Raw genomic sequence first — 50,778 nt, 5'->3', positions numbered from 1 at the left:
CGGCGTTGAAAGTTCTGCACGCCCGGGTCGTGGCGCACGGCGACAAGGCCACCGCCAACATCAAGACAACGAGTTAATTATCGGCAACCCCTTAGACGCCCGTCGAGGATCCCGCGCTCCGGTCTCGCGGCGCATGCCGCGAGACCGGAGCCGACCGGGTGATCGCCTCTGTGAGACCGCCTGCGCCGCAGCGGCGGTCACGCCGGTTTCAGAGCCCCACGAGTCCCCCCGGCCGCACGTCGGCGACGTAGGCGTCGAGGTCGGGGACGCCGGGCGCCAGCATGTGGCGGACGAACGAGCTCCGCTCGTGCTCCAGCGGCGGCAGCTCCCAGACGCAGCCGATCCACGGCCGCTCCAACGTCATGAAGTTCGTCGGATCCTCGTCGGGGCAGCCGATCGCGGGCTGCCCCGCCACCGCGGTGTGGATCTCGATCACGTTGTCCCACACCCATGTGTAGACCAGCAGGTAGGCGCCGTTGTCGCCGCCCCTGTGCAGCACGGTCCACCCGGCGGGCGAGTCGGGCGCGGGTGCGGGCACGAGCCGCGGAGCGTAGGCGTAGGCGGCCTTCTCCACCTCGGGCTCGATCTCGTGTCCCTCGCAGTCGACGTGATAGCGCTTGTACGGCCTGCCGCCAAGTGTGACGGGAGCAAGGGAGCGCAGGTTCTTCTCGATGAAAGCCATGACCGGGACCCTAAGAAGCATCCACTGACATCTATTGTCAGTGGATGCGCGCCTCCCGCCTTCTCTCGGTGCTCCTCCTGCTCCAGACGCGCGGCAGGATGACCGCGCGGCAGCTCGCCGACGAGTTGGAGGTCAGCGTCCGCACCGTCTACCGCGACATCGAGGCGCTGCACGCCTCCGGCGTGCCCCTGTACGGCGAGGCGGGCCATGAGGGCGGCTACCGGCTCGTCGACGGCTACCGCACCCGGCTGACGGGGCTGACGGAGAAGGAGGCCCAGGCGCTGTTCCTCACCGGCCTGCCCGGTCCCGCCGCCGATCTCGGCCTCGGCGCGCTGGCCGCGGCGGCCGAGCTCAAGATCGAGGCGGCGCTCCCTCCCGATCTGCGTGAGGGCTCCCGTCACGTGCGCGAGCACTTCCATCTCGACGCGCCCGGCTGGTACCACGACGACGACCGGGTGCCGCACCTGCCCGCCCTGGCCGACGCCGTGTGGAACAGGCTCGTCATCGCCGTCCGCTATCGGCGCTGGCGGGAGCCGTACGAGGTCGAGCGGACGCTGGAGCCGTACGGGCTGGTGCTGAAGGCGGGCACGTGGTATCTCGTCGCCCGCCACGGCGAGGACCTGCGGACCTACCGCGTCAACCAGATCCTCGCCATGGAGGTGACCGAGCAGGCCTTCGACCGGCCCGAGGGCTTCGACCTGGCCGCCCACTGGCGCGAATACCTGAAGGACTTCCGCGCCCGCCTCTTCCAGGGCCACGCCGTCGTCCGGCTGTCGCCCGCGGGCGTCGAGCGGGTCGCGGAGCTGATGAGCTCGGCCGTCGTCGACGCGGTCGCCCGGGGGGTGGAGGGCGAGGACGGCTGGATCACCGCGACCGTCCCGATCGAGTCGCCCACCCACGCGCGGACGGAGTTCCTGAAGCTCGGCGCGGAGGCGGAGGTGCTGGAGCCGGCCGCCCTCCGGGACGAGATGGCCGCCACGGCCCGCGCCCTGGCGGCCGTCTACCTGCCGCGGGACGCCTGGTGACGTCCGGTGACGGTCGGTGACGGCTTGGTCCACGGCGCGCTCTTAGCTGTTCAGGCGGCGTGACACCACCCCGAGCAACCGCTCGCCGGAGAAGTAGCCGAACCTCCGGGAGTCGACGCTGGCCGCGGGGTTGTCTCCCAGCAGCACCAGACAGTCCGCCGGGACCCGTGACCCGGGAGCGACCTGGGTGGCCGTCGCCACCTCGCCCGGCACCGGGTCACCGGGTACGGCGACCGCGCGCTTGATGATCCACTGGCCGGGCGGCACCGGGTCCTCCAGCACGACGACCTGTCCCGGGCGGACCGCGGCCAGCGGTGCCCTGCGGACCAGGACCCGCTCGCCTTCCCGGTAGGTGGGTTCCATGCTCACACCGTGGACCGTCACCACGAGGAAGCGCCGCCGCACCTGGAGCCCGATCGCCAGGATCACCAGCGTGAGCACTGCCGTGGAGACGAACCCCGTCATGGTTGCCTCCCGATGACGGCGACCTCGTCGCGATAACCCTCCGCCTGGAGGCGGAAGAGCTTCGCGTACGGACCGTCCGCGCGCAGGAGTTCGTCATGGCTTCCCCGCTCGGCGACCCGCCCGTCCTCCAGCACCACGATCAGATCGGCCTCGCGGACCGTTCCGAGCCTGTGGGAGATGAGCAGGCTCGTCCTGCCCGCGCGGAGCAGGCGCAGCCGCCGATGGACCTCGTGTTCGGCCTGGGCGTCCAGCCCGGCGCTCGGCTCGTCGAGGATCATCACGTCGCAGCCGTCCCGGAGGAGCGCCCGGGCGAGCGCCAGGCGCTGCCACTGGCCGCCGGAGAGGAACACCCCCGTGGAGGGGTCGTCCTTCTCGGCCTCTCCGAAGAAGCTGCGACTGAGCATGGTGTCGTAGCCGTGGGGCAGTCGCCGTACGACGTCGTCGACGCCCGCCCGCCGTGCGGCCGTCACGATGCGCTCCCTGTCCCCGATCGCCGCCAGGTCCCCGACCCCGATGTTCTCCGCGGCGGTGAAGTCGTAGGACATGTAGTCCTGGAAGACCGCCCCCAGGCGCCTCCGGAGATCGTCCGGGTCCATGTCGCGCAGGTCGACTCCGCCCCAGCGGATCGAGCCGGACGTCGGCTCGTAGAAGCGGCACAGCAGTTTCACCAGCGTGCTCTTGCCCGCCCCGTTGAGCCCGACCAGGGCCACGCAGGACCCGTGGGGAATGGTCAGGTCCACCCCGCGCAGGATCCACGGATGATCCTCGCTGTACCGGAACCAGACATCGCGCAGCTCGATGTCGCCGCCCCGGGGGATCTCCCGGGGCCGCTCCGGCCGCGGCAGGTCGGGTTCCATCCGGTCGACGGCCAGATAGTGGCCGAACATCAGCAGCTCCTGGTGGGTGTAGGCCGCCTGCTCCGCCAGGGAGCTCAGCGCCGACTGCACGGCGGCCACCGCCACCACGAACATGGAGACGTCTCCCGCCGTGCCGGCGCCGTTCAGCGCCGCGTTGATCGCCAGAACCAGCCCGGCCCCCGCCGTACCGGCGCTCGCCAGGCTCAGCGCCGACTGCGTGACCAGCTCGCGGCGGTCCAGGCACCGGTGCTCCTCGTTCGCGCGCATGCGCTCGGCCCTCATCCGCCCCTGCAGGAAATGGCCGAGTCCGAAGAGCCGGATCTCCTTCGCCGCTTGCACGTCGCCGAGCAGCCGCCCGTAGAAGATCTCCCTGCGCTCCATGGGGCTGACCTTCCACATCACCTGAGCGCGCCGGCGGCTGAGGGAGAGCTCCGCGATCAGCGTGGGAACGGCCGCGCCCAGCACGGCCGCGGTGACGATCGGGCTGATCACCGCGAGTGAGGCGACGAATCCCAGCACCGTGACCGCGCCCTGGGTGATGCCGAGCGCGCCCTCGACGATCTGGCCGGGTGTGTGACGGGCGGCCTGGTCCGCGAGGCGCAACCGGTCCAGGAACGCGGGGTCCTCGAACCTGGCCAGGCCGGTGAAGCCGTTCACCTTGGTGTACAGCCGGTCCTGCGTGCGGAGCGCGATCGAGCGGCCCAGCTCCGCCCGGAGGTACCGGCGCGCGTGCGGCAGCGTGAGCGCCAGCGCCCCGAGGGAGACCAGGGCGATCGCCGCGGGCACGACCGCCGTGCGCTCTCCCGTCAGCCCGTCCAGCACGATCTTGGTCAGCCATGCCGTCGCGACGGGGATGGCCGCCGCCGTCGTGGTGACGATCACGTAGCTCGACAGCAGCAGCGGACCCGCCTGCCATCCCAGGCGCAGCGCCGCGCCCATCTCCCCGAGGCGGGACCACCCTCGCCTCCCCCGCGTCGTCATACCGCGATCGGGTCCGTCAGCGCCGAGAGGCCGAACCCCGCGGCCGCGATGGCGTGCCCACCGCCCAGGAGGCAGAACGTGGGGAAGGCGGTCACCCCGAACGCCGTGGCCACCGGGCCCCCGTGGTCCTCCACGATCACCCGGGTGACCTGGGCCAGCTCCCCCGCCATGGCGTCGGAGCCGTCGGTGCCGACGACCACCGCCAGCGCCCTGTCCCTACCGCCCGGCAGCGCCCTGACGTGCTCGACGAATTCCGGCAGGCTCGTCCGGCATGGTTCGCACCCGGGGGAGAAGAACCCGACGACGGTGTCCGGTTCGAGCATGTAGCGCGACACCGCCTCGTGATCGATTGTCAGCACGTCGAAGTGCCCGATCGTCGACCCCACCACCGGCAGGCGCCCGCCTCCGCCGCCGGATCCGGCTAATTCCGCTAATTTCTGGGTGTGTTCTCTCAATCTCCGCACCATCGCGAGCATCAACAGGAGATTCAGCCCGCAGAACACGCTCAGCACGACCACGGCCGCGATCAGATAGGGCACCGTATCCGGTCCTCTCAGATGGTGTCCCGCCGGCCGGAGCACCCCGGTCGGCGGGCGCGGGAGCTGGGGCTACGGCCGGTAGACGCAGGAGCCGCAGACGACCACGGGATCGTCGGGGTAACTGCAGCAGTACCTGGAGTGCCGGGCGCCACACCGCTCGTACCAGCAGGACATGGCGTCCGCGTGCCCCCTGGGAACCAGGAGGCCTAGGAGCCTGTCGGCCAGCGAGCCGATTTTCCTCGACATCGTTCTTCCCTTCCGTGAACGCGAATCCGGTTTTTCGGTGATTTCAGGAAATTGTTATTCACCGGTGTAGATATGCCGTAGAAAAGGCGTAGAGATTCCGTTCAGGGCTGCGCCCGGATGGGAATTCGCCTGGCAGCGCCGTCCAGCCCGGCGGGTCAGCGGCCGGAGAGGTGCCTGTGCCAGGTGACCGCGGAGGTGTCGGAGAGCGAGGCGATCTGGTCGATGACCACGCGGAGCCGCTCGGCGTCACCGGCGGCCTTGATGAAGGAGGGCCGGAGCGCGGGCTCCAGCGTGCCGGGCGCACCCAGCATGATCAGGTGGGCCAGGTCATGGATGAGCTCACGCTGCCTGGCCTGGTTGGCGTTGTGCTCGTCTCTGGTCATCACGTAGTGGGCGGTGAGCCCCTTCAGCACCGCGCACTCCAGCCGGGTGGGCCTGGGCACGATCAGGTCGGCGCTGTAGCGGCCGGCGGCGGGGCCGTACGCCTCTCGGGTGGCGATCTGCGCCGACCTGCACAGGCGCCCGATGAGCGAGCTCGTGAGGCTCTTGATCGCGACCATGTCGGCGAGAGAGCCCTCGAAGTGACGAGGCCAGAGCGGCTGGGTGACCAGGCGGCCGAAGATGTCCTCCAGCTCTCCGGGATCGGCCTCCGGGGCGTACCAGTCGCGGATCGTCGCACAGACCTCGCGGCGCTCGGCGGGGTCGCGCAGGGCCTCTGGCACGACGGCGCCCAAGTGGAGGGCGTCCTCAAGGTCGTGCACCGAATAGGCGACGTCGTCGGCCCAGTCCATGATCTGGGCCTCGAAACTGACCCGTCCCTCGGGCGCGCCCTCCCTGATCCACTCGAAAACGGCCATGTCCTCGCTGTAGGCGCAGTATTTCGGGCTCGTCTCGCGGGTCCACGGGTATTTGATCGCGGCGTCCAGGGAGGCGCGGGTGAGGTTGAGCCCGGCGCTGCGGCCGTCCTCGGTGAGGACCTTCGCCTCCAGCCGGGTGAGCAGGCGCAGGCTCTGCGCGTTGCCCTCGAACCCGCCGCATCCGGCGGCGACCTCGTTGAGCGCGGTCTCCCCGTTGTGCCCGAACGGCGGATGCCCGAGATCGTGGGCCAGGCAGGCGGTCTCCACCAGGTCGGGGTCACGGCCGAGCGCCTGGCCCATCTCCCGGCCGATCTGCGCGCACTCCAGCGAGTGGGTCAGCCGGGTGCGCGGGATGTGCTGCCCGCTGCCGAGCGTCTCCCCCGGCCCGACGACCTGGGTCTTTGCGGCGAGCCGTCGCAGCCCCGCGCTGTGCAGCACCCGAGCCCTGTCTCGTTCGAACGGGCCTCTCTCAGGGTTGCCGGGTGGTTCCGGCACCCATCTGACCTGGTCATGCTCGTCGTAACCGTGCATAAGTGCAGTGATTTTATCCAGGAAAGGAGCGTTCCATGCCGAACGGCAAGGAAACACCTGATGACCCCGGGCCGACGGTCGTCCGATCCTGCCGGTGAGACGCGCGCACCCGCGCCCGCGCGGGCCCGCCGGGGGCCGGGGCTCACCGGGGCCCGCCGGGGGTTCACCAGGGGTTCACCGGGCCCGTCGGGGGCTCGCATAAGCGCTGCGGGCGTCCTTCCGGATGTCACCGAAAAGACGCCCGCGCGGAGGCGTACGGCCCGCCCTCAGCGGGCCGCCCTCATGACCGGATCTAACGGGTGTCGGAGTCGGCGCAGGTCAGGGCCACACGACCGGCCTCCAACCGGGCGACCGGGATGCGGAACGGCGAGCAGGACACGTAGTCCAGGCCGGCCTCGTGGCAGAAGCGGATCGAGTCGGGGTCGCCGCCGTGCTCGCCGCAGATGCCGAGCTTGATGTCGGGACGGGTCTTGCGGCCCTCCTCCACGGCGATCCGCACAAGCCGGCCGACACCGTCGCGGTCCAGGGACTCGAACGGGGAGACACCGAAGACGCCCAGCTCCAGATACTTGGAGAAGAACGCGGCCTCGACGTCGTCGCGGGAGAAGCCCCAGGTCATCTGGGTCAGGTCGTTGGTGCCGAAGGAGAAGAACTGGGCGGCCTCGGCGATCTGCGCGGCGGTCAGCGCCGCACGCGGCACCTCGATCATCGTGCCGACCAGCGCCTCGACCCCGACCTCGGCGAGGATCACCTGCGCCTCGTCCTTGACGCTCTCCAGCTCCTGAACGGCGGCGACGAGCGGGATCATGATCTCCGCGCGGGCCCCCGGAACGGCCTTGGCCGCCTCGGCGATCGCCCGGACCTGCATGGCGAACAGGCCGGGGATGACCAGGCCGAGCCGTACGCCGCGAAGGCCCAGCATCGGGTTCTGCTCGTGCAGCCGCTTGACCGCGGCGAGCAGCTTGCGGTCCTTGTCGTCGGCCTGCTCACCGGCGAGGGCCACCTTCACCGACAGCTCGGTGTAGTCGGGCAGGAACTCGTGCAGCGGCGGGTCGAGCAGGCGGATCGTGACGGGAAGACCCTCCATGGCCTGGAAGATCTCGATGAAGTCCGACTTCTGCAGCGGCTCCAGCGCGGCCAGCGCCTGCTCGCGCTCCTGCTCGGAGACGGCCAGGACGAGGTCCTCGACCAGCTGGCGGCGGTCGCCGAGGAACATGTGCTCGGTACGGCAGAGCCCGATGCCCTGGGCGCCGAACCGGCGGGCGCGGGCGGCGTCCTCGGCGTTGTCGGCGTTGGCCCGGACGGCCAGCCGCCGAGCGGCGTCGGCGTGGGCCATGATGCGGTGCACGGCCTTGACGAGCTCGTCGTCCTGGTCGACCGCACCCTCGAAGTACTCCACGACCGGGGAGGCGACCACGGGCACCTCACCGAGGTAGACGGCACCGCTGGAACCGTCGATGGAGATGACGTCTCCCTCGGAGACCACGATGCCGCCGGGCGCGGTGAACGAGCGGTCCTTGGCCGAGACCTCCAGCTCCTCCGCGCCGCAGACGCAGGTCTTGCCCATGCCGCGGGCCACCACGGCCGCGTGCGAGGTCTTGCCGCCGCGACTCGTCAGGACACCCTGAGCGGCGATCATGCCGGCCAGGTCGTCGGGGTTGGTCTCACGGCGGACCAGGATGACCGCCTCGCCCTTGGCCGCGAGCTCGACGGCCCGCTCGGAGGAGAAGACCGCCTTGCCGACGGCCGCGCCCGGGGAGGCGTTCATCCCCTTGGTGATCTTGGTGGTCTCCGCGTCCTCGGCGAAGCGCGGGAACATGAGCTGGGCGAGCTGGGCGCCGGTGACGCGGGTCACGGCCTCGTCGAGGTCGATCAGACCCTGGTCGGCCAGCTGTACGGCGATGCGGAACGCGGCACCCGCGGTCCGCTTGCCTACTCGGGTCTGGAGCATCCACAGCTTGCCCCGCTCGACCGTGAACTCGATGTCGCACAGGTCGCGGTAGTGGTTCTCCAGCTTCTCCATGATCCGCATGAGCTCGTCGTAGACCGACTTGTCGATGCGCTCCAGATCCTGCAGCGGCATGGTGTTACGGATGCCCGCGACCACGTCCTCACCCTGCGCGTTCTGCAGGTAGTCGCCGTAGACGCCCTGGTGACCGGTGCCGGGGTCGCGGGTGAATGCCACTCCGGTGCCGGATTCCATGCCGCAGTTGCCGAAGACCATCGAGCAGATGTTGACCGCGGTGCCGAGGTCGGCCGGGATGCGCTCCTGACGGCGGTAGAGGATGGCGCGAGGGGCGTTCCAGGAGTCGAAGACCGCCTTGATGGCCATGCGCATCTGCTGGTGCGGGTCGGCGGGGAAGTCCTCCCCGGTCTGGGCCCGGACGATGCCCTTGTAGGTCTCGACCAGGCGCTGGAAGTCGGTCGCCTCAAGCTCCAGGTCGTTGCGGCCGTTCCTGATCTCCTCAAGGGCGTCGTCGAACAGCTCGGCGTCGATGCCCTGGACGGTCTTGCCGAACATCTGGATGAGACGCCGGTAGGAGTCCCACGCGAACCGCTTGTCACCGCCCGCCTGCTTGGCCAGACCGTGCACGGACTCGTCGTTCAGCCCGATGTTGAGGACGGTGTCCATCATGCCGGGCATGGAGAACTTGGCGCCGGAACGCACGCTGACCAGCAGCGGGTCGTCGGACTGTCCCAGACGACGGCCCATCTGCCGCTCCAGCGCGGCCAGGTGCTCGGAGATCTCCTCTTCCAGGCCCTCTGGGAACGCCCCGTCCTCCAGGTACTGGCGGCACGCCTCAGTGGTGATGGTGAAGCCGGGGGGCACCGGCAACCCGAGATTGGTCATCTCGGCAAGGTTTGCCCCCTTACCGCCGAGCAGATCTTTAAGATCTTTGTTGCCCTCGGTGAAGTCGTAAACGTACTTGGGCACGGTTGCTCCTTCTGCGACTTCAAACGACGCGTGGTTCCGCCTCACTTCGGACTCTACCGATGAAGAAGAGGATGAAACGCCACTCACCAGGTGACACTGCATTCATGCAGGTCAAACCCAATGCAGCGGTCTAATCCAATTCAAATCGGGGTCAAATCAATGACCATATCGGCCGCCCGAAGAATTGGTATAAACCAATTGGTATAAACCAATTGTCTCAGTATTCAAACACGTTCACAGAGGATTCAATCCCCATCGGGACGGGTACACGCGGCGGTCAACTTGATCGACTTCCTGCCGGAAGCGCCCTGTGGATCTTGTCGCCACAAGCGGCGATCCGGATGGACGCCCGCGACGCGGAGGAGCCCCCGGGAGCCGCGCGCGGCACGACCCGAGGCCGGGGTGGCCCCGGAAGCGGGACGGCCCCGGGAGCGGGGAGCTCGCCTCCCGAGCCCCGGCGGCATCACGGGGAACGGAGAGCCCGCCTCCCGAGCCCCGGCGGCATCACGGGGAACGGAAGGACGACGGGAGCTCGCGAGCCCGCGAAAAGACGAAGGCCGGCGACCCCTTTCGGGGCCGCCGGCCGTGGCCGGTCATGCGGACCGGTCGTTCAGTCGTTCTTTCAGTCGTTGAGGTGCTTGCCGAGGTAGGACTCCACCTGGTCGAGGGCCACCCGGTCCTGGGTCATCGAGTCACGCTCGCGGATGGTCACCGCCTGGTCCTCAAGGGTGTCGAAGTCGACGGTGATGCAGAACGGCGTGCCGATCTCGTCCTGGCGGCGGTAGCGGCGGCCGATCGCGCCCGCGTCGTCGAACTCGACGTTCCAGCGCTTGCGGAGCTGGGCGCCCAGGTCCTTGGCCTTCGGCGACAGGTCGGCGTTGCGCGACAGCGGCAGCACCGCCGCCTTGACCGGGGCGAGACGGTGGTCGAGGCGCATGACCGTGCGCTTCTCCATGACGCCCTTGGCGTTGGGCGCCTCGTCCTCGGTGTAGGCGTCGATCAGGAAGGTGAGCGTGGCACGGTCGACACCGGCCGCGGGCTCGATCACGTAGGGGACGTAGCGCTCGCCGGTGTCCTGTTCGAAGAAGCTGAGGTCGGTGCCGGAGGCCTTGCCGTGCGCGGTGAGGTCGTAGTCGGTGCGGTTGGCGACGCCCTCAAGCTCGCCCCACTCGCTGCCCGTGAAGTTGAAGCGGTACTCGATGTCGACGGTCCGCTTGGAGTAGTGGGACAGCTTCTCCTTGGGGTGCTCGTAGATGCGCAGGTTGTCCGGGTTGATACCCAGGTCGGTGTACCAGCGGAAGCGCTCGTCGATCCAGTACTGGTGCCACTCCTCGTCGCTGCCCGGCTTGACGAAGAACTCCATCTCCATCTGCTCGAACTCCCGCGTACGGAAGATGAAGTTGCCCGGGGTGATCTCGTTGCGGAACGACTTGCCGATCTGGCCGATGCCGAACGGGATCTTCCTGCGCGCGGACTGCTGCACGTTGAGGTAGTTGATGAAGATGCCCTGGGCGGTCTCCGGCCGCAGGTAGGCCAGGCCGGACTCGTCTTCGACCGCGCCGAGATAGGTCTTCAGCAGGCCGCTGAACTGCTTGGGCTCGGTGAAGGCGCCCTTGTTGCCGCAGTTGGGGCAGGTGATGTCGGCCAGGCCGTGCTCCGGAGCCTTGCCGTGCTTCTCCTCGTAGGCCTCTTCGAGGTGGTCGGCGCGGTAGCGCTTGTGACACGACTGGCACTCGGTCAGCGGATCGGTGAAGGTCTCCACGTGGCCGCTGGCCTGCCACACCTCCGGTGCCAGGATCACGGAGGAGTCGATGCCGACCACGTCGTCACGCCCCTGCACCACGGCCTTCCACCACTGCCGCTTCACGTTGTTCTTGAGCTCCACACCCAGCGGACCGTAGTCCCAGGAGGCGCGCAGGCCGCCATAGATCTCGCTGGAGGGATAAACAAGACCACGTCGCTTGGAGAGGCTGACGATGGTGTCCATGATGTCCGTACGGCGTGCCATAAGGGAAAATCTCCATCCGGCTGGAGGTCGGCGAGGAATTGGTTGAGCTCCAGCTTAGGGGAGTCGGACGAGCAAAGCGCGCGCATAAATCATCACGCCCGCCTTATCCAAAGAAGATCCAAAGAGACTTGTTACGACCGATACCGTCGAGACCCGTCACGGCCGGTCCACATCCTCGAACGCGCTCGGCTCGTTGATCATCAACGTCATCAGCGGATACATCACCATCCGTGCCGCGCTCAGCGCCCTCCGGTAGAACCCCGCCCCCTCCCATTCGCTGACCAGCGCCCACAGCTCCGGCTCGTCCACCGACCGGGTCACCCGGCCGCGCACGTATCCCGGCTGCCCGGCCAGCGTGTCGACGATGTCATGCGCCTGGGCCAGGAATTCCTCGGCCTGACCGGGCGGCACCGAATAACGGATGAGAGCCAGCATCCGCCCAGCATGCCAGAGCCCGCCTCTCCCCTCGGCTCCGGCAGGAGACCCCTGCTCCGGCAGGAGGAGGCGGACCGCGGGCGTGGAGCATGTCGCTTTGGACGTCCCGGCGTTAGGCTCTGGCCGTGGCCGACAAACGTCGTGAACGTCCCGCGCACCCTCTGGCCCAGCATCGCCCTGAGCAGAGGAAACGCCCGCTTCCTCCGGGCGAGCAGTTCTTCACTCCGGGCGCGAGCGGCCTGCGCAAGAAGGTCGAGCAGCGCAGCGCGGCCCCGCTCGTCTTCCTGTTCCAGCTCCCCCGCTGGATCGCCCCGGCGCTGCTCGTCGTCCTGCTTCTGGCCGGCTTCGCCGTATCGTCCTTCTGGGGCGGCCTGGCGGTGTTGCCGGTGATCGGGTTCGTGAGCTGGCTGGCCTACATGTCATGGCCGTCGCTCGACACCAAGGGCCGCATCCTCCGCGTCGCCCTGCTCACCTTCCTGGTCCTGCTCGCCGCCGACCGCTTCGGAGCCTTCTAGACGTCCCTTCCGAGACGGTTTTGACAACCATTTTCATTTGCGTCCATACTGGTGGACATGATGTCCGACTTCTCCCGACGTATGCGCATGCGTACTGCGGGTTTGCTCGCCCTCACGACCGTTCTCGCCGCCACCGCCGCCTGCGGATCCGGCTCGGCCGACTCCGGCTCGGGGAGCGGTTCGGCGGGCGGCCCGGCGGGTGGCAAGACCGACGTCACCGCGGCCTTCTATCCGCTGCAGTGGCTGGCCGAACAGGTGGGCGGATCGGACGTCACCGTCACCGGCCTGACCAAGCCCGGTGTCGAGCCGCACGACCTGGAGTTGGCGCCGACCCAGGTGGCCGGCCTGGAGCAGACCCGGCTGGTCGTCTACGTCAAGGGCGTGCAGCCCGCCGTGGACGAGGCCGTCGAGCAGCACGCCGCCGACCGGAGCCTCGATGTGGTGACCCTGGTCAAGACCCTCCCCGCCGTCGCCGAGGAGCACGAGGAGGGCGAGCAGGACCACGGCCACGACGTCGGCTACGACCCGCACATCTGGCTCGACCCGTCCCGCTTCGCGACGGCCGCGACCCGGCTCGGCGAGAGGCTCGCCGCCGCCGACCCCGCCCACGCCCAGGGCTACAAGGACCGCGCGGCCAAGGTCGCCTCCGACCTCACCGCCCTGGACGGCGAGCTGACGCGGGGCCTGGGCACGTGCGGTTCGAACGCGATCGTCACCAGCCACACCGCGTTCGGCTACCTCGCCGACCGCTACAAGCTCCGCCAGATCGGGATCAGCAGCATCGACCCCGACGGTGAACCCTCTCCCGCTCGCCTCGCCGAAGTGGCGAAAGTGGCCAAGCAGGAGAAAGTGACTACCATTTTTACCGAGTCTCTCGTCAGCCCGAAGGTCGCCGAGGTCCTCGCCCAGGAGATCGGAGCCAAGACCGCGGTCCTGGACCCGGTCGAAAGCCAGCCGGCGAACGGCGACTACCTGTCCGCCATGCGCCAGAATCTCACCGCACTTCAAGCGGCGCTCAGCTGCTCGTAAAGGCAACACGTGACATCTAACCAAGCGGTTTTCGCCATGAGCGGCGGTCAGGTCCGCCTGGACCGCCGCCCGGTGCTGCGCGGCATCGATCTGACCATCGAGCCCGGCGAGGTGGTGGCCGTGCTCGGCGCGAACGGGTCGGGCAAGTCCACCCTCATCCGCGCCCTGCTCGGCCTGACGCCGCTGTCCGGCGGCACGACCCTGCTGTACGGCGCGCCGCCCGCGCGGTTCCGCGAGTGGTGGCGGATCGGCTACGTGCCCCAGCGGCTCTCGGTGGGCGGTGGCGTGCCGACCACCATCCGTGAGGTCGTCGCCTCCGGCAGGATCGCCAGACAGCGGCGGCTCCGCCCGACCAACGCGGCCGACCGCGAGGCCACCGCCAGTGCGCTGGCGGCCGTCGGCCTGGCCCATCGGGCCGGAGACCCGGTCCAGGCCCTGTCCGGCGGGCAGCAGCAGCGGGTGCTGATCGCCCGCGCCCTGGCCGGGGAGCCCGACACCTTCGTCATGGACGAACCCACCGCGGGCGTGGACGCCGACAGTCAGCAACTCCTCGCCGACACCCTGTCCGCGCTCGTCGCCGAGGGCAAGACGATCGTGCTGGTCGCCCACGAGCTCGGCCCGCTGGAGCCGCTGATCACCCGGGCCGTGGTGATCAGGGACGGGTTCGTGTGTCACGACGGACAGCCTCCCCACGCGGTCGGCGCGCACGCGCTGCCCGGCCACGACCACGTGCACCCGCACGCCGAGGAGAAGCCCTTGAGCCCGCTCGACTGGAGGCCCACGTCGTGATCGACCTCCTGCAGTTCGACTTCATGCAGCGGGCGCTGATCGCCGCCCTGCTGGTCGGCCTGGCCGCGCCGGCCATCGGCACGTTCATGGTGCAACGCCGCCTGGCCCTGCTGGGCGACGGCATCGGGCACGTCGCGCTGACCGGTGTGGCGCTCGGCTTCCTGACCGGCACCGCTCCCGTGCTGACCGCCGTGGTGGTCTCGGTGCTCGGCGCCGTGGCCATCGAGCTGGTCCGCGAGCGCGGCAGGACCAGCGGCGACGTGGCGCTCGCGCTGCTGTTCTACGGCGGTATCGCCGGAGGCGTGCTGCTCATCTCCCTGGCCCCGGGCGGCAGCAACGCCACCTTGATGTCCTACCTTTTCGGCTCGATCAGCAGCGTCAGCGTCGAGGACGTGTGGGTGATCGGCCTGCTGGCGGCCGCCGTACTCGGCATGGTGGCCTTCTTCGGGCGGGAACTCTACGTGCTCTGCCAGGACGAGGAGGTCGCCAAGGCCAGCGGCCTGCCGGTGCGCTTCCTGAGCCTGCTGATCGCCGTCACGGCCGCGCTGACCGTGGTGATCGCCATGCGTGTGGTTGGATTGCTGCTGGTCAGCGCGTTGATGGTGGTGCCGGTGGCGACCAGCCAGCAGCTCACCCGAGGGTTCCGGAGCACAATGCTGTTTTCCATGCTCTTTGGGATGATCGCCACTGTCGGCGGGCTTACCTCCTCCTTCTACGTCGAGGTCCCGCCGGGCGCCGTCATCGTGATCGTAGCCCTCGCAGGGTTCGTCCTGGCCCTCGGGCTCGGTAGATTCATACGCCGAAGCCGACCACGGGAGTCCACTCCATGAGCAGCAGACGCGATGCCGTCCATGACGTCCTCCGCCAGAGCGAAGGCTTCCGCAGCGCGCAGGACGTCTATGCCGAGATGCGCGCGGAGGGCGCGAAGATCGGCCTGACCACCGTTTACCGGGCGCTGCAGGCACTCGCCGACAGCGGTCATGTCGACATGCTCAGAACCGACGACGGGGAGTCGGTCTACCGGGCGTGCGCCAGCGGTGATCATCACCACCACCTGGTCTGCCGCCGCTGCGGGTGGACCGTGGAGGTGGCCGGGCCCGTGGTGGAACGCTGGGCCGAGGCGGTCGGTTCCGAGCACAGCTTCACCGACGTCACTCACACGGTCGAGGTCTTCGGCACCTGCGCCTCCTGCTCGGCCGCCGTCGAGGCCGCCAGAGCCGCCGGCCCCGGCCGGATCTGAGGGCGCGGGGCGAGGTTCGCCGGGCCGGCGGCCCGGCACGACCGCGAACGCCGCTCCGGGCGGGAGCCGTACAGGACACCGAGGGCGATCACCGCGCACCCGGCGAGCTGGATCGCCGACGGGCGCTCGGCGAGCGCCAGCGCGGACAGCGCGACGGTCCCCGCGGGCTGGACGAGCAGCAGCAGCGCGGTGAGCGCCGCGGGCTGGCGGGGCAGCGCGTAGGTGATCAGCACCCAGCCGAGCACCTGGGGCCCGAGCGCGAGCAACAGCAGCCAGCCGTGCGAGGGCCACCGGGGAGTGAGGACGGCGCCGCCGGACCAGAGGCCGGTCAGGGCGATCAGCACCGTGGCCGCCGCGACCGCGTGGGCCAGCGGCCCGGCGCCCCGGTGACCGCCCTGCGAGCACGCGCGCAGGATCAGCATGAAGGCGGCGTAGGCCAGCGAGGTGGCCGCGCCGAGGATCACGCCGAGGCGGGGGTCGGAGCCGTACGGCGCGGCGTCGAACAGGCCGGAGATCAACACCACGCCCGCGAACACGACGGGGGCGGCGAGCAGGAGCCGGTTCGGGGGCCGCTCGCCCAGAAACGCCCATGCCGCGAACGCCACCACGAACACCTGCAGGTTGCCCAGGACGGTGGCCAGACCGGCGCCGACGTAGCCGATGCTGTGGTGCCACAGGAGCAGGTCCGTGGCGAAGATCGCGCCCGCGAGCCAGGAGAGCCGGCGTTCTCTGGCCGCCATCGGGCCGATCCTGCGCTTCTCCCGCCAGGCCAGCGCCCCCAGGAACGGCACCGCGTAGGCGCACCGGAACAGCGCGGAGGTGGCGGGGGACGCGTCGGACAGGCGCACCAGGGTGGCCGATGTCGCGATGACCATCGCTCCGGTCACGGCTGCGACAAGGATACGGCGCTGCGCGATCACACACGACCCCCGAACACCCGCCGGAGAGATACGCTTCCGAGACGGCAAGTCGCCGTACGCGCCCCCACGTCAAAACCGCATACAACAGGAGTCAACATGCCATTCGGACATGACATGGTGCACTCACTCGCCACAGTGGTCGACCTGGTCAACACCTCTCCCTCCACCGGGGGCCAGGACACGCTGACCACCCTGGAACAGCTCGGCGAGTTCGTGGAACGGCAGCAAGTGAGCGGCATCGAGAAGCTGGACGCCACCGACCTGAGCCAGGTGCGCACCCTGCGAGAGGCCTTCCACAAGGTCTTCACCGCCCCCGACCAGGCCACTGCCGTCATCCGGGTGAACACGCTGCTGAGCGAGACGCGCATCACCACACGCCTGACCGAGCACGACGGTCACCCCCTGCACATCCACTACTTCGCGCCGGGCGCCTCGCTCAGCGAGCACCTGGCGGCCGACCTCGGCGTCGCCCTGGCCCACCTGCTCGTCGAAGGCGAGTGGGAACGCCTGCGCACCTGCTCGGCACCCGACTGCGACCACGTCTTCGTGGATGAGTCGCGCAACCGCTCCCGGGTCTACTGCGACAGCCGTACCTGCGGAAACCGGATGCACGTCGCCGCCTACCGAGCCCGCCGCCGCGCCTGAGGTCACCCCCCGCCGACCGCGCCGAAATCGCCGTGCCGCCCCGCCCCCGCGGCGAAGCGCGCGGCGCCGGCCACCGCACCGGGCAGGGCGTTCATGCCGTGGCGCAGCTCCCCCGCCATGGCATCCTCCTCCGCCAGGCCCTCCTGTTCCAACACCGACATACGGTCGCCGCGCATGCAGCCTTGCGGGAAGCGCGCGATGTCGGCGGCGAGACGCTCGGCGGCCTCACGTGCCTCACCGACCGGAACCACTCGGTTGACCAGACCCATCTCCAAGGCCTCCGGGGCCGGGACGGGACGGCCGGTGAGGATCATGTCCATCGCGCGGCCCGTCCCGATCAGCCGCGGCAACCGCACGGTCCCGCCGTCGATCAGCGGGACGCCCCAGCGACGGCAGAAGACCCCGAAGACCGCCTCCGACTCGGCCACCCGCAGGTCGCACCAGAGCGCCAGCTCCAGCCCGCCCGCGACCGCGTACCCGGCGACCGCCGCGATCACCGGCTTGCCGAGCCGCATCCGGGTGGGCCCCATCGGCCCGTCACCGTCGGGGGCCACCCGATTGCCGCGGTCCGTGTCGATCGCCTTGAGGTCGGCCCCCGCGCAGAACGTGCCGCCCTCGCCCCACAACACGGCCACGGCGGCGTCGGGATCGGCGTCGAACTCGCGGAAGGCGTCGGCCAGGGCCACGGCGGTGGGCCCGTCCACGGCGTTACGGGCCTCGGGCCTGGACAGGACGACGGTGGTGACAGGCCCGTCGCGCTCGATCCTGACGGTCATCCGGGTGCACCTCTCTGCGGAGTCGGCATCACCCGGAACATAACATTATTCTGTAACGTGATTCGGTACGGCTCCGCCGTACCTCCTGTCGCGGCGGGCGTAGACCTCGCAGGCCTCCCACAGGTCGCGGCGGTCGAAGTCGGGCCACAGCCGGTTGAGGAAGACCATCTCGGCGTAGGCCGTCTGCCAGATCAGGAAGTTGGAGGTGCGCTGCTCGCCCGAGGAGCGCACGAACAGGTCCACATCCGGGATCTGCGGCTCGTCCAGATAACGGGCGAAGGTCTCCTCCTTCACCCGGCCCGGCTTGACCCGCCCGGCCGCGATGTCCTGCGCCAGGCGCAGCGCCGCGTCCACGATCTCGGCGCGGCCCCCGTAGTTGACGCAGAACTGGAGGGTCAGCGTGGAGTTGCGCTCGGTCATCCGCTCGGCGTCCTGCAGCTCCTGGATGACGCTCTTCCACAGCCGCCCGGGACGGCCCGCCCAGCGGACCCGCACGCCCATCGCGTGGAGCTCGTCCCTGCGGCGGCGGATGACGTCGCGGTTGAAGCCCATCAGGAAACGCACCTCGTCAGGAGAGCGCCTCCAGTTCTCGGTGGAGAAGGCGTAGGCCGACAGGTAGGGGATGCCGAGCTCGATCGCGCCCTCGATCACGTCGAAGAGCGACGCCTCACCCGCCTTGTGGCCCTCGGTGCGCGGCAGGCCGCGCTGCTTGGCCCACCGGCCGTTGCCGTCCATCACGATCGCCACGTGCCGGGGCACGAGGTCTCGCGGGATGGGCGGCGGGGTGGCACCGGAGGGATGAGGGGCCGGGGGACGGACGTTCAAGTGGTGAGCTCCCTTTCTACGTGTGGGAGAGAGCGTATGCCGTGTTCGAGGTGCCACTGGAGATAAGCCGCGACCAGGCCGCTGCATTCGGCGCGGTGCCGCCTGTCGGAGGCGTCGGCGGTGAGCCAGTCGCCCCGGAGCAGCGCGGACATCAGGGCCAGGGTCTCCCCTTCGGGCACGGCGGCGCCCGCGGGACGGCAGTTCCCGCAGACCACTCCCCCCGCCACGATGGCGAAGGCCCGCACCGAGGCCGCCTTGCACCGGGCGCACGCTTCGAGGGCGGGAGCGTAACCGGCGACGGCCAGCGAGCGCAGGAAGTAGGCGTCGAGCACCAGCCGGGCTTCGTGCTCCCCGGAGCCGAGCGTGCGCAGACCGCCGACGAGCAGCAGGAACTGGCGGAGCGCGGGCTCCTTCTCTCCTATGATCAGCCGGTCCGCGGTCTCCAGCATCGCGACGCCCGCGGTGTAGCGCGGGTAGTCGGACACGAGCGCCTCGCCGTACGGGCGGATCGTCTCCGCCTGGGTGATCACATCGAGCGTGCGGCCGGTGTGGAGCTGGAGATCCACGTGGGTGAACGGCTCCAGCCGGGCACCGAACCGCGAGGTGGTCCGCCTGACCCCCTTGGCGACTCCCCGGATCTTGCCGGTGCGCCTGGTCAGGACGGTGACGATGCGGTCGGCCTCGCCCAGCTTGTGGGTGCGCAGCACGATGCCCTCGTCACGGTACAGACTCACCGGATCAGTCTAGTGGGCTGACCCGGGTGGCACGTTTTAACCATGATCAAGGGGCACGGATGGATCACGAGTGCATGTTGTTCACCTAAAACTCACTAAACTTTGGCCTCTGGCGAGCTCCTCGCGCCATGTTTCACCCCGCCCCCGCACGAAAGGGTGCCATGCCCCGCGTGGTCCTGCTGGGCTCATCGCCCGGCCCCGATACCGCTCCCGGTCAGTCGACGCCGCCCGCCGGGCTGACCCTACCCGCGCTCCCCGGCTGCCCCACGGTGATCGGCAAGCTGCACGGCCAGCTCGCCTCGCTCGACCCCGCCCCGGTGACGATCGTCCACTCGGGCGACGCACCGGCCTACCGGGGTTTTCCCGGCAAGCTCGTCGAGACCTCCGACCTGGCCGGTGAGCTGCGCGCCGTGGCCGACGCGGTCGAGCACGCCACGGAGAACCTGTTCATCCTCCCCGCCAACTCACTGATCCACGACGAGCTGATCTACCAGATCACCAAGTCCAAGCGCGGGGCGCTCGCACTGATCGTCAAGGAGCCGCGCGAGGAGGACGAGAACGGCGACGCCATCGTCCCCGACGTCCCGATCGAGCAGGCGGAGCCGGAGATCGGCGACCGGACGCTGGAGGACCTGCCGGTCCGGGTCCGCGCCAGCAAGTCCCGGGTGATCTCGGTGGGCTCGGCCTACCACGCGGTGACCCGGCCCAACTCCGTCCTTCTCGGCCCGCTGCACCTGCACCAGAAGCACGCGGTCACGCTGGCCGAGGTCGCTCGCGAGCTCGCCGACATGGCCCACCTGTTCGGCCCCGAAGACGACCTGGTCCAGCTCCTGGTCCTGGGCCTGGTACGGCGAGGCGTCTCGGTCGGCATCCGCGGTCGCCGCGACCTGTTCTTCCAGCGGGTGAACACCCGGGAGGAAGCCGACCAGGCGGTGGCCGAGATGGCCACCTTCGACGAAGACAAGGCGCGGCTCAACAACGCGGTCAAGGGCGCCGACGGATTCTTCACCACCTTCTTCGTCAGCACCTACTCCCGGTTCATCGCCCGCTGGGCGGCACGGCGCGGGCTCACCCCCAACCAGGTCACGCTGATCTCCATCGCCCTGGGCGTGGCGTCGGCGGCGTGCTTCGCCACCGGCGCGCGGGCCGGGATGATCGCCGGTGGCATTCTGATCTACTTCGCGTTCGTGTTCGACTGCGTGGACGGTCAGGTCGCGCGCTACGCCCGCAAGTTCGGCGTGCTCGGGGCGTGGCTGGACGCCACCTTCGACCGCTTCAAGGAATACGTGGTCTTCGCCGGCCTGGCGGTCGGCGCGGCCGTCTCCGGTGTGGGCGACGTGTGGACGCTGGCGTTGATCGCGCTCGGCGTGCAGTCCATCAGGCACCTGCTGGACTTCTCCTTCGGCGCGGCCAACCGGCGCAAGCCTCCGTCGCCCCTGCCCTCGATGTCGCTGGCGATCAGCTCCGACACCGACCTGCGCGCGGCGCTGGAGCAGCGCAAGATCTCGCGCAGCGGCGGGATCCGCGGCCTGCTCAAGATGTGGACCAAGGCGGGCAAATACCGGGCCGTGCACTGGGCTCGCAAGATGATCGTGTTCCCGATCGGTGAGCGCTTCGCGGCCATCGCCATCGTCGGCGCCTTCTTCGACGCCCGGGTCACCTTCCTCACCCTGATCATCTGGGGCGGCATCGGCGCCGCCTACTCGCTCACCGGACGTCTGATGAGGTCGCTCGCATGATCACCCAGCCGCAGACCACCCCCGCTCCGGACCCCTACGAGGAGCGGCTGCGCATCCAGACCGCGCGGCTGCTCGCCTACCGCGACGACGGTCCGCTGGTCACGGCGCTCCGCGGCAAGGTGGGCCCGGGGCTGCCCCCGGTGCCGTCCGCGATCGCCGCGCTGCTGGCGATCATCGCGATGGCGGCGACCGGCATGCTGGACAGCGGCCCGATCCTGCTCCTCCCGGTCCTGGTCATGGTCGCCCTGGTGCTGCCGACCGCGGCCCGCGGCCACCTCGGCAAGTTCGACTGGATGATGCCGCCGCTGATCCGGGCGACCGAGTTCCTCACGATCGTCCTGATCGGCGTGGCGGTCGAGGCGCCCAAGTGGCTGCTGTTCGTGTTGATCTACGTGATCGGCTATCACACCTACGACACGGTGTACCGGACCCGGCAGAGCATCTGGCCGCCCGACTGGGTGTTCAAGGCCGGGCTGGGCTGGGAGCTGCGGCTGCTGCTGATCGGCGCCGGCGCCGCACTGGGTGTGCTGACCTGGGTGCTGGCCGCGCTCACGCTCTACCTCGGCGTGATGTTCGCCGTCGAGAGCGTGACGAGTTGGGTCCGCCTGGACAAGGAGTCGGCGCTCGCCCAGGCGGGCGACGACCTGGAGGCCTCCCCCGAGGAGGCCATGGAGCAGGCCACGGGCGAGGCCGAGCCCGCCTGACCCCGCCACACCACCCGCCGGAGGGCCGCGACGAACGTCGCGGCCCTTTCGTTGTGTTACAAAGCAACGTGGAACTGGATCGGCTGGATCGTGACATCATCGGGGCACTCGTCGAGGACGCTCGCGCCACCTACGCGGAGATCGGGCAGAAGGTGGGCCTGTCGGCGTCGGCCGTGAAACGGCGGGTGGATCGTCTACGTGAGACGGGGGCGATAACCGGGTTCACCGCGCGGGTGGAACCCTCGGCGCTCGGCTGGACGACCGAGGCCTACGTGGAGTTGTTCTGTGCCGGCAAGACCTCGCCTTCGGAGATCGGGGTGGCCATCACCCGCCATCCCGAGGTGGTCTCCGCCTGCACCATCACCGGCGAGGCGGACGCGCTGCTGCACATCAGGGCCACCGACGTCCGCCATGTGGAGCGGGTGATCGAGCGCCTCGCCTCGGAGCCGTTCGTGGTGCGGACCAAGAGCTCCATCGTGCTCTCCCGGCTGGTCGTCACCCCACTGGTGACCTCGCGCAACGAATCACCGTTCACTTCCTGAACTATGCAAAGAATCCACACTCACACGCAAAATCGGACTCTTGGCCTGCACGAACGCCGTTCCTAGGCTGTTGCCGTTCTCACCACAACGTCCTTTACGGGGTGTTCATGACGAAGCACTACCTCATGTGTCGGCCCGACTACTTCGCGGTTGAGTATGCGATCAACCCGTGGATGGATCCCGAGGCCGGAGCCGATCGCGAGGTGGCGATCCGCCAGTGGGAGGGGCTCAAGAGCGCCTACGAGGAACTGGGGCACCAGGTCAGCCTGATCGATCCGGTAGAGGGCCTGCCGGACATGGTCTTCGCCGCCAACGGAGCCCTGGTCGTCGGCGGCCGGGTGTACGGCGCGCGGTTCACCCATCCGCAGCGCGCCGCCGAGGGTCCCGCCTACCTGAAGTGGTTCGTCGACAACGGCTACAGCCGGGTGCACGAACCCGTCCACACCAACGAGGGCGAGGGCGACTTCCTCACGCTCGACCACATGGTGCTGGCCGGGACGGGATTCCGCACCGACATCACCGCGCACAAGGAGGCCCAGGAGTTCCTCGGCCGTCCCGTGGTGACGCTGCAGCTGGTGGACCCGCGCTTCTACCACCTGGACACCGCCCTGTTCCCACTAAACGGACATAACGTGGCATACTTCCCGGGGGCCTTCTCGGCGGGAAGCCAGGAGGTGCTGCGGAACCTGTTCCCCGACGCCGTCATCGCCGACGAGGACGACGCCACCGTGCTCGGACTCAACGCCGTCAGCGACGGCACCCACGTGGTGATCAACGCCGAGGCGGCCAACCTCCAGCTGGAGCTCAAGCGCCACGGTTTCGAGGTCGTACCGGTCGAGCTGTCCGAGCTGCGCAAGGCCGGCGGCGGGCCCAAGTGCTGCACGCTCGAGATCCGGGGATAGACACGAGTAGGACGGCCAGAAAGCAAGGAACGGCGAATACCGGATGACCACCACAGACGAGTTCATCGAGCTCAGTGAGCGCCGCAGCGCGCACAACTACCACCCGCTTCCCGTCGTGATCCACGAGGCGCAGGGCGCCTGGGTCACCGACGTGGAGGGGAAGCGGTTCCTGGACTGCCTGTCCGGCTACTCCTCGCTGAACTTCGGCCACGGCAACCCGAAGATCATCGCGGCGGCCCAGGAGCAGCTGGCGAGGCTCACCCTCACCAGCCGCGCCTTCTTCCACGACCAGTTCGCCACCTTCGCCGCCGGGCTGGGCGACCTCACCGGCAAGGACATGGTCCTGCCGATGAACACCGGCGCCGAAGCCGTGGAGACCGCCATCAAGGTAGCCCGCAAGTGGGGCTACCAGGTCAAGGGCGTGGCCCCGGAGCAGGCCAACATCATCGTGATGGAGGACAACTTCCACGGCCGCACCACCACGATCGTCAGCTTCTCCACCGACCCCGACGCCCACGACGACTTCGGCCCCTACACCCCCGGCTTCAAGATCGTGAAGTACGGCTCGGCCGAGGCGATCCGCGAGGCCGTCGACGCCAACACCGTCGCGGTGCTGCTGGAGCCCATCCAGGGCGAGGCCGGCGTGCTGGTCCCGCCGGACGGCTACCTCACCCAGGTCCGCGAGCTGTGCGACGCGGAGAACATCCTGATGATCGCCGACGAGATCCAGTCGGGTCTCGGCCGCACCGGCGACACCTTCGCCTGCGACCACGAGGGCGTCGTCCCCGACATCTACGTGCTGGGCAAGGCCCTGGGCGGCGGCGTCGTCCCGGTCTCGGCGATCGCCGCCAACGAGGACGTGCTCGGCGTGATCAAGCCGGGCCAGCACGGCTCCACCTTCGGCGGCAACCCGCTCGCCTGCGCGGTGGCCAACGCGGTCATCGAGATCCTCAACACCGGCGAATACCAGGCGCGGGCGAAGGAGCTCGGGGCCGTCCTGCACGAGAAGCTGCGTGGCCTGGTCGGCCAGGGCGTGGTCACCGTGCGCGGACGCGGTCTGTGGGCGGGCGTCGACATCGACCCCTCCCTGGCCACCGGCAGAGAGGTGTCCAAGGCGCTGATGCGCCGTGGCGTCCTGGCCAAGGACACCCACGGCTCCACCCTCCGCCTCGCCCCGCCGATCGTCATCTCCGAGGAGGACCTCGTCTGGGCCGTCGACCAGCTCTCCGAGGTCCTCAAGGAGCTCGCGGGCTGATCCTCCCGATCCGGGTACGGCTCGCTCAACGACGCGCGAGCCGATCCCGATCCGGGTATGGCTCGCTCAACGGCGCGCGAGCCGATCCCGATCCGAGTGCGGCTCACTCAACGACGCGTGAGCCGCACCCGGATTCCTGACTTCCGGCCTGGAGCAGCCCTTCAGGGCCGTACGGGTCCGCGCGCCGTACGCGCCTCCGGTCCGGAGGCCGAGCCGGTCTGCGAGGAGGTCGCCGCCCGGGCCCGCTCCACGATCCCGGGCCGATCCTGAAGCCATTCTCCATCGTGCTCTTGTGCCTTCCAGCCCGGGGAAGGACGATGATCAGGTGGGTGCGAAGGGGGCGCGGCGCCGGCTGGACAGGGCGTTACGCGTGTTCGGCTATCGGCTGTACCAGGGACCGGCGCGAGGGCGAGGCATCTACATCGGCCCGATCTCCGGCCGGCATGACACGAGGCGGCCGCTCCCGCCGGGGGCGGAGCATTACCTGCGCCGGGACAATCCTGAGCTGCTCGACCTGGAGGACCGCTACCGGCGGATGGTGTCGCCGCTCACCGATCACGCGGTGTGGACGGGAAGGCATCGCCAGGACGGCATCCATCTTCCCTACTTCCGTGGTGACAACGCCTACATCTGGCAACTCCGGCACATGGGCAGGAAGGCCCGGGAGAAATATCTCGCCTACGCCGAGTACGTCCACGGGCTGGACCACCGAGGCCTGCTGCACGAACTCGTGGAAGACGGTGCTTTCGGGTGCTGGACCTTCGACGACGGCCGTGGCCGCACCGTGAGCCGCGACCTCCTGGACTCGATCAACGAGATGTATTTTCTCGACCGCACGTGGGGGTTGTTCGAGCGGAAGGACTTCACGGTCGCGGATATCGGTGCCGGCTATGGCCGGCTCGCCACTCACATGACACGGGCGGCTCCCGGGCTGAGGCACTATTTCTGCCTCGACGCCGTCCCGGAGTCGACTTTTCTCAGCAGGTTCTACATCGGCTTCCGGGGGTGTGAGGAAAAGGCATCCTCGGTGCCACTCGACGAGCTGGACCAGCGTCTCGCCGGAGTCAGCATCGATCTGGGCGTGGCGATTCACAGTTTCTCGGAGATGTCGTCCGCCGCCATTGAATCCTGGGTGAGCCGACTGGTCAGAACGGGTGCGAGACATCTGCTGGTGGTTTCCAACGAGGCCGACGAGCTTTTCGCCTCGGAATCGGGCGGAACGCGCGTGGACGCCATGCCGATACTCGAAAGGCACGGTTATCGGCTCCAGGCGGCAGAACCGGTATTGCGGGACGTCGTGACCCGCCGTACGGTCGGCACCGACAACTACTTCTTGTTCTTCGAGCTTCACGAGAGAAACGTGTGACACTGCGCTACGGAGGCGTTGCTTGAACGAATTGATGCGGTTCGAGACGGCGGACGGCGGTCACGTGGTCGTCGAGGTGAGCACCCAGGATCCAGGCATCCAGCGGGCCAGCCGGGCGGGCGGGATGGTCGAGGTCCGGCAGAGGTTCGAAGACGCCCTGACAGATGTCCGCGATGCCGCGATCTCCGCGCTTGCGGTCTTTCGTGATGGACGACTCAAACCCGACAGCGTGGAGATGGAGTTCGGCGTCCGTCTCAACGCCGAAGCCGGAGCGGTGATCGCCAAAACCTCGGCGGAGGGCCACATCGTCGTCAAGCTGGGCTGGAACTCCGAGTCCGCCGAGAACGAATCGCACTGACATCCCATCCATGAAGATCGCCTACGCGGTTCGCCACTACTCCCCGGAGTGGGATGCGATCAGTAAATATGTAAGGAATCTCGCTGCTCTGTTGCGTTCGTCCGGGCACCGGACATACCTCGTCACGGAGTCCGCACCCGCCTCCGCACCGGAGTTCACCGCGGTCGTCGAGACCCGTCCGTCCAGGGAGGGCTGGGACTACTTCTGCGACGACCAGGAGTACGCCGACCGCGTCCATCGCACCATGCGGGCGCTCCACCGCGAGACGGGCCTGGACGTCGTCGAGTTCGCCGACAGGGGCGCGGAAGGACTGTCGGTGATCCGGGCCAAGCGGCTGCTGGGCGAGTTCGACGGCACGAGGTTGGTGGTACGCCTGCACGGGCCGACCGAACTGCTCGCCACGGCCGCGGGCGACCCGGAGGTCAGCTATCCCCGCTCGATCCGGATGTTCGCCGAAGACTACTGCGTCAGGCACGCCGACCTGCTGACCTCCCCGTCCGGGGCGGTGGAGGGATACGCCCGCGACCGGTTCAGATCGGCGCTACGGTGCCCTCAGCCCCTGTCCGCGGAGGATATGACGCCGGTGACGCCGCCGGCGGATCGTCCGGAGTTCCATGTCGTTTTCGGCGGCCTCCTGGACCCTGCCGGCGGAGCGGACCTGTTCCTTGAGGCCGCCGACCTGATCGTCAGGTCCGCACCGCAGTTCACCTTCACCCTGTACGGCGTCGCCGGTTCGCGCCGGCACTTCGGCAAGCCGTACGTGGAGCACCTGAAGCGGCTCATCACCGAGCCGCTGCGCGGGAAGGTGCGGATCGTCACCCCCACGGCGGACACCCAGGTCGGCGCGGTCCGGCCCGGGATCTGGGAAAGTGCCCGCTACTGCGTCTTTCCCGCGCGCTGGGACAACCTGTCCCACGAGGCGCTGGAGGCCATGAGCCGCGGATGCGTGGTGGTCTGCGGTGACGGCGGAGGGATGGCCGAGATCATCGACCACGGCGAGTCCGGTTTCCTGGTCGACCTCGGCGATCCGAAGCACCTGGCCGGATTCTTCCTCCGGCCGCCCCCCGGGCTGGACCGGGTCGCGGAGCGTGCGGTCCTGACAGCCCGGCGGACGGGAGATCCGGCCGACGCGTGCGCGCGGATCCTCTCCGCCTACCGGAGCGTGCCGGCGGACCCTCCACGCGCCGCCGCCGAACCGGGCTCGGCGCCGTTGGTGTCGGTCATCGTTCCCGTTTTCAACAAGGGGCGCCTCGTCGAGGAGACGATCGCCTCCGTCCGCGCGTCGGACTACTCTCCGGTCGAGATCGTCGTCGTGGACGACGGTTCCACCGACCCCGAGACGAGGGCCGTGCTCGACGGGCTGTCAGACGTGGTCAAGATCTCCAAGGAGAACGGCGGGCCCGGTTCGGCTTACAACGCGGGGCTGGCGGCGGCCCGCGGCGAGTTCGTCCTCCCGCTGGACGGCGACGACCTGATCGATCCGGGCTACCTGGGCACCGCGGTGCGTGCCCTGCTCAGCGACACGAGCCTGTCCTACCTGACGTGCTACGTCCGCTACTTCGGGATCCTGAATCTGGTCCACGTGCCCGTCGGCTACGTCCCGGATCTCATGCTCTTCCTCGACACCGAGGGCAAGAGGAGCAAGGTCTTCCGCCGATCGGCGCTTGAGGCGGTGGGCGGATTCGACGAGCGGCTCCCGACCCTCGACGACTGGGAGCTCCAGATTCGCCTGGCCAGGCAGGGCTTCGGCGGGGACGTGATCCCGCAGGTGCTCTTCTCCTACCGGCGGCACCTCACCTCCCTGACCTTTTCCTCGCACGCCGAGACGTTCGTCGACGAGATCCACCACGTGCTGCGCAAGCACGCGGACCTGGTGGCCGGTGAGGGCACGAACGCCGTGCTGCATCTGCTCCACCTGTGGAAGCACAAGGTCGAGCTGAGCCGCTCGGCCCAGTGGCGGCTGGAGGCCGGGGGCGCCCCGGCGTGATCGGTCAGGCGCCCGGCGTCCGCAACCGCAGCACGTGCACCCCGCCGGAGGCCTCCCCGCAGATGATGAGCGGGTCGACGGACTCCTCGACCAGGCAGGCGGTGATACCGCTGTCCCCGAGGAACCGCGCCACCTCGGTTCCCGCGGCGAGATCCCAGAGCGCCACGGTGTTGCCGGCGCCCGACACCACCAGACGGCCGTCGGCCGTGCTCGCCAGCGCCCGCACCGCGCCTTCGGCGCTCGGGAGCGCCCCCGCCCGTTGCCCGGTGACGACGTCCCAGATCCGGATCGCTCCGTCGCCGCCGCCGGACACCGCGCGCCTCCCGTCCGGGCCAAGCAGGACAAGGGCGTTGAGCAGGGTCTCGTGGGCGCGCACCTCCCACCGCGCCTCACCCGAGTGCAGGTCCCAGGCGATGAGGACGCCGTCGATGCATCCCGCCAGGGCGGCACTCCCATCCGGGGACACCGTCAGGCTGAGCACGGGCCCTCCCGGCCCCCGGCACAGGTGCAGGGCCTGCCCCGTCTCCAGGTCCCATACGGCCACCGTCCCCTCCGCACCTCCGGTGACCAGTCGCTTCCCGTCGGGAGTGACCCGCACGACCTGCACGGCCTCTCCGGTTTCCAGGACCCGGTGGAGGTCGCCGGTGCGCAGGTCCCAGATGTGCGCGGAGCCGTCACCGGTGCCGGCGACGGCGTATCGCCCGGGGACCACCGTCATGGCGGTCACGGCCCGGCCACCCGTGCTCCACGTGCGCTCGTTTCGGCCGCCGTCCAGCTCCCAGACCCGGAGGGTGCCGTCGCCGGAGGCCGAGACGACACGCCCGCCGTCGAGCACGGCCAAGCCGACCACCGCGCCGGCGTGGTCGCGGAGCACCAGGTGCTCGCCTCCCGTGCCGGTGCGCCACACGCGTAGCGTGGTGTCGTCCGATCCGGACACCACCAGCCCGTCGTCACCTCGCGGGACGGCGGCCATGGCGGTGACCCACCCCGTGTGGCTGGGCTGGCCGCTCCGCGTCGCGAGGTTCTCCAGGTCCCACACCCGCAGCGCGCCGTCGGCTGAGCCCGAGATGATGTGACGGCCGTCGGCGGCCGTGGCGACGGCGTTGATCCAGCCCGCGTGCCCGCGCAGCGCGGCGACCTCACGCCCGCTCGCGATGTCCCAGACGCGCACGATGGCGTCGTCCCCTCCGGAGACGACGTGGCGGCTGTCGGCGGTCGCGGCCAGGGCCCCGACCCAGCCGCTGTGGCCGTGCAGGGTCGCCTGCCGTGCGCCCGTGTCGAGATCCCACACCGTCAGGGGGCCCTCCATGGAGCTCACCGCGGCCCGTTTGCCGTCCGGCGTGGTGGCCAGCGCCCAGATCGCCCCGTGACCACTGGCCAGGGAGAACGCGGGGCTGCCGTCGTGCAGGTGCCAGACGTGGAGGGTTCCGCTGTCGGAGCCGAACAGGACATGGCGGCCGGTCAGCGCCACGGTGGCGGACTGCACCCACCGCTCCCCGCTGTCCAGGCCGAGCAGGGGCGTGCCGTCCTCGATGAGCCAGGTGCGCACCGTGCCGTCCTCTGACCCGGAGGCGGCCATCCGGCCGTCCCGCGAGAGCCTCAGGGACATCACCGCACCCTGGTGCCCGCGCAGGACATGGCGCTGCACCCCCTCACGCAGGTCCCACACCCGCACGGTGCCGTCGGCGGAACCGGACACCGCCCGCCGGCCGTCCGGGGTGACCGCCACGGACCACACCGAGCCCTGATGTCCGCGCAGGACATGGCGCTGCACCCCCTCACGCAGGTCCCACACCCGCACGGTGCCGTCCACAGAGCCGGACACCGCCCACCGGCCGTCCGGGGTGAGGGCGACCGACCAGACGGACCCGTCGTGCCCGCGAAGTGTGTGACGCTCGACGCCGTCGTCAAGCCTCCACACTCGTATGGTGCGGTCATCGGCGCCCGAGACCGCCATCAGGCCGTCCCCCGAGGGGGCGATCGTGCGGACCCACCCGGTGTGGCCGACCAGACTGCGCAGCATGGGCGTGTCGGGCGTGATCAGGCTCGGTCCCTGCGGGCATAGCCACGGCCGCCCCGACCAGGCGCGGGCCTGCGCCACCAGCCGCCGGATGGCAGGCTCGCCGGAGCCGGCGAGCCTGCCGACCAGCTGGGCCGCCAGCTGGTCGGGATTCCGGGCGAGGACGTGGCTGGACAGGCGTAGCGCGTCCCGCAGCAGGACGACATCGGCGTCCTCGATCCCGGCGAAGTCCGCCAGCAGCGAGGTCATGTCGGTGGCGGAGAGCTTGGCTGAGAGCCATTCCATGTTCAGCAGCAGCATCCGCAGTTGGTCCTTCCGGCCGGCGCGGACGAGGTGGTGGGCGAGGTTCTCGAAGTAATAGCCGTCGGCCGGGCCGCTCGCCCAGCCGTGCGGCGCCCGCCGCGCGTAGGCGTCCAGGAGACGGGTGTGGAGCCGCGCCACATCCCCCGCGCGCCGGCACACGTAGTCCATTTGCAGGTCATGCAGGGTCAGGTCGCGGTCGCCGTCCATGCGGGCCAGAGATCGCTCCGCGAACAGGTCGAGCAGTTCCTCGGTCTCCAGGTCGTCGACTCCCAGCGGCTCCCACAGCAACTCGACGACGTGGGCGGGCACGGCTCGCCCCTGAAAAACCGCGAGGTCCAGGTATCGCTCCCGTTCCCCCGGCTCCAGCGCCTCCACACTGACCTCGATCGCGAGCAGCAGGTTGTGGTGGGGGTAGTGCGGAAACGCTTGCCGGATCTTTTCCAGGTCGGCCTGGCGCAGCCGCCGCAGCACCCCGGCCCAGCGTTCGGGCCTGCCGCCCACCATGGCACCTGCCATGGCGAGCGCCAGGGGCAGATTGCCGCACTCACGGGCGATCTGTACGGCTTCCGCGGGCAGATCCGCCGCGGAATGGCCGGCCCAGTCGGCGAGCAGGGCCGCCGCCTGCTCGTCGTCAAGCAGGCCGATGCCGGTGCCCCGGGCGCCGCTCGCCCGGGACAGCCCGGCGTCCCTGGTGGTGAACAGCAGGCGGCTGTGCGATCCGAGCACGTCGAAGGCCGTGATGTGCTCGGCCTTCCACACATTGTCGAGGATCACCAGGCAGCGACGGCCCGTCAGTAGCCTGCTCAACTCGGCCCGGCCGTACTGCACGTCCACGAACGCGGCCTCGGGCATGCCGAGGGCGGAAGCGAGCTGGGCCTGGCGCTCGGGCAGCGAGGCTTCCGGGCCGAGCTCCACCCAGATGACGCCGTCCGGGAAGGACCGCCGCACCTGCGGGTCCCTGCCGACCGCGGCGGCGAGCACCGACTTGCCGGCGCCCCCCATGCCGACGATGGCGATCTTCCGTCCGCCGTCGGCCGCCTCTCCGGCGCCGTCGAGTACGGCCTGCCGTACCTCGGCGACCTCCTTGGCACGCGCCAGGTAGTGCGGCGGCGGCACGGGCACGTTGGACAGCGCCCCGACCGGACCGGTCGGCAGCTCGGCGACGCCGGCCAGCTCGGGCAGCAGCCGCGCCAGCAGGACCGCGGGCAGCATGAAAGCGATCTTGCGGTCGGCATGGAGATCCTGCGCGACCACCATGCCGACGACGGCCTGGAGTTCCTCGTCGTAGACGGCTCCCCCGCTGAAGCCGCGTTCGACGGCCGCTCCGGGGATCTTGACGTCCTCCAGCTGGATCCAGCCGTTCCGCTGCGGGCCACGGATCCGGCCGGTGGACCACAGGCCGGAGGGGTAGCCGCGCGGAAAGCCGAAGGATCTGAAGGCGTGGTTCCAGGTGTCGGCGGGGGCGGCCAGCGGCGCGGGCCGCGCGGACTCGGGCGCCTCGTCCACCAGCGCCAGCAGCGCCACGTCTCCCGAGCCCTCCGCGTCGATGGGTATCCAGCGCTCCACCAGGGCGCCGAGCCGCCGTCCCGCCGCCGACAGGGGGAACTCCACGGTGATCCGTTCCTCGGGCCGGCGCGCTTCGTCCTCCCTGGCCCCGAGAGCCGCGTTGACCACGTGCGCGCAGGTGAGGATATGCCGCTCGGTCACCAGGAACCCGGAGCCGACGACCTCTCCCGCGGCCGACTGGACGGCGGCCAGCGACGCGTTCAGGCGTGCGACGGCCCCGGTCACCCTCGCGTCCTTCCCCAGATACGCGCCGAGGGCGCGTTCCATGTGCCGGTGGCGGCGTCCCACCAGCCCTGGCACAGCTCTCCGTGCGTCCCGCGGAAGAAGAGGTCGAGGCGATCCCGCCGTGCGGCGACCACGCGGGGCCGGCCGTCGGCGGCGACGTGCCCGTCGTCGAGCGACTCCCAGCGACGTGCGGCGGCTCCCGCCTCTCCGAGTTCCTCGGTGAGATGGCCGATGGCTCCCGAGTCCAGCCGGGCGAACACGTCTGCCCGGCACGGCCGGGGAGAGGCGACCGCGCAGTCGGAGGCGACGCCGTCGCCCAGCACCCGGTCACGTGGTTGCCGTTGCCAGCCCCACGGTTCGAGACAGAGCAGGCGGTCGTCCTGCCGGGCGTAGACGAGCAGCCGGTTCTCCACCCTGCCCTTGCCGCGGCAGTGCAGCATCACGGGGTCCGATGTGCACGTCAGGGAGCTGTGCCCGTCCGGGGTGGCCGGCGGAGAGGTGTGGAAGGCCCCCCGGCCTGGCCGCCATGTCGTGGTGGTCCACTCGTGCGAGCGCTGGCTGGGCCGGGCGTACTGGTATCTGAGCAGCCCGTCGTCCGTGCCCCGCACCATCATGTGCACCCCGTAGAGGCTGGTGGTGGCGGCGCCTGGACGGCCCGCCACAGGGCCCCCGCACTCCTCGGGGCCTTGGATGCCGAGCTCTCTGGGATACCAGTGATGCGCCAGGACACCGCTCTCCGTGCGGGTGAAGATGTCGAGCCGCCCCGGGGCCCAGCTGACGACGCTGGGATCGGCGACCATCGCGGAGGCGATCGCCTTCCAGGGTCGCCAGGAGCCGTCATACCAGGAGTGCTGGAGATTACGGTCCGTGTCCCGGATGAAGACGTCCAGGCGGCCGGGCCCCCAGCTGACCAGCTGGGGCGGGCCCGCGGGGACGGCGGTCAGGGCGGGCAGCCTGCCCTTTTCGCTTCCCTCGTTCGTCAGGATGACGTGAAGCAGGTCGCCCGAGGTCTCGACGGCGACCACGTCGAGGCGATCCTCCGACCAGGAGACGGCGTCGGGTTCGGAGGTGATTCCGTCACCGATGACGGCGAACGGGTGGATCAGCTTCATGCCTTCGCCCCCACGTCCATATGTGATCGGCATCGGGTCACCCACCGGACGGTATCTCCACGCCGAGACCGTAGGGAAGCCAACCCTGGAACATGAGCACCGTCCACATCTCATAGGTGTGATCGTCGGATCCGTCGAGATGCCGTCTCCACCGTTCCCGTACGGCACGGCCGTCGAACAGGCCGTGCGCCTCCAGGACCCTGCGGTCGAGCAGGTGTTCGGCCCATTCCCGCAACGGCCCGCGCAGCCAGCGCGCGAGGGGCAGGTTGAACCCGCGCTTGGGCCGTCCGCGGGCCCATTCGGGAAGATGCCGTCGCAACACCTGGCGCAGGATCCACTTGTCGCCGTCCTCGCGGACTTTCAGCTCGATGGGGGTGCGCCAGGCCAGCTCCATGATCCGTGGATCCAGGTAAGGGCAGCGCACTTCGAGCCCGACCGACATGGTGGCCCGGTCCATCTTCACCAGGCAGTTGTCCGGGAGCCAGGTGAGGGCGTCCGCGAGGAGCAGCCCGGCGGGCGCTTCACCGAGGTCCGTGGTGCCGAGTGCCTCGACCAGCAGCGGCGCCGGGTCGGGAGCGCCCCGGAGCAGGGAGGCGGGGGTCGGCCAGACGCGCCGGGTCATGTGGATGTCGAAGGCCGAACTCGGAGGCGACCCGGCGGCCAGGGCCCGCCGCCGCGCCCGCAGCGCCTGCCTGTAGGGCGGATAGCCGCCGAACAGCTCGTCCCCGCCCTCACCGGACTGGACGACGGTGACGTGCGGCCTGGCGGCCATGGACATCAGAACCGTCGGGAGCTGCGCCGGATCGTAGAAGGGCTCGTCGTACACCGAGGGCATGGCCGGCAGCAGCCGTAACGCCTCACTCGCGGTGAGCACGATCTCCTCGTGCTCGGTGCCCAGAAACCGGGCCATCTCAGCGGCCTGGTCGCGCTCGTCGAAGTCGGGTTCCTCGAAACCGACGGTGAAGGTGCGCACCGGGCCGGACGCGACGCACGTCATCAGAGCCGCCACCGCCGAGGAGTCGATCCCGCCGGACAGGAACGCGCCCACAGGCACGTCCGCCGCCGAGCGCAACGCGACCGAATCGCGCAGCAGCTGGTCCAGCTCGTCGATCCGCTCCCCGAGTGACTGCTGCGGCGCCTCTCTGGCGGCGATCTCGCGGAGGTCCCAATAAGGGGTGATGCGCTCCTGACCGGGCCCGGCGGGCAGATCAAGGCGAAGTATGGTGCCGGCGCGGAGCTTGCGGACAGAGCGGTAGATGGAAAAGGGCGCGGGAACATACCCGAGCGCGAAATACAGGGCGAGGACCTCGGTGTCCAGCTCCGGGCGGAAGGCCGGGTGAGACCTCAGCGCCTTGAGCTCGGACCCGAAGAGGAAGTGTCCCCCGCACCACGCGTAGTACAGCGGCTTCTCCCCTATCCGGTCCCTGGCCAGGGAGAGCGTCCGCGTCGCAGGATCCCACAGGGCCAGGGCGAAGGCGCCGTTGACCCTTTCCAGGGCGGCGGGCAGGCCGTGCTGGTCGATCAGTACGGCGAGCACCTCGCTGTCCGAATGTCCCGCGAAGCGGTGACCCGAGGACTCCAGCTCACGGCGCAGCTCCCGGTGGTTGTAGACCTCCCCGTTGCAGACCAGGACCTGGCCGCCGGCGCGAACCGACATCGGCTGGCGCCCCCGGGGACTGAGGTCGACCACGGCGAGCCGGGTGTGCGCCAGCCCGACGCCCGCGCTCGGGTCCACCCACCAGCCGCTGTCGTCGGGGCCGCGGTCACGCAGCGGACCGGCCATGCCTTCGGCCAGGCGACGCAGCTCGTCAGCGCCGAGGCCGCCTCCGGGCGCGACGAGCCCCGCGATGCCGCACACCCGCTCAGGCCCTTCGTACGCGTGAGCGTCCGGCGATGTCGTCCACGACGCGCAGCGTCCCTTCGCACATCATGCTCTCGGTCAGTTCGAGACGCGCCCTGCCCCTGGCCCGCCGTGCCATGGCGAGCATCTCCCGGGGGTGTTCCAGTGCGTACGTGAGCCGGTCGGCCAGGGCCCCGGGATCCCGGGCGGGGAACAGCAGGCCGTGCCGCCCGTCTTCGACGAGTTCCGGATTGCTGCTGGCGTCGGAGGCGACGATCGGCAGCTCCGCGCTCATCGCCTCGATCAGGGCCCGGGAGCAGCCTTCCCAATGGGTCGGGAAGACGAACACGTCGGCCGCGTGCAGCAGCGGGGCCACATCTCGGCGGTACCCGAGCAGGTGGACGCGACCGTCCAGACCCGAATGGCATATGCCGGCACGCAGTCGCCGTTCCTCCTCACCCGCGCCCACCCAGACGAAGTGCACGTCCTCGCAGGAGGGCGGGAGCCTGGGGATGGCCGCCAGCAGGTCGCCGTGTCCCTTGGGGAAGGCGAGCCGGGCGACGGTCAGTGCCACACGCGCCGACGCGCGGATGCCGAGCTCGCTCCGCAGGGCGTCTCTGGCCGCGCCGACGGCGCTCCGATCGGGATCTCGCCACTCGATGGGCAGGTCCACCCCGTTGTAAACGATCTCCACTTCGTCGAGGGACTCGATGCCGAACGCCGTGACCAGATGACGCCGGTTGTCGTTGGAGATCGCGACCCACCGCTGGCTGCGTCGCATCGCGTAGGCGCATCGTTCCCGATCGGCTTCCGAGACCGGCCACCCCTGGGGGACCAGGCAGAACACCGGCACCGTCGGCACGTCCTTGGCGGCGCACGCCGCGATGAAACCGATGCTGGAATCTGGTTCGGGGAGAAACACCAGGACGGCATCGGGGTTTTCCCGCTCGATGAGAGGTGCCGCGAGGCTTTCCTGGAGTTCGGAGCTGCCCAGCGATATCCGGCCGTCCACGATCTCCCCGAGCGGCCAGGGCACGATGCACGCGCCCGCCGCGCGAACGTCCTCGGCGATCGACCGTGTGCCCTCCACCTGGGGAAAGCAGGCGATGACCGTATGACCGGCCCGCACGGCGGCCCGGATGATGATGTAGGAGTGTTCCTCACAGCCGCCCCGGATCACGCCGGGAAAGAACACCAGGATGCGCATCAGACCACCCCCGGGAAAGAGAACAGGACCTCGCGTCCGCGCGCCTCGGGCTTCCGGTCCGCCCGGCCTGCCGGGACATTCCCCAAGACCCGCGGATACCTGGAACGGCCGCCAGGTGAAAACCCGTGAAAAACGGCGTCGATTCCGCCGGTAGACGGCTTCGGATTGCCGACGGCCAGACCGAGGCCGAGCGGGGAAAAGCCCTGAAAATCGCGCGTTCGAATAAGGTTTTCCGCGGTGGCCGCACTATTGCCCGGCGTTCGCCGGACCGATACCGTGACCGTGTTCTCTGCCTCGAACGCCCGGTCGACCACGTGCGAGCCGATGAAAGCCGCCGCACCGGCCGCAGGGACGCGCCCGGGCTCCGCCTTTACGACCGGCGGCACGGCCGGAAATCATCGAGGGTCACCCTGCCTCCGGTATTTGGCTCGCCCGATCGGCGCCTTATTCAGCCCGTTTGCAGTATGCACTCTCCGCCACCGGCCGCCAAGACCCTCCAAACAACCGGGGAAGGTATTTCCAGGCATGACCCGAACGTAGGGAATGCATTTCCTATTGGCGCTGAAGCTCCACCCTGGTGATCTCCGTGATCTCCGAGCCGGCGGTGTCCCAGCGGGCGGTCAGGGGGGCGGTGTCCAGGGACAGGGTCGCCACCGCGTTGGAGAACCACGGGCCGTGGACGATCCGCCATTTGAACGGGGGCTTGGGAATCCCGGCCAGGAGGGCCAGCAATCTGCCGATCACGGTGGCGACGCCGAACTGGGCGATGATGTTGGCCAGGCGGAGCGTACGGCTCAGCGGGTTGCGGATCGGGGAGCAGACGAGCTGGTAGATAGGCAGCTTGTCGGCCTTTGCCACGTAGGAGTAGTGCACGTCGCCGGAGAGCACGATCACCGGCCGGCCGGTCCCGGCCAGCAGCCTGGACATGTCCTCGAAGGAACGGCGGAAGGCCGCCCAGTGCTCCAGGTCGAGGGCCTGGCGGAGCGCCTCGGACCAGCGGGCCGCCGTCTTCCCCCACGCGCCCTGGGCCAGGGTCTCGTTCCAGTTCTGGACGTGGTGGATGCCTGCCGGGAGCAGGAACGGCACCGATGTGCCGATCACGAAGCGCTCGACGCCGCCCTTGCCGACCTGCTCGGCGAACCACTCCCACTCCGCCGGGTCGATCATGCGCCGGTCGCCGGGGGCGAGCTGCCGGGCACAGCGGGAGTCGAGCATGATCAGGCGGGTGTCACCGAGGTCGCGGGAGTAGCTCCACCGGTTGTCGGCGGGGACCTCGTAGACGTGCTCGGCGAAGGTGTCGAGGATCCCACCCCCGTCCCCCTCTGCCGCGCATAACTTGCTGAGCAGTTCGTCGCCCGCCCGCTCCCGCGGTGACATGTTGCCCAGGTGCTGGTAGACCCAGTAGGCCCCGAGCCCGGAGATCACCCGGCGCGGCCACCACGGGATCTCGGCCATCCGCTCGCGCCAGGAGGCGGAGGTGTTCCAGTCGTCACGCAGGTCGTGGTCATCGAAGATCATCGCGCTGGGCACCGTCGAGAGGAGCCAGCGGATCTCCGGGTCGGTCCACGCCAGCCGGTAGAGCTCGGCGTACTCCTCGAAGTCGGCGATCTCGTTCTGCGGCTCGTCGTGCCTGCGGTTCCTGATGAACTCCAGCATCTCGGCGGACGGCTCGTCGGCGTAGACCTGGTCCCCGAGCAGGAGAAGCATGTCGGGCCACCGCTCCTCGGGCATGTCCATCATGCTGCAGCCGTACGCGCGCAAGACGTCCACCCCGTGCGAGATGACGTGCATCGTGTCATGCGGCACGCTGGTCCGGCAGGAGCCGAACATCACCCGCTTCGGCCCGCCGGGGCCGAGGAGCCGGATGCGGCTGGGCGGCTGGTCCGGCAGCGGCCACACGGTCCGGCCGCCGAGACGGACCTCGTAGGCTCCCTCGGCGCCGACGTCCACGATCGCGTAGTGGTGGCCGTGCACGGTGAACGTCAGCGCCCGCGACTGGGTCCCGCCGGCTTCGACCACCACCTCGCACGGCTCGCTGGTCTCCACCCAGACTGACGCGCTGGTCTCATCCACGTAACGCAGCAGCGGCCCGACCACAAGTTCCGGCACGTTAATCCCCTCAGCCACTCCATAAAGGCGGGCGTCCCCTGGGGAGCCCGCCATGTTGGCGTGTTCCCCCCACGGTGCCCAGGTGCTCTGATCGATAGCAACAGATCACTTTGGAATGGGGGAAACGCACAAAAATCATCTGCAAGACCGCAAGATGCCCAGCTTGGCTGGGCGAAAACCCCCAGCTAGCGTGATCATCACAGACAGCCTGGGCGGAGCAATGGCGCTTCGCCCATCATATGGAGGCTCCCCTTCATGACCCTCACGGTGCCGTCAATGACGCCGGCAACCACCGCCCTCATCAGTCCGGGCTGGCAGGCCCTCGACTCCGCCCTGTTCCAGCTCGACCAGGCGGCCGACCAGCTCCAGTTAGACGACGGCATGCGCACGATGCTGGCCACCCCCCGCCGCTCGCTCACCGTCTCGGTGCCGGTCCGCCGCGAGGACGGCCGGATGGACGTCGTGCAGGGCTTCCGCGTCCAGCACAACATCACCCGTGGTCCCGCCAAGGGCGGCGTCCGCTTCCACCCCTCCACCGACATCCACGAGGTCACCGCGCTGGCCATGTGGATGACCTGGAAGTGCGCCCTGGTCGGCATCCCCTACGGCGGCGCCAAGGGCGGCGTCTCCGTGGACCCGGCCACGCTGAGCACCCGGGAGCTGGAGCGGCTCACCCGCCGCTACGTCAACGAGATCATGCCGATCATCGGCCCGGAGAAGGACATCCCGGCCCCGGACGTCGGCACCGACGAGCAGACCATGGCCTGGATCATGGACACCTACTCGGTCAACGCGGGCTACCCCGTTCCCGGCGTGGTGACCGGTAAGCCGATGACCCTCGGCGGCTCTCTGGGCAGGGCCGGAGCCACCTCCCGCGGCGTGCAGATCGCCGCGATCAAGGCCATGCAGGGCTCGCCCGAGGGCCGCACCGTCGCGGTCCAGGGATTCGGCAAGGTCGGCGCGCTCGCCGCCCAGTATCTCGCCGATGCGGGCTGCCGCGTGGTCGCGGTCTCCGACGTCACCGGCGCGGTGGTCAACCGCTCCGGCCTGGACGTCGAGGACCTGCGGGCGTGGGCGAAGGAGACCGGCGGCGTGTACGGCTACCGCCACGCGGACGCCCTGTCCCACCGAGACCTCCTGGAGCTGGACGTGGACGTGCTCGTCCCCGCGGCGCTGGAGGGTGTGATCACGGCGGAGAACGCGCCCCGGATCAAGGCCCGCCTCATCGTGGAGGGCGCCAACGGCCCCACCACGCCCGAGGCGGACCGGATCCTGGCCGACGCCGGGGTCACCGTGGTTCCGGACATCCTGGCCAACGCGGGCGGCGTGATCGTCTCCTACCTGGAGTGGGTGCAGAACCTGCAGGCCTGCTCCTGGAGCGCGGGCGAGATCGACAGGAAGCTCCGCGACCTGATGGAGGAGTCCTTCGACGCGGTCGCGGCGATGTCCGCCCAGCGCGGGACCACCTTGCGCCTGGCCGCCCACACCATCGGCGTGGGCCGGGTCGCCGAGGCTCACCGGATGCGGGGGCTCTACCCCTGACCTTGGTGTGAGGGCTCTGCCGTGACGCTCGGCTGGGATTTCCCAGCCGAGCGTTTCTCGTGGCCGGCCGTTCAGTCGGCCACCGGCGAGAGCACCCGGACTCCGTTCCCCGCCCTTCCGCCGGAGGCCGTTCGGAGGGTGCTCGGGGGGTGCTCGGAGGGCGGTCTCGCCGGGACCGCTCAGATGGCGGCGCGGACGATGTCCTCGCAGATCGCGTGGGTGACCAGGGCGTCGTCGGCGCTGACCACCGTGCCGGAGCGGACCGCGTCCAGGAATTCCAGGCAGACCTGCTCGATGCCGCGCTGCCGGGAGACGGGGATCCAGTCGCCCCGCCGGGCCAGCGTCTCCGACCCGGCGTAGTCGATCACGTCGGCGATGTTGACCACCCGGCGCTTGGTGTTCTCGCCCATGACCTCCACGGTCTCCTCGGTCGCGCCGCTCACCCTGTTCATGATCCCCAGCGCGGTGAAACCGTCTCCGGCCAGCTCCAGCGTCACATGCTCCAGCAGCCCGTTCCTGACCCGGGTCCGGATGCCGGTGTGCTCGACCTTTCCGGGCGCCAGGAACCTGAGCGTGTCCACGACGTGGATGAAGTCGTCGAAGACCACGGCCCGCGGGTCTCCCGCGAGATCCCTGCGGTTCTTCTGCATCACCACCAGGTGGCGGGGCAGGTCGAGCAGGGCCGCGTAGGACGGCGCCCTGCGGCGGTTGAAGCCGACCAGCAGCGACCGCTCCTTCTCCTGGGCCAGCCGTACCAGGCGCTCGGAGTCCGACAGGGTGTAGGCGATCGGCTTGTCCAGGTAGACGTGGACGCCCGCCTGGAGCAGTGGTTCGACGATCTCCACATGGGCGTCGGTCGCCGCGTGCACGAACGCCGCCTCGACCTCGGCTTTGATCACCTCCTCCACCGAGGTGAAGCGGCCCTCGATCCGGTGGGCGTCACCGAGACGGTCGAGCGTGGCGCGGTTGCGGGTGCACAGGTAGAGGTCGAGGCCGGGCTGCGCGGACAGGACGGGCAGGTAGGCCTTCTCCGCGATGTCCCCGAGGCCGACCATGGCGATTTTCATGGTGTGAGCGTACGGCCCGGCCCTCACGGCTTTCCCCGCAACGGCGCATCCGAGATGCGCGAGCGGGGTTTCATCCCCTCGTGGCGGCTTGCTCCCGCCACCAGCCGATCGTCTCCTTGAGCCCTTCGTCGAGAGGGGTGGGCGCGAGGCCGAAGGTGGTCTCGAAGGCGGAGGAGTCGAGAACGAAGGGCAGGTTGAACTGGTAGCGGGTCTCCCCCAGCTCCCGCATGAGCGGGACGGCCAGCCCCATGATCTTCATCACCCAGTCGGGCACCCGGGTGATCCGGGGAGCCGCGGTCCCGGCCAGCTCGGCGATCCGCGCGGCGACCGCACGGGCGGACACCGCGGGCGCGGTCGGGATGTGCCACGCCCGGCCCCAGGCGCGCTCGTCGGTGGCGGCCGTCACCAGAGCGCGGGCCGCGTCGGTCAGGTAGGTCCAGCTGTGCGGCATGTCCGGGTCACCGGGGAACTGCGCGGCCTTTCCCGCGAGCAGTTTCGGCACGAACCGATCGCCCAGATAGGACTGGTCGAGGGCGCCGGGACCGTAGTAGTCGGAGCCGCGCAGCTCGGTCACGCGGATCCGCCCGGACTGGTGGGCGGCGAGCGCGTCGGTCCACATCTTCGCCCTGACCCGCCCCTTGGTCCCGGTGGCGGCGAGCGGGGCGTCTTCGGTGATCGGCCCGTCGATCGGGCCGTAGCCGTAGAGGTTGCCCAGCATGACCAGCACCGCGCCCGTGGCCTCGGCAGACGTCAGCAGGCTCGCCGAGATCGGCGGCCAGTCCCTGGCCCACTCGTGGTAGCGGGGGTTCACGCAGTTGTAGATCGCGTCGGCGCCCCGGGCCTCGCGGGTGAGCGCCTCGGCGTCGGCGGCGTTCGCCGCCACCTTCCGGACCCCGTCGGGACCGGATCCCGAGCGGGTGACGACGACGACCTCATGCCCCTGATCCAGCAACAGCCGGGCGACCTTGGCTCCCACCTGGCCCGACCCGATGACAACGTGCTTGCCCATGATTATCTCTTCTCTCACTGGTTCCAGAGCAGCCGAAGCGCGGCGTTAATAACGTAAACGGCGGCGAAAATGATCCCCGGGGTGAGGCGGCCGGCCATGATCAGCGCCGCGGCGCCGCCGCCGAACCAGAAGATCTCCAGGGCGGCGCGGGCGAGCCCGGTGAGCGGGATCACGGCGCCGTTGGCCGCGCCGAAAACCGCCCAGACAGCAATGAACAGCGCGGGCCCGCCGAGCCCGAGAAGCAGCTTCACCGGCCAACTCTGGCCCACGACGAAGCCCCAGTAGCCCACCGAGGCGAGAACCCCCAGCTCCAGCAGGAACGCGACGAGAAGGTTGGTGTTCTTGGCCAGGGACAACATCAGGACTCCAAAAGATTGCCGTTCCGATCTGAGAGCAATGCTCTCTCTAAAGAGCGTCGCTCGTCAAGAGCGGTGCTCTCATTTGTTTGCGGCGCTCTGATATGGTCCCGAGCATGAGCTCAAGCCGTACGGCACGCGAACGGGTTCGGGCCGAGCTGACCCGCGAGATCACCGACATCGCCCGCAGGCACCTGGCCACCGAAGGGGCCGCGGGCTTGTCCCTGCGCGCGGTCGCCCGCGAGATGGGCATGGTCTCCTCGGCGATCTACCGCTACTTCCCCTCCCGGGACGACCTGCTCACGGCCCTGATCATCGACGGTTACAACGCCATCGGGGAGGCCGTGGAGAACGCCGACGCGGCCCGCCCGCGCGAGGACCACACCGGCAGGTGGCTGGCGGTGTGCCACGCCATACGCGACTGGGCGCTGGCCCATCCGCACGAATACGCCCTGCTGTACGGCTCGCCCGTGCCCGGCTACCAGGCACCGGAGGACACCGTCGCGGCGGCGATCCGCGACACCGTCGTCTACGGCCTGATCGTCTCCGACGCCCACCAGGCCGGAGTCCTGAACCCGCCGGACATCTGCCCGCCCGCACCCGCGTCGTTCGGCGAGGACGCCGCGCGCGTGCGCGCGGTCATCCCCGGCGTCCCCGACGACGTGATCGTCCGCGCCCTGATCGCCTGGACCGGCCTGTTCGGCTGGGTCAACTTCGAACTGTTCGGCCAGTTCAACAACTCGATCCTCGACCCCGCCACGGCCTTCGATCACTCCATGCGCTGCCACGCCGCCTTCCTCGGCCTGCCCGCCTGACGCATGCGGGGCACCCGATCACCACACGTCGACATCAACACCGATCGCGATGGTCCGCAGGGCGCTGAGCGCGACCCAGGCGCGCATGTTGCTGTCCATCCCGTACGGACCGGGGTCGCCCGTCCCTGGCAGCAGGTCGAGCACGGCGCTGGCATGGCCGTACTCGGCTGCGTTCCGGGCCATATGCGCGGACTCGCGCCGCTTCGTCGCCTTGGGGAGTTTCGCGAGCCCGGCGTGCCGGGCGGCGAGATCGGCCAACTGGTCGCCGGTCGGGCCTGTGGCCCTGCCCTCGGCCGCGATCCGTTCGGCCACCGGCAGGTCGCACCGCACCGAAGCCCAGTTGACGTCGCCCCACAGCCGGAGCAGATCCGGCTGCCCGTAGACGGTGAGCGCGCGGGCCGCCGTCCAGTCGTCGAACCAGCGCACGCCGTAGGCGTGCGGCTGCTCCGGGTTCTCCGGCTCGCTACGCTCCCCGATCAGTTCGCGCACCAGCTCGGTATCGCCCCGTCTGAGCAGGCAGACCAGCCAGGGCACGCCGTGGTACCGGTCCCTCGGCGTGCCCACGCCCTCGTCCAGCACGACACGGGCCTCCTGCTCCCGGCCGCACTCGGTGAGCGCCCAGACCAGCGGCAGGCGGACTTCCCAGTTCGAACGGTGCGCATTGGCGACCTCGCGCGCGGAGGCGAACCACTGCTCGGAGCGTTCATGTTGCCCCAGGACCGCGCAGGCCCCGGCGATTGCCGCCATGTCCGCCGCGTCGCTCACGTCCGTGAGATCGTTGTCGGCGTAGGGGAGGACGGCGGCGGCTTCGGCGTCGAAACCGGCCGCGCCGAGCGCGAGCGCGATCCGTGCGAGGTGTCCGAGACGCCGCCGGTGTTCTGGGATCGCGAGGGCCAGTTCGCGGGCTTCGGCGGCATCGCCCCGCCGGGCGCAGATCATCGCGAGCTGCTGGAGCGTGTTGACGGTCCACTCATCCTGGACGACCGAGTCCTGAACGGTCAGGTCGATGAGTGTTCCCCGGACCACCGTGATGAGATCGGTGACGGTGGCGGTGTCGGGTGGCGGCCACGTCCCCGTCGCCTCTGCCGTGCTGCCGCGTCCCCGGAACGGCGCCAGCAACCGCTCGGTCTCCGGTGAGGCCGCCCTCACTCCCGCGTGGGCGGGATCGGGGAAGATTTCCTGGTCACCCCAGCGGAACGGCCAGGCGAAGCGGTGGGCGACGGACCAGCAGAGCCGGCCGTCGAGCTCCGCGAGATCGTCGTCCCGGCCGGGCCGCGCGATGACCGTGCCGTCTTCGAACGCCACCGCCCAGGTGTCCTCGTCCAGCGCGAACGTCGGGTTGAGCCGGAGCTGGTCGCCGAGGTCACGGCCGGTGAAGAAGAGCGGGCGACGGGCGGCCGGGGCATGGTGAAAGGGGTGGTCGGCGACGATCTCGCCGCTCTCGGGGCGCAGGAAGCGCACCGCGTGCGAGCCGATCGCGATCAGCATGTCGTCGGCGGGCCATTCCAGGCCGAAGCCGTGATCCCACTGGCCGATGGTGCGCCGGATGCCGTCCATGACGCGCAGCCGCTCGGGATGTTCACCGAGCGACCAGATCTCGATCCGCCCCTCTGCGGTGACACAGGCGGCCCGCTCGCCGTCCGGCGACCAGGCCCACGACCGGGCGTCCCAGCCGCGCGGGTTGGAGGTGGCCGCCTGAACGTTCAGGTCGTACCGGTGCCCGCCGGTCGTCGCGTCGATGATCCCGACGGTTCCGCCCGCCGGGTCCACCACCGCCAGCCGACCGCCCGGCCCCCAGCACAGGACGTCGGCGCCTGGGTAGCCCGGTAGCTCCGCCGTCGTCTCACCCGTCAGCGCGTCGGCGATGACGAGCTTTCCGCCGCGCTGGTGGGCCAGGAGTCGTTCGTCCAGGCTCCACTCGGGCGGAGCCGCATCCTGATCCTCTTCCAGGTCCAGAATCCAGGAGACCTGCCGTTTCTCCACGTCGAGCGAGATCGCCGCGTACTCACCCGTCGCCTCTCCGTAGACACGGGAGCCGTCGCGCGACCAGAACGCCCGGCCGAGGATGAACTCGGGCTCGTCGTCCCAGGTTTCCCGGAACTCGTCCGGCAACGGTCCGCTGAACTCGATCGGCTCCGTCCCCTCCGGGTGGGAGTCGGGTGGCCCGGCGACCGAGCCCTCGTGCATCGCCACGATGACGTTGCGCAGGAAGTCCGACTCGCCTCCGTAGACGAACGCGCGCCTGCCCTCGGGGGCGAAGGCCATGCCCGACGGCCTGCCGGAGGCGAGGAAGAACGCGTCGGCGATCGGCTCGTGGGCGATGCCGAACGGGTCCCACACGCCGGTCGCATTGGTGTTGTACTCCAGCGCGATCCGCGTGCCGTCCGCCGACCACTGGAGGCTGCGCGTGTAGTCCGGGAAGCCGACGCCACCCATGATGCCGTCGATCGCGTGGACGCAGCGGCCGGTGGCGACCTCGAAGACCTGCAGGACACCGCCCCGGTCGTAGTCGTCGCCGGTCCGGCTTCCGACCGCGAGATGACGGCCGTCCGGGCTGAGCGCGTGGCCGTTCAGCTCGCCGTGGTGCACGTCGGAGTGGCGCAGCAACGCCCCGGCGTCGCGGAGCCGGGCGGTCGCGAGGCGATGCGCGTCGACGACACCGTGGGCGCGCTCCAGAGCCTGGAGGGCGTCCCGCAGCGGCACGGTGTCGCGCTCTGGGGAGAACGCGGACCAGTCGGCGTTCTTGAGGGTGTCGAGGGCCTCGCCGGGTCCCATCCCCTCGTGCGAGACGCCGGTGAACGGCGGGGACGGCGGCGGAGTGCCGGGCTCCCGGCCTTCGAGCACGGCCGCCAGCGCGTCCTCGTCGTAGATCGGAACGCCGCGCACCGCCGCCGGCCCCACCTTGGCCCCCGACTTCGCCCCGGCGAAGACCAGGTCCGTCTTCGCCGAGACCGACGCGGTCACCTTCGCGCCCAACGCCTCCAGGCCGCGCTTGGCCTCATCCTTCGAGAGCCGGCCGAACCGCCCGGCCAGCACGATCTGCCTGCCACTGATGATCATGCCAAGCGACCGTAGCGGAGATGACCGACACTTCACCGAGCGGAAAACCCGCGAGCAAGCCGAGCCCTCCCGCGTCGACAACGCTCCGGCGGCGGCCCTGATGCCGACGCCGCATCGGCCGCCGATCGCCGAAAGCCTCTCAGACGGCCGGCGCCGGGGCGTGGTGAGCGCTCTCCATGCCGCCGATCATGTGCTCCCGGCCCCACGCGCCGAGCGGCGCCAGCGCGTCGCTGAGCGAGACGCCGAGCGGGGTCAGCGAGTATTCGACGCGGGGCGGCACCTCGTCATACACCTCGCGGTGCACGATGCCGTCCTCCTCCAGCTCCCGGAGCTGGGAGGTGAGCACCTTCTCGGTCACCCCCGGCAGCAGCCTGCGCAGTTCGCCGAAGCGGGACGGCCGCTCGTTGAGCGCCCAGAGGATCAGCACCTTCCACTTCCCGCCGATCACGTCCATCGCCGCGTCGATCCCGCAGTGGTATGCCCCCGGCCTCCGCACGGCCGCCATGTCCAGCCCTCCTGCCTGCTCGCTCACCCCGGGGTAACCACCCACTTCAAAGTGCGTACTTGATCACTCCGAGGCCTGCGACAAGCCTAATGGGCATGGATGACAACACCTTCGAGAAGTCCCGGCTCACCCTCCTCGGGCTCGGTGCCATGGGTACCGCGTTCGCCCGTGCATGGCTTGCCGCCGGGCATTCTCTGACCGTTTGGAACCGCTCCCCCCACCGGGCCGAACCGCTCGTCGCCGAGGGCGCGAAGCTCGCCGGGACGGCCGCCGAGGCGGTGGCCGCCAGTGACCTCGTGGTGGTCTGCCTGCTCGACGACGCCTCGGTCGGCGAGGCTCTGGCCGACGCCGATCTGACCGGCAAGGACCTGGTCAACCTCACCACCGGCACTCCCGCCGAGGCTCGTGCCCGCGCCGAGTGGGCGCAGGCGCGTGGCGCCCGCTTCCTGGACGGCGGGATCATGGCGGTCCCGCCGATGATCGGCGTCCCGGGCTCCGGCGGATACGTCTTCTACAGCGGGTCCCGCGACCTCTTCGACGCCCACCGGGAGGCCCTGGCCGTACCGGCCGGCACCACCTACGTCGGTGAGAACCCCGGCTTCGCCGCCCTCCACGATGTGGCGCTGCTGAGTGCGATGACCGGGATGTTCGCGGGAGTCTCGCACGCCTTCGCGCTGATCCGCAAGGAGAACGTCGCACCGAAGAACCTCGCCTCCCTGCTCGTCGGCTGGCTCACCGCCATGGCCCCCTACGCGTACGGGATCGCCGACCACCTGGAGAGCGGCGACTACACCAGGGGCGTGACCTCCAACCTCGCCATGATGGTCGAGGGCAACTCGACGCTGCTGCGCACGGCCGAGGAGCAGGGCGTCAGTCCCGAGCTGCTGACCCCGTTCATGGCCCTGATGGAGCGGCGCCTCGCCGACGGGCACGGCGACGAGGGCACCACCGGCGTGATCGACCTGCTCACCCGCTGAGGTGTGTCCCTTGGATCTCCGTCTCCCGGCGACAGCGCGATCCACGGGACGACCGCTGGCTCGACGGCCACAGGGAGTGGTCTGACCCGCCGAACGACCTCGGCCGGCATCCCACGCCGGGGCCGTCGATCATGGCCTGCGCGCCAACCCGGAGAGACCTCGTGGTCGAGAGGGGTTCACGGCTCCCTCAGGTGCAGGGCGAGCTGGGTTCTGTCGCGGAGGCCGAGCTTGCGCAGCATGCTGGACACGTGGTTCTTGACCGTGCCCTCGGTGATGAAGAGCCGCGCGGCGATCTCCCGGTTGGTCGCACCGACCGCGACCAGCCGGGCCACGTCGAGCTCCCGGCCGGACAGCAGTTCCTGCCCGCGGAACCCTATCTGCCGCTGCGGCGACAGGCGCAGCTCGGCGACGAGACGCGCGGCGACAGGACCGTCGAGTACGGTCTCCCCCTCGTTCGCCTTCCGGATCGCCGCGACCAGCTCTTCGGGCGAGCTGTCCTTCAGCAGATAGCCATGGGCGCCCGCGCGCAGCGCGCCGAAGACGTATTCATCCTCATCGAACGTGCTGAGCACGATCGTGGCGACCTGCGGATACTCTGCGTCGAGCCGGGCGATCAGCTCGACGCCGTCCATCCGTGGCATCCTCGCGTCGACCAGCACCACATGCGGACGGCAGTCCGGCATGGCCTCCAACGCGGCGACACCGTCGGCGGCCTCGCCGACCACCTCGATGCCGTCCTCGATCTCCAGCAGTTTGCGAAGCCCCTGCCGCATAAGTATCTGGTCATCCACGAGCAGCACACGGATCGCGTTCATGACCGTGTCACGGGCACCTCGGCCCGCACCTCGAACCCTCCGCCGTCGGCGTTTCCCGCACGGAGGCTGCCGCCGATGGCGTGGGCGCGCTCGGCCAGGGAGGACAGGCCGAATCCGGCCGTCTCCTCCGTCCCCTTCCCGTCGTCACCGATCACCAGCACCACCCGTCCGGTGCCGAAGGCAAGGCGGGCCCGCACATGTTTGGCCTCGGCATGGCGCAGCGCGTTGGTCAGCCCTTCCTGAAGCACCCGATAGAGAACGAGCTCGGAGTCAGGGTCCAGCCGCTGTTCGTCGCCGTGAACCTCGAAGCTGACCTGGATACCCGTCCCCGCGAACGATTGGGCCAGCCGGTTGAGCGCCGCGCTGCCGACGTGGTCGTCCAGCGCGAGAGGGCGCAGCGCGCGCACCCAGCGGCGCGCCTCGGCCAGCGCCTGGGCGGTCACCTGTTTCGCCTGACGTACCTCGTCCCAAGCGTCGTAGGGACGGCGTTCCCGATATCGCTCGGCGTTCTCCAGCCCCATTTTGATCACTGTAAGGTGATGCCCGACCGAATCGTGCATGTCCCTGGCCATCCTGGCCCGTTCCTCGGCGACCGCCAGCTCCCTGACCCGTTCGAGCAGCCGCTGGGCGACCTCGCCTTTCCGCCGGGCCTCCAGAATGGCGGAGGCCATGCCCAGGGCGAACGCGGAGAGCACTCCCATGATCCCCGCCTCCAGCAAAACCCCCGGCCAGGGTCTGCCAAACAGCGAAGGCGAGGTGAAGCACAGCACCGTGAAATAGACGACCACGATGAAGGCGGCGAGGCGTACGCCGTACAAGAAGGCGAGATTCGCGATGCCGATGAGCATCAGCGCCGAATGGATGCCCTGGGTGAACGTCCCGATGAAAGCGACCGCCACCAGGAAGCAGAGTGCGGCGGGTTTTCGCCAGTGGCTCGCCGCCGGGCTCCAGGGCAACATCAGCCAGAGAACCGCGACCACCGTCATCACCAGGCAGAACAGCGGCGTGCTCCCTTCGTCGGGGAAGACGAGAAGCCGAATCGCCGCCGTCGCCGCGAACACCGCCCAGAACACGACGCTGAGCAGCGGAGGACGGTCAGGATCGCGAAACAGTCTCACAACAGCGCACCCTAACGCCGGGGTCGCGTCCTGATCATCCTGCCTGCGACACCGTGACTTCGGTCACGCCGGTTTCTATCCGCCGCTCGATGCCTTCACGCCGCCGCCGAGCCTAGCGTGACCCGCCATGAAACCTCTCCTCGCGGTCCTGGCCACGATCGCCTTTCTGTTCGTCTCGCTGCTCGGGAGCGCCGGATTCTCCATTCTCCTGCTGGACCAGTCGAGCCCTCTCTTTCCCCTGGTCTTCCACCCTGGCGTCACACTCATCGCCCTGGCCGTGGTGTATCTCTACCGGCGCTTCGTGATCCGCCGCCCTTGGTCAGGCCTCCGGCTGACCTGGACCTGGTCGGCCATCCCTCAGACCCTGCTCGGCGTGGCCGTCGGCATGGTCGCCATAGCCACGGCGAACGCCGCGTCGGTCGCGCTGGGCGTGGCCGACTGGATCGGGCCACAGGCCGACGTCCCCCTGCCGCAGGGCGACGTCCCCCTGTACGTCCTTCTGCCCACCCTCTTCGCCGTCATCGTCCTCGGGCAGGCGTTCCCCGAGGAAGTGCTGTTCCGCGGCCATCTCTTCGACGCGCTCTCCGCCTGGCTCTCACCACGCGCCGTCCTGGCGGTCAGCGCGGTCGCCTTCGGTTCGATCCATATCCTCTCGCAGAGCGCGGCGTCAGGGATCGGCGAGAAGCTGCTCTACGTCGTGCAGGCCGTCGGGCTCGGCCTCGCGTGCGGGGCTGCCAGGGCCAGGACCGGCGCGGTGTGGATGGCGGTCGGCGTCCACACCGGCCTCCATATAGCGCGCCGCGTCTTCACCGTCGAGAGCGGTCAGTACGGGGTTCAGCTCGTCCTGGAAATCATCGCGCTGGCCCTGGCCGCCGCCCTCGTCCTCCTGTCACGGCCGCGCAAGGCCGTGGCCCCGGCCCCGAGCTGAACCCCGTTCCACGGCGATCCGTCTTCGCCGGGACGAGCGTCTGCGGTGCCTGCCGTACGGCATGCCTCACCACGGCGAACATGAGGCGGACATGACTCGACCGCGCCCCGCGGGTTTCGCGGTGGGCGCGGTCGGGTGGAAGCCGGAGACGTGATCGCCTTGTGGGCGGGTGTCGGGCACGTCGCCCCGGCAGGTCATGCCGGGGCTGCGGCCGGGCCGTACCTAGTGCCGCATCAGGCAACGTTCGCCCCGTTGTGACGTGTCGTCTGGTTGCGGTACCGGGCGGCGCTGGGCGGTCAGAATGGTCCCGTGGCTGA

General features: G+C 69.8%; 45 protein-coding genes. 19 read left to right on the top strand and 26 right to left on the bottom strand.

Annotated elements, in window-relative coordinates; translation table 11 throughout:
* Nucleotides 1-208: 208 nt before the first annotated feature.
* Nucleotides 209-682, bottom strand: coding sequence for a hypothetical protein (locus tag ACFY2X_RS44970; protein WP_389950894.1), 474 nt, complete (start codon nucleotides 680-682; stop codon nucleotides 209-211).
* Between the two features lie 44 nt (nucleotides 683-726).
* Here ACFY2X_RS44970 and ACFY2X_RS44965 point away from each other — a divergent pair, with 44 nt between their 5' ends.
* Nucleotides 727-1,707 carry a helix-turn-helix transcriptional regulator gene (locus ACFY2X_RS44965; protein ID WP_389950892.1) on the top strand — a complete coding sequence of 327 codons (981 nt, stop codon included), beginning with the start codon at nucleotides 727-729 and terminating at the stop codon, nucleotides 1,705-1,707.
* Between the two features lie 42 nt (nucleotides 1,708-1,749).
* Here the strand turns inward: ACFY2X_RS44965 and ACFY2X_RS44960 are convergent, their stop codons facing one another.
* The 8 genes from ACFY2X_RS44960 to ACFY2X_RS44925 all read right to left on the bottom strand — a co-directional run bounded on the left by ACFY2X_RS44960 (nucleotide 1,750) and on the right by ACFY2X_RS44925 (nucleotide 11,561).
* The gene (locus ACFY2X_RS44960; protein WP_389950889.1) at nucleotides 1,750-2,172 is read right to left on the bottom strand and encodes a S26 family signal peptidase; all 423 of its coding nucleotides are present in this window, start codon (nucleotides 2,170-2,172) and stop codon (nucleotides 1,750-1,752) included.
* Nucleotides 2,169-4,010: an ABC transporter ATP-binding protein gene (locus tag ACFY2X_RS44955; protein ID WP_389950887.1), complete on the bottom strand. Its 1,842-nt coding sequence runs from the start codon at nucleotides 4,008-4,010 to the stop codon at nucleotides 2,169-2,171. Before ACFY2X_RS44955 ends, ACFY2X_RS44960 begins: the two co-directional genes overlap by 4 nt.
* The gene (locus ACFY2X_RS44950) at nucleotides 4,007-4,549 is read right to left on the bottom strand and encodes a hypothetical protein (protein ID WP_389950884.1); all 543 of its coding nucleotides are present in this window, start codon (nucleotides 4,547-4,549) and stop codon (nucleotides 4,007-4,009) included. The genes ACFY2X_RS44955 and ACFY2X_RS44950 overlap by 4 nt, the downstream gene beginning before the upstream one ends.
* A 69-nt stretch (nucleotides 4,550-4,618) precedes the next feature.
* A complete protein-coding gene (locus ACFY2X_RS44945; protein WP_389950882.1) occupies nucleotides 4,619-4,795 on the bottom strand; it encodes a hypothetical protein in 177 nt (58 codons plus the stop codon).
* A 155-nt stretch (nucleotides 4,796-4,950) separates the two neighbouring features.
* Entirely contained in the window at nucleotides 4,951-6,183 is a 1,233-nt protein-coding gene (locus ACFY2X_RS44940) for a deoxyguanosinetriphosphate triphosphohydrolase (RefSeq protein ID WP_389950879.1), read from the bottom strand.
* Nucleotides 6,184-6,475: 292 nt separating this feature from the next.
* The gene (gene ppdK, locus ACFY2X_RS44935; protein WP_389950877.1) at nucleotides 6,476-9,118 is read right to left on the bottom strand and encodes a pyruvate, phosphate dikinase; all 2,643 of its coding nucleotides are present in this window, start codon (nucleotides 9,116-9,118) and stop codon (nucleotides 6,476-6,478) included.
* Nucleotides 9,119-9,740: 622 nt separating this feature from the next.
* Complete coding sequence (locus ACFY2X_RS44930) at nucleotides 9,741-11,126, bottom strand: glycine--tRNA ligase (RefSeq protein ID WP_389950875.1); 1,386 nt, start codon at nucleotides 11,124-11,126, stop codon at nucleotides 9,741-9,743.
* A gap of 156 nt (nucleotides 11,127-11,282) precedes the next feature.
* Complete coding sequence (locus tag ACFY2X_RS44925) at nucleotides 11,283-11,561, bottom strand: antibiotic biosynthesis monooxygenase family protein (protein ID WP_389950873.1); 279 nt, start codon at nucleotides 11,559-11,561, stop codon at nucleotides 11,283-11,285.
* Nucleotides 11,562-11,686: 125 nt separating this feature from the next.
* Between ACFY2X_RS44925 and ACFY2X_RS44920 the strand changes: the two genes are divergently transcribed.
* The 5 genes from ACFY2X_RS44920 (at nucleotide 11,687) to ACFY2X_RS44900 (ending at nucleotide 15,134) form a co-directional block, all read left to right on the top strand.
* Nucleotides 11,687-12,076: a DUF6703 family protein gene (locus ACFY2X_RS44920; RefSeq protein WP_389950870.1), complete on the top strand. Its 390-nt coding sequence runs from the start codon at nucleotides 11,687-11,689 to the stop codon at nucleotides 12,074-12,076.
* Nucleotides 12,077-12,163: 87 nt separating this feature from the next.
* Entirely contained in the window at nucleotides 12,164-13,105 is a 942-nt protein-coding gene (locus tag ACFY2X_RS44915; protein ID WP_389950868.1) for a metal ABC transporter substrate-binding protein, read from the top strand.
* A gap of 36 nt (nucleotides 13,106-13,141) precedes the next feature.
* Nucleotides 13,142-13,894 (top strand): metal ABC transporter ATP-binding protein, encoded by a 753-nt coding sequence (locus ACFY2X_RS44910; RefSeq protein WP_389950899.1) that lies wholly within the window; start codon nucleotides 13,142-13,144, stop codon nucleotides 13,892-13,894.
* Nucleotides 13,891-14,724, top strand: a complete 834-nt coding sequence (locus tag ACFY2X_RS44905) for a metal ABC transporter permease (RefSeq protein WP_389950865.1) — start codon at nucleotides 13,891-13,893, stop codon at nucleotides 14,722-14,724. The genes ACFY2X_RS44910 and ACFY2X_RS44905 overlap by 4 nt, the downstream gene beginning before the upstream one ends.
* Entirely contained in the window at nucleotides 14,721-15,134 is a 414-nt protein-coding gene (locus ACFY2X_RS44900; protein WP_389950863.1) for a Fur family transcriptional regulator, read from the top strand. Before ACFY2X_RS44905 ends, ACFY2X_RS44900 begins: the two co-directional genes overlap by 4 nt.
* On the opposite strand, the gene ACFY2X_RS44895 is transcribed toward ACFY2X_RS44900, so the two are convergent.
* Nucleotides 15,050-16,021: a DMT family transporter gene (locus ACFY2X_RS44895; RefSeq protein ID WP_389950860.1), complete on the bottom strand. Its 972-nt coding sequence runs from the start codon at nucleotides 16,019-16,021 to the stop codon at nucleotides 15,050-15,052. The two genes, ACFY2X_RS44900 and ACFY2X_RS44895, sit on opposite strands and share 85 nt — an antisense overlap.
* A 129-nt stretch (nucleotides 16,022-16,150) precedes the next feature.
* Here ACFY2X_RS44895 and ACFY2X_RS44890 point away from each other — a divergent pair, with 129 nt between their 5' ends.
* Complete coding sequence (locus ACFY2X_RS44890) at nucleotides 16,151-16,699, top strand: CGNR zinc finger domain-containing protein (protein ID WP_389950857.1); 549 nt, start codon at nucleotides 16,151-16,153, stop codon at nucleotides 16,697-16,699.
* A 2-nt stretch (nucleotides 16,700-16,701) separates the two neighbouring features.
* Here ACFY2X_RS44890 and ACFY2X_RS44885 read toward each other — a convergent pair whose 3' ends face one another.
* Genes ACFY2X_RS44885 through recO form a run of 3 tightly spaced genes read right to left on the bottom strand, consistent with a single transcriptional unit; the run spans nucleotide 16,702 to nucleotide 19,034 of the window.
* Nucleotides 16,702-17,475 (bottom strand): crotonase/enoyl-CoA hydratase family protein, encoded by a 774-nt coding sequence (locus ACFY2X_RS44885; protein ID WP_389950855.1) that lies wholly within the window; start codon nucleotides 17,473-17,475, stop codon nucleotides 16,702-16,704.
* Between the two features lie 45 nt (nucleotides 17,476-17,520).
* Complete coding sequence (locus ACFY2X_RS44880) at nucleotides 17,521-18,300, bottom strand: isoprenyl transferase (RefSeq protein WP_389950852.1); 780 nt, start codon at nucleotides 18,298-18,300, stop codon at nucleotides 17,521-17,523.
* Nucleotides 18,297-19,034 (bottom strand): DNA repair protein RecO, encoded by a 738-nt coding sequence (recO, locus tag ACFY2X_RS44875; RefSeq protein ID WP_389950849.1) that lies wholly within the window; start codon nucleotides 19,032-19,034, stop codon nucleotides 18,297-18,299. The genes ACFY2X_RS44880 and recO overlap by 4 nt, the downstream gene beginning before the upstream one ends.
* 161 nt (nucleotides 19,035-19,195) lie before the next feature.
* Here recO and ACFY2X_RS44870 point away from each other — a divergent pair, with 161 nt between their 5' ends.
* The 8 genes from ACFY2X_RS44870 to ACFY2X_RS44835 all read left to right on the top strand — a co-directional run bounded on the left by ACFY2X_RS44870 (nucleotide 19,196) and on the right by ACFY2X_RS44835 (nucleotide 27,887).
* Complete coding sequence (locus ACFY2X_RS44870; protein WP_389950847.1) at nucleotides 19,196-20,773, top strand: CDP-alcohol phosphatidyltransferase family protein; 1,578 nt, start codon at nucleotides 19,196-19,198, stop codon at nucleotides 20,771-20,773.
* Nucleotides 20,770-21,477: a DUF5941 domain-containing protein gene (locus tag ACFY2X_RS44865; RefSeq protein WP_389950845.1), complete on the top strand. Its 708-nt coding sequence runs from the start codon at nucleotides 20,770-20,772 to the stop codon at nucleotides 21,475-21,477. Before ACFY2X_RS44870 ends, ACFY2X_RS44865 begins: the two co-directional genes overlap by 4 nt.
* 68 nt (nucleotides 21,478-21,545) lie before the next feature.
* Nucleotides 21,546-22,019, top strand: a complete 474-nt coding sequence (locus ACFY2X_RS44860; RefSeq protein WP_389950843.1) for an Lrp/AsnC family transcriptional regulator — start codon at nucleotides 21,546-21,548, stop codon at nucleotides 22,017-22,019.
* 107 nt (nucleotides 22,020-22,126) lie between these two features.
* On the top strand, nucleotides 22,127-22,921 hold the full coding sequence (ddaH, locus tag ACFY2X_RS44855) for a dimethylargininase (RefSeq protein ID WP_389950840.1): 795 nt from the start codon (nucleotides 22,127-22,129) through the stop codon (nucleotides 22,919-22,921).
* Nucleotides 22,922-22,964: 43 nt separating this feature from the next.
* Nucleotides 22,965-24,176: an ornithine--oxo-acid transaminase gene (gene rocD, locus ACFY2X_RS44850; RefSeq protein WP_389950838.1), complete on the top strand. Its 1,212-nt coding sequence runs from the start codon at nucleotides 22,965-22,967 to the stop codon at nucleotides 24,174-24,176.
* Nucleotides 24,177-24,501: 325 nt separating this feature from the next.
* Nucleotides 24,502-25,542 (top strand): hypothetical protein, encoded by a 1,041-nt coding sequence (locus tag ACFY2X_RS44845; protein ID WP_389950836.1) that lies wholly within the window; start codon nucleotides 24,502-24,504, stop codon nucleotides 25,540-25,542.
* Nucleotides 25,543-25,564: 22 nt separating this feature from the next.
* A complete protein-coding gene (locus ACFY2X_RS44840; protein WP_389950833.1) occupies nucleotides 25,565-25,900 on the top strand; it encodes a CU044_2847 family protein in 336 nt (111 codons plus the stop codon).
* 10 nt (nucleotides 25,901-25,910) lie between these two features.
* Nucleotides 25,911-27,887: a glycosyltransferase gene (locus ACFY2X_RS44835; RefSeq protein ID WP_389950832.1), complete on the top strand. Its 1,977-nt coding sequence runs from the start codon at nucleotides 25,911-25,913 to the stop codon at nucleotides 27,885-27,887.
* A 4-nt stretch (nucleotides 27,888-27,891) separates the two neighbouring features.
* Here the strand turns inward: ACFY2X_RS44835 and ACFY2X_RS44830 are convergent, their stop codons facing one another.
* The 6 genes from ACFY2X_RS44830 to ACFY2X_RS44805 all read right to left on the bottom strand — a co-directional run bounded on the left by ACFY2X_RS44830 (nucleotide 27,892) and on the right by ACFY2X_RS44805 (nucleotide 38,269).
* Nucleotides 27,892-32,076 carry an NB-ARC domain-containing protein gene (locus ACFY2X_RS44830; RefSeq protein WP_389950829.1) on the bottom strand — a complete coding sequence of 1,395 codons (4,185 nt, stop codon included), beginning with the start codon at nucleotides 32,074-32,076 and terminating at the stop codon, nucleotides 27,892-27,894.
* Complete coding sequence (locus ACFY2X_RS44825) at nucleotides 31,998-33,113, bottom strand: hypothetical protein (RefSeq protein WP_389950827.1); 1,116 nt, start codon at nucleotides 33,111-33,113, stop codon at nucleotides 31,998-32,000. Before ACFY2X_RS44825 ends, ACFY2X_RS44830 begins: the two co-directional genes overlap by 79 nt.
* A 37-nt stretch (nucleotides 33,114-33,150) precedes the next feature.
* A complete protein-coding gene (asnB, locus tag ACFY2X_RS44820) occupies nucleotides 33,151-34,971 on the bottom strand; it encodes an asparagine synthase (glutamine-hydrolyzing) (protein ID WP_389950824.1) in 1,821 nt (606 codons plus the stop codon).
* A 4-nt stretch (nucleotides 34,972-34,975) separates the two neighbouring features.
* Nucleotides 34,976-36,160 (bottom strand): glycosyltransferase family 4 protein, encoded by a 1,185-nt coding sequence (locus ACFY2X_RS44815; RefSeq protein ID WP_389950821.1) that lies wholly within the window; start codon nucleotides 36,158-36,160, stop codon nucleotides 34,976-34,978.
* A complete protein-coding gene (locus ACFY2X_RS44810) occupies nucleotides 36,160-36,546 on the bottom strand; it encodes a hypothetical protein (protein WP_389950819.1) in 387 nt (128 codons plus the stop codon). Before ACFY2X_RS44810 ends, ACFY2X_RS44815 begins: the two co-directional genes overlap by 1 nt.
* A gap of 166 nt (nucleotides 36,547-36,712) precedes the next feature.
* Entirely contained in the window at nucleotides 36,713-38,269 is a 1,557-nt protein-coding gene (locus ACFY2X_RS44805; RefSeq protein WP_389950816.1) for an alkaline phosphatase D family protein, read from the bottom strand.
* Between the two features lie 276 nt (nucleotides 38,270-38,545).
* Between ACFY2X_RS44805 and ACFY2X_RS44800 the strand changes: the two genes are divergently transcribed.
* Nucleotides 38,546-39,811 (top strand): Glu/Leu/Phe/Val dehydrogenase, encoded by a 1,266-nt coding sequence (locus tag ACFY2X_RS44800; protein ID WP_389950814.1) that lies wholly within the window; start codon nucleotides 38,546-38,548, stop codon nucleotides 39,809-39,811.
* A gap of 179 nt (nucleotides 39,812-39,990) precedes the next feature.
* Here ACFY2X_RS44800 and ACFY2X_RS44795 read toward each other — a convergent pair whose 3' ends face one another.
* The 3 genes from ACFY2X_RS44795 to ACFY2X_RS44785 all read right to left on the bottom strand — a co-directional run bounded on the left by ACFY2X_RS44795 (nucleotide 39,991) and on the right by ACFY2X_RS44785 (nucleotide 42,246).
* The gene (locus ACFY2X_RS44795) at nucleotides 39,991-40,878 is read right to left on the bottom strand and encodes a Gfo/Idh/MocA family protein (RefSeq protein ID WP_389950811.1); all 888 of its coding nucleotides are present in this window, start codon (nucleotides 40,876-40,878) and stop codon (nucleotides 39,991-39,993) included.
* A 70-nt stretch (nucleotides 40,879-40,948) separates the two neighbouring features.
* Nucleotides 40,949-41,887: an NAD-dependent epimerase/dehydratase family protein gene (locus tag ACFY2X_RS44790; protein ID WP_389950809.1), complete on the bottom strand. Its 939-nt coding sequence runs from the start codon at nucleotides 41,885-41,887 to the stop codon at nucleotides 40,949-40,951.
* A gap of 14 nt (nucleotides 41,888-41,901) precedes the next feature.
* Entirely contained in the window at nucleotides 41,902-42,246 is a 345-nt protein-coding gene (locus tag ACFY2X_RS44785) for a YrdB family protein (protein WP_389950806.1), read from the bottom strand.
* Nucleotides 42,247-42,359: 113 nt separating this feature from the next.
* On the opposite strand from ACFY2X_RS44785, the gene ACFY2X_RS44780 reads away from it, so the two are divergent.
* On the top strand, nucleotides 42,360-43,058 hold the full coding sequence (locus ACFY2X_RS44780; protein WP_389950803.1) for a TetR/AcrR family transcriptional regulator: 699 nt from the start codon (nucleotides 42,360-42,362) through the stop codon (nucleotides 43,056-43,058).
* A gap of 18 nt (nucleotides 43,059-43,076) precedes the next feature.
* On the opposite strand, the gene ACFY2X_RS44775 is transcribed toward ACFY2X_RS44780, so the two are convergent.
* Both ACFY2X_RS44775 and ACFY2X_RS44770 read right to left on the bottom strand, forming a co-directional pair.
* Nucleotides 43,077-46,118, bottom strand: coding sequence for a BRCT domain-containing protein (locus tag ACFY2X_RS44775; protein ID WP_389950800.1), 3,042 nt, complete (start codon nucleotides 46,116-46,118; stop codon nucleotides 43,077-43,079).
* 139 nt (nucleotides 46,119-46,257) lie between these two features.
* Nucleotides 46,258-46,623, bottom strand: a complete 366-nt coding sequence (locus tag ACFY2X_RS44770) for a winged helix-turn-helix transcriptional regulator (protein ID WP_389950897.1) — start codon at nucleotides 46,621-46,623, stop codon at nucleotides 46,258-46,260.
* A gap of 95 nt (nucleotides 46,624-46,718) precedes the next feature.
* Between ACFY2X_RS44770 and ACFY2X_RS44765 the strand changes: the two genes are divergently transcribed.
* Entirely contained in the window at nucleotides 46,719-47,600 is an 882-nt protein-coding gene (locus ACFY2X_RS44765; RefSeq protein ID WP_389950797.1) for an NAD(P)-dependent oxidoreductase, read from the top strand.
* Between the two features lie 176 nt (nucleotides 47,601-47,776).
* Here the strand turns inward: ACFY2X_RS44765 and ACFY2X_RS44760 are convergent, their stop codons facing one another.
* Both ACFY2X_RS44760 and ACFY2X_RS44755 read right to left on the bottom strand, forming a co-directional pair.
* Nucleotides 47,777-48,415, bottom strand: coding sequence for a response regulator (locus ACFY2X_RS44760; RefSeq protein WP_389950795.1), 639 nt, complete (start codon nucleotides 48,413-48,415; stop codon nucleotides 47,777-47,779).
* Nucleotides 48,412-49,533, bottom strand: coding sequence for a sensor histidine kinase (locus tag ACFY2X_RS44755; protein WP_389950793.1), 1,122 nt, complete (start codon nucleotides 49,531-49,533; stop codon nucleotides 48,412-48,414). Before ACFY2X_RS44755 ends, ACFY2X_RS44760 begins: the two co-directional genes overlap by 4 nt.
* Before the next feature lie 127 nt (nucleotides 49,534-49,660).
* Between ACFY2X_RS44755 and ACFY2X_RS44750 the strand changes: the two genes are divergently transcribed.
* Nucleotides 49,661-50,461, top strand: coding sequence for a CPBP family intramembrane glutamic endopeptidase (locus tag ACFY2X_RS44750; protein WP_389950790.1), 801 nt, complete (start codon nucleotides 49,661-49,663; stop codon nucleotides 50,459-50,461).
* Nucleotides 50,462-50,778 lie beyond the last annotated feature (317 nt).

The sequence above is a fragment of the Streptosporangium sp. NPDC000396 genome (assembly GCF_042898655.1).
Lineage (GTDB): Bacteria > Actinomycetota > Actinomycetes > Streptosporangiales > Streptosporangiaceae > Streptosporangium.
The sequence above is the reverse complement of the archived record's forward strand: the minus strand, read 5'-3'. Positions and strand labels throughout refer to the sequence as shown.

Bases quoted from the DNA above. Each gene is read 5' to 3' on its own strand.
- ACFY2X_RS44970 (WP_389950894.1), bottom strand. From the start codon at position 682: ATGGCTTTCATCGAGAAGAACCTGCGCTCCCTTGCTCCCGTCACACTT.
- ACFY2X_RS44965 (WP_389950892.1), top strand. From the start codon at position 727: ATGCGCGCCTCCCGCCTTCTCTCGGTGCTCCTCCTGCTCCAGACGCGC.
- ACFY2X_RS44960 (WP_389950889.1), bottom strand. From the start codon at position 2,172: ATGACGGGGTTCGTCTCCACGGCAGTGCTCACGCTGGTGATCCTGGCG.
- ACFY2X_RS44955 (WP_389950887.1), bottom strand. From the start codon at position 4,010: ATGACGACGCGGGGGAGGCGAGGGTGGTCCCGCCTCGGGGAGATGGGC.
- ACFY2X_RS44945 (WP_389950882.1), bottom strand. From the start codon at position 4,795: ATGTCGAGGAAAATCGGCTCGCTGGCCGACAGGCTCCTAGGCCTCCTG.
- ACFY2X_RS44940 (WP_389950879.1), bottom strand. From the start codon at position 6,183: ATGCACGGTTACGACGAGCATGACCAGGTCAGATGGGTGCCGGAACCA.
- ACFY2X_RS44930 (WP_389950875.1), bottom strand. From the start codon at position 11,126: ATGGCACGCCGTACGGACATCATGGACACCATCGTCAGCCTCTCCAAG.
- ACFY2X_RS44925 (WP_389950873.1), bottom strand. From the start codon at position 11,561: ATGCTGGCTCTCATCCGTTATTCGGTGCCGCCCGGTCAGGCCGAGGAA.
- ACFY2X_RS44915 (WP_389950868.1), top strand. From the start codon at position 12,164: ATGCGTACTGCGGGTTTGCTCGCCCTCACGACCGTTCTCGCCGCCACC.
- ACFY2X_RS44910 (WP_389950899.1), top strand. From the start codon at position 13,142: ATGAGCGGCGGTCAGGTCCGCCTGGACCGCCGCCCGGTGCTGCGCGGC.
- ACFY2X_RS44900 (WP_389950863.1), top strand. From the start codon at position 14,721: ATGAGCAGCAGACGCGATGCCGTCCATGACGTCCTCCGCCAGAGCGAA.
- ACFY2X_RS44890 (WP_389950857.1), top strand. From the start codon at position 16,151: ATGCCATTCGGACATGACATGGTGCACTCACTCGCCACAGTGGTCGAC.
- ACFY2X_RS44885 (WP_389950855.1), bottom strand. From the start codon at position 17,475: ATGACCGTCAGGATCGAGCGCGACGGGCCTGTCACCACCGTCGTCCTG.
- ACFY2X_RS44870 (WP_389950847.1), top strand. From the start codon at position 19,196: ATGCCCCGCGTGGTCCTGCTGGGCTCATCGCCCGGCCCCGATACCGCT.
- ACFY2X_RS44865 (WP_389950845.1), top strand. From the start codon at position 20,770: ATGATCACCCAGCCGCAGACCACCCCCGCTCCGGACCCCTACGAGGAG.
- ddaH (WP_389950840.1), top strand. From the start codon at position 22,127: ATGACGAAGCACTACCTCATGTGTCGGCCCGACTACTTCGCGGTTGAG.
- rocD (WP_389950838.1), top strand. From the start codon at position 22,965: ATGACCACCACAGACGAGTTCATCGAGCTCAGTGAGCGCCGCAGCGCG.
- ACFY2X_RS44835 (WP_389950832.1), top strand. From the start codon at position 25,911: ATGAAGATCGCCTACGCGGTTCGCCACTACTCCCCGGAGTGGGATGCG.
- ACFY2X_RS44825 (WP_389950827.1), bottom strand. From the start codon at position 33,113: ATGAAGCTGATCCACCCGTTCGCCGTCATCGGTGACGGAATCACCTCC.
- ACFY2X_RS44815 (WP_389950821.1), bottom strand. From the start codon at position 36,160: ATGCGCATCCTGGTGTTCTTTCCCGGCGTGATCCGGGGCGGCTGTGAG.
- ACFY2X_RS44800 (WP_389950814.1), top strand. From the start codon at position 38,546: ATGACGCCGGCAACCACCGCCCTCATCAGTCCGGGCTGGCAGGCCCTC.
- ACFY2X_RS44795 (WP_389950811.1), bottom strand. From the start codon at position 40,878: ATGAAAATCGCCATGGTCGGCCTCGGGGACATCGCGGAGAAGGCCTAC.
- ACFY2X_RS44790 (WP_389950809.1), bottom strand. From the start codon at position 41,887: ATGGGCAAGCACGTTGTCATCGGGTCGGGCCAGGTGGGAGCCAAGGTC.
- ACFY2X_RS44785 (WP_389950806.1), bottom strand. From the start codon at position 42,246: ATGTTGTCCCTGGCCAAGAACACCAACCTTCTCGTCGCGTTCCTGCTG.
- ACFY2X_RS44780 (WP_389950803.1), top strand. From the start codon at position 42,360: ATGAGCTCAAGCCGTACGGCACGCGAACGGGTTCGGGCCGAGCTGACC.
- ACFY2X_RS44775 (WP_389950800.1), bottom strand. From the start codon at position 46,118: ATGATCATCAGTGGCAGGCAGATCGTGCTGGCCGGGCGGTTCGGCCGG.
- ACFY2X_RS44770 (WP_389950897.1), bottom strand. From the start codon at position 46,623: ATGGCGGCCGTGCGGAGGCCGGGGGCATACCACTGCGGGATCGACGCG.
- ACFY2X_RS44765 (WP_389950797.1), top strand. From the start codon at position 46,719: ATGGATGACAACACCTTCGAGAAGTCCCGGCTCACCCTCCTCGGGCTC.
- ACFY2X_RS44760 (WP_389950795.1), bottom strand. From the start codon at position 48,415: ATGAACGCGATCCGTGTGCTGCTCGTGGATGACCAGATACTTATGCGG.
- ACFY2X_RS44750 (WP_389950790.1), top strand. From the start codon at position 49,661: ATGAAACCTCTCCTCGCGGTCCTGGCCACGATCGCCTTTCTGTTCGTC.